The organism is Streptomyces sp. NPDC087901 (assembly GCF_044742205.1).
Classification (GTDB): domain Bacteria; phylum Actinomycetota; class Actinomycetes; order Streptomycetales; family Streptomycetaceae; genus Streptomyces.
In genome coordinates this window covers 225809-282077 of record NZ_JBIUUC010000009.1, presented here as the reverse complement: position 1 = coordinate 282077, position 56269 = coordinate 225809, and the positions used below count along the sequence as shown (strand labels likewise).

General features: G+C 70.6%; 51 protein-coding genes (1 of these 51 only partly in view). 31 read left to right on the top strand and 20 right to left on the bottom strand.

The features are described 5' to 3' along the window. The 4 genes in view from ACIOEW_RS26875 to ACIOEW_RS26860 are tightly spaced (at most 34 nt apart) and all read left to right on the top strand, a layout consistent with a single transcriptional unit that may run on beyond the window. Positions 1–191 carry the 3' portion of an aldo/keto reductase gene (locus ACIOEW_RS26875; protein WP_362552485.1) on the top strand. The gene continues 793 nt to the left of window position 1, outside the view, so 191 of the gene's 984 nt are visible here — the last part of the coding sequence; its start codon lies beyond the left edge, outside the window; it ends in the stop codon at positions 189–191. Position 192: 1 nt separating this feature from the next. Beyond that, on the top strand, positions 193–504 hold the full coding sequence (locus ACIOEW_RS26870; RefSeq protein WP_362552393.1) for an L-rhamnose mutarotase: 312 nt from the start codon (positions 193–195) through the stop codon (positions 502–504). Between the two features lies 1 nt (position 505). Continuing rightward, positions 506–1363: an amidohydrolase family protein gene (locus ACIOEW_RS26865; protein ID WP_362552390.1), complete on the top strand. Its 858-nt coding sequence runs from the start codon at positions 506–508 to the stop codon at positions 1361–1363. Positions 1364–1397: 34 nt separating this feature from the next. Further along, positions 1398–2258: a DNA-formamidopyrimidine glycosylase family protein gene (locus ACIOEW_RS26860; RefSeq protein WP_362552387.1), complete on the top strand. Its 861-nt coding sequence runs from the start codon at positions 1398–1400 to the stop codon at positions 2256–2258. Positions 2259–2343: 85 nt separating this feature from the next. Here ACIOEW_RS26860 and ACIOEW_RS26855 read toward each other — a convergent pair whose 3' ends face one another. Continuing rightward, positions 2344–2991 (bottom strand): zf-HC2 domain-containing protein, encoded by a 648-nt coding sequence (locus ACIOEW_RS26855; RefSeq protein ID WP_401966524.1) that lies wholly within the window; start codon positions 2989–2991, stop codon positions 2344–2346. An 80-nt stretch (positions 2992–3071) separates the two neighbouring features. Between ACIOEW_RS26855 and ACIOEW_RS26850 the strand changes: the two genes are divergently transcribed. The 4 genes from ACIOEW_RS26850 to ACIOEW_RS26835 all read left to right on the top strand — a co-directional run bounded on the left by ACIOEW_RS26850 (position 3072) and on the right by ACIOEW_RS26835 (position 6916). Further along, entirely contained in the window at positions 3072–3824 is a 753-nt protein-coding gene (locus ACIOEW_RS26850) for a LytR/AlgR family response regulator transcription factor (RefSeq protein WP_401966522.1), read from the top strand. Positions 3825–3888: 64 nt separating this feature from the next. Then, positions 3889–4251, top strand: coding sequence for a hypothetical protein (locus ACIOEW_RS26845; RefSeq protein ID WP_350993119.1), 363 nt, complete (start codon positions 3889–3891; stop codon positions 4249–4251). Beyond that, the gene (locus ACIOEW_RS26840) at positions 4248–5729 is read left to right on the top strand and encodes a cation acetate symporter (RefSeq protein WP_350993114.1); all 1482 of its coding nucleotides are present in this window, start codon (positions 4248–4250) and stop codon (positions 5727–5729) included. The genes ACIOEW_RS26845 and ACIOEW_RS26840 overlap by 4 nt, the downstream gene beginning before the upstream one ends. After that, positions 5726–6916: a histidine kinase gene (locus ACIOEW_RS26835; RefSeq protein ID WP_362552377.1), complete on the top strand. Its 1191-nt coding sequence runs from the start codon at positions 5726–5728 to the stop codon at positions 6914–6916. Before ACIOEW_RS26840 ends, ACIOEW_RS26835 begins: the two co-directional genes overlap by 4 nt. A 49-nt stretch (positions 6917–6965) precedes the next feature. Here the strand turns inward: ACIOEW_RS26835 and ACIOEW_RS26830 are convergent, their stop codons facing one another. Next, positions 6966–7478: a hypothetical protein gene (locus ACIOEW_RS26830; protein ID WP_401966519.1), complete on the bottom strand. Its 513-nt coding sequence runs from the start codon at positions 7476–7478 to the stop codon at positions 6966–6968. A gap of 160 nt (positions 7479–7638) precedes the next feature. Between ACIOEW_RS26830 and ACIOEW_RS26825 the strand changes: the two genes are divergently transcribed. Further along, entirely contained in the window at positions 7639–7836 is a 198-nt protein-coding gene (locus ACIOEW_RS26825; protein WP_362552371.1) for a zf-HC2 domain-containing protein, read from the top strand. Here ACIOEW_RS26825 and ACIOEW_RS26820 read toward each other — a convergent pair. Continuing rightward, complete coding sequence (locus ACIOEW_RS26820; RefSeq protein WP_401966518.1) at positions 7770–8339, bottom strand: sigma-70 family RNA polymerase sigma factor; 570 nt, start codon at positions 8337–8339, stop codon at positions 7770–7772. The two genes, ACIOEW_RS26825 and ACIOEW_RS26820, sit on opposite strands and share 67 nt — an antisense overlap. Before the next feature lie 219 nt (positions 8340–8558). Then, positions 8559–9020 (bottom strand): universal stress protein, encoded by a 462-nt coding sequence (locus tag ACIOEW_RS26815; protein ID WP_362552365.1) that lies wholly within the window; start codon positions 9018–9020, stop codon positions 8559–8561. A gap of 164 nt (positions 9021–9184) precedes the next feature. Between ACIOEW_RS26815 and ACIOEW_RS26810 the strand changes: the two genes are divergently transcribed. After that, positions 9185–10027: a polysaccharide deacetylase family protein gene (locus tag ACIOEW_RS26810; RefSeq protein ID WP_401966516.1), complete on the top strand. Its 843-nt coding sequence runs from the start codon at positions 9185–9187 to the stop codon at positions 10025–10027. Positions 10028–10079: 52 nt separating this feature from the next. Here ACIOEW_RS26810 and ACIOEW_RS26805 read toward each other — a convergent pair whose 3' ends face one another. Continuing rightward, complete coding sequence (locus ACIOEW_RS26805; RefSeq protein WP_362552359.1) at positions 10080–10739, bottom strand: class F sortase; 660 nt, start codon at positions 10737–10739, stop codon at positions 10080–10082. A 312-nt stretch (positions 10740–11051) separates the two neighbouring features. On the opposite strand from ACIOEW_RS26805, the gene ACIOEW_RS26800 reads away from it, so the two are divergent. After that, positions 11052–11774: a hypothetical protein gene (locus ACIOEW_RS26800; protein ID WP_401966515.1), complete on the top strand. Its 723-nt coding sequence runs from the start codon at positions 11052–11054 to the stop codon at positions 11772–11774. A 91-nt stretch (positions 11775–11865) separates the two neighbouring features. Here the strand turns inward: ACIOEW_RS26800 and ACIOEW_RS26795 are convergent, their stop codons facing one another. Then, positions 11866–12420: a hypothetical protein gene (locus ACIOEW_RS26795; protein ID WP_401966513.1), complete on the bottom strand. Its 555-nt coding sequence runs from the start codon at positions 12418–12420 to the stop codon at positions 11866–11868. A 171-nt stretch (positions 12421–12591) separates the two neighbouring features. Continuing rightward, the gene (locus ACIOEW_RS26790) at positions 12592–13359 is read right to left on the bottom strand and encodes a hypothetical protein (protein ID WP_362552351.1); all 768 of its coding nucleotides are present in this window, start codon (positions 13357–13359) and stop codon (positions 12592–12594) included. A 759-nt stretch (positions 13360–14118) separates the two neighbouring features. Here ACIOEW_RS26790 and ACIOEW_RS26785 point away from each other — a divergent pair. The 3 genes from ACIOEW_RS26785 (at position 14119) to ACIOEW_RS26775 (ending at position 18270) form a co-directional block, all read left to right on the top strand. After that, entirely contained in the window at positions 14119–15078 is a 960-nt protein-coding gene (locus tag ACIOEW_RS26785) for an SCO0930 family lipoprotein (protein WP_362552348.1), read from the top strand. A gap of 202 nt (positions 15079–15280) precedes the next feature. Further along, on the top strand, positions 15281–16099 hold the full coding sequence (locus ACIOEW_RS26780; protein ID WP_362552345.1) for an SAM-dependent methyltransferase: 819 nt from the start codon (positions 15281–15283) through the stop codon (positions 16097–16099). Continuing rightward, positions 16096–18270 carry a putative bifunctional diguanylate cyclase/phosphodiesterase gene (locus tag ACIOEW_RS26775; protein WP_401966510.1) on the top strand — a complete coding sequence of 725 codons (2175 nt, stop codon included), beginning with the start codon at positions 16096–16098 and terminating at the stop codon, positions 18268–18270. Before ACIOEW_RS26780 ends, ACIOEW_RS26775 begins: the two co-directional genes overlap by 4 nt. A 34-nt stretch (positions 18271–18304) precedes the next feature. On the opposite strand, the gene ACIOEW_RS26770 is transcribed toward ACIOEW_RS26775, so the two are convergent. Next, on the bottom strand, positions 18305–19222 hold the full coding sequence (locus tag ACIOEW_RS26770; RefSeq protein ID WP_362552339.1) for a LysR substrate-binding domain-containing protein: 918 nt from the start codon (positions 19220–19222) through the stop codon (positions 18305–18307). A 95-nt stretch (positions 19223–19317) separates the two neighbouring features. On the opposite strand from ACIOEW_RS26770, the gene ACIOEW_RS26765 reads away from it, so the two are divergent. From ACIOEW_RS26765 to ACIOEW_RS26755, 3 genes are read left to right on the top strand one after another with little or no spacing between them, the layout of a single operon-like run. Further along, positions 19318–20025, top strand: coding sequence for a succinate dehydrogenase (locus ACIOEW_RS26765; protein ID WP_401966508.1), 708 nt, complete (start codon positions 19318–19320; stop codon positions 20023–20025). Between the two features lies 1 nt (position 20026). After that, entirely contained in the window at positions 20027–21976 is a 1950-nt protein-coding gene (locus ACIOEW_RS26760) for a fumarate reductase/succinate dehydrogenase flavoprotein subunit (protein ID WP_401966506.1), read from the top strand. Continuing rightward, entirely contained in the window at positions 21973–22719 is a 747-nt protein-coding gene (locus ACIOEW_RS26755; RefSeq protein WP_401966504.1) for a succinate dehydrogenase/fumarate reductase iron-sulfur subunit, read from the top strand. Before ACIOEW_RS26760 ends, ACIOEW_RS26755 begins: the two co-directional genes overlap by 4 nt. Positions 22720–22791: 72 nt before the next feature. Here ACIOEW_RS26755 and ACIOEW_RS26750 read toward each other — a convergent pair whose 3' ends face one another. Both ACIOEW_RS26750 and ACIOEW_RS26745 read right to left on the bottom strand, forming a co-directional pair. Continuing rightward, positions 22792–24558, bottom strand: coding sequence for a glycosyl hydrolase family 18 protein (locus tag ACIOEW_RS26750; protein ID WP_401966502.1), 1767 nt, complete (start codon positions 24556–24558; stop codon positions 22792–22794). 235 nt (positions 24559–24793) lie between these two features. Further along, positions 24794–27217: an ABC transporter gene (locus ACIOEW_RS26745; RefSeq protein WP_401966499.1), complete on the bottom strand. Its 2424-nt coding sequence runs from the start codon at positions 27215–27217 to the stop codon at positions 24794–24796. Between the two features lie 157 nt (positions 27218–27374). Between ACIOEW_RS26745 and ACIOEW_RS26740 the strand changes: the two genes are divergently transcribed. Next, positions 27375–27863 carry a hypothetical protein gene (locus tag ACIOEW_RS26740; RefSeq protein ID WP_401966498.1) on the top strand — a complete coding sequence of 163 codons (489 nt, stop codon included), beginning with the start codon at positions 27375–27377 and terminating at the stop codon, positions 27861–27863. Positions 27864–27879: 16 nt separating this feature from the next. Here the strand turns inward: ACIOEW_RS26740 and ACIOEW_RS26735 are convergent, their stop codons facing one another. Beyond that, positions 27880–28095: a dodecin gene (locus tag ACIOEW_RS26735; protein ID WP_350993072.1), complete on the bottom strand. Its 216-nt coding sequence runs from the start codon at positions 28093–28095 to the stop codon at positions 27880–27882. A gap of 202 nt (positions 28096–28297) precedes the next feature. Here ACIOEW_RS26735 and ACIOEW_RS26730 point away from each other — a divergent pair, with 202 nt between their 5' ends. From ACIOEW_RS26730 to ACIOEW_RS26720, 3 genes are all read left to right on the top strand, one after another. After that, positions 28298–29554 (top strand): extracellular solute-binding protein, encoded by a 1257-nt coding sequence (locus ACIOEW_RS26730; protein WP_362552319.1) that lies wholly within the window; start codon positions 28298–28300, stop codon positions 29552–29554. Positions 29555–29784: 230 nt separating this feature from the next. Next, positions 29785–30612: a GNAT family N-acetyltransferase gene (locus tag ACIOEW_RS26725; protein ID WP_401966496.1), complete on the top strand. Its 828-nt coding sequence runs from the start codon at positions 29785–29787 to the stop codon at positions 30610–30612. Further along, positions 30609–31454, top strand: coding sequence for a lysophospholipid acyltransferase family protein (locus ACIOEW_RS26720; RefSeq protein ID WP_401966494.1), 846 nt, complete (start codon positions 30609–30611; stop codon positions 31452–31454). The genes ACIOEW_RS26725 and ACIOEW_RS26720 overlap by 4 nt, the downstream gene beginning before the upstream one ends. On the opposite strand, the gene egtD is transcribed toward ACIOEW_RS26720, so the two are convergent. From egtD to egtA, 4 genes are read right to left on the bottom strand one after another with little or no spacing between them, the layout of a single operon-like run. Then, on the bottom strand, positions 31397–32359 hold the full coding sequence (gene egtD / locus ACIOEW_RS26715) for an L-histidine N(alpha)-methyltransferase (RefSeq protein WP_401966493.1): 963 nt from the start codon (positions 32357–32359) through the stop codon (positions 31397–31399). The two genes, ACIOEW_RS26720 and egtD, sit on opposite strands and share 58 nt — an antisense overlap. Then, positions 32356–33111 carry an ergothioneine biosynthesis protein EgtC gene (egtC, locus tag ACIOEW_RS26710; RefSeq protein ID WP_401966491.1) on the bottom strand — a complete coding sequence of 252 codons (756 nt, stop codon included), beginning with the start codon at positions 33109–33111 and terminating at the stop codon, positions 32356–32358. Before egtC ends, egtD begins: the two co-directional genes overlap by 4 nt. Next, the gene (gene egtB / locus ACIOEW_RS26705; RefSeq protein ID WP_362552304.1) at positions 33111–34460 is read right to left on the bottom strand and encodes an ergothioneine biosynthesis protein EgtB; all 1350 of its coding nucleotides are present in this window, start codon (positions 34458–34460) and stop codon (positions 33111–33113) included. The genes egtC and egtB overlap by 1 nt, the downstream gene beginning before the upstream one ends. After that, entirely contained in the window at positions 34457–35773 is a 1317-nt protein-coding gene (gene egtA / locus ACIOEW_RS26700) for an ergothioneine biosynthesis glutamate--cysteine ligase EgtA (protein ID WP_401966489.1), read from the bottom strand. The genes egtB and egtA overlap by 4 nt, the downstream gene beginning before the upstream one ends. Positions 35774–35920: 147 nt before the next feature. Here egtA and ACIOEW_RS26695 point away from each other — a divergent pair, with 147 nt between their 5' ends. Further along, complete coding sequence (locus tag ACIOEW_RS26695; protein WP_401966488.1) at positions 35921–36775, top strand: TIGR02452 family protein; 855 nt, start codon at positions 35921–35923, stop codon at positions 36773–36775. Between the two features lie 120 nt (positions 36776–36895). On the opposite strand, the gene ACIOEW_RS26690 is transcribed toward ACIOEW_RS26695, so the two are convergent. Continuing rightward, positions 36896–37363, bottom strand: coding sequence for a type II toxin-antitoxin system PemK/MazF family toxin (locus ACIOEW_RS26690; RefSeq protein ID WP_362552295.1), 468 nt, complete (start codon positions 37361–37363; stop codon positions 36896–36898). Between the two features lie 177 nt (positions 37364–37540). On the opposite strand from ACIOEW_RS26690, the gene ACIOEW_RS26685 reads away from it, so the two are divergent. Together ACIOEW_RS26685 and ACIOEW_RS26680 are read left to right on the top strand one after the other, a co-directional pair. Beyond that, entirely contained in the window at positions 37541–38563 is a 1023-nt protein-coding gene (locus ACIOEW_RS26685; RefSeq protein ID WP_401966486.1) for a LacI family DNA-binding transcriptional regulator, read from the top strand. A gap of 57 nt (positions 38564–38620) precedes the next feature. Further along, positions 38621–39058, top strand: a complete 438-nt coding sequence (locus ACIOEW_RS26680; protein ID WP_401966484.1) for a hypothetical protein — start codon at positions 38621–38623, stop codon at positions 39056–39058. Positions 39059–39140: 82 nt separating this feature from the next. Here ACIOEW_RS26680 and trxA read toward each other — a convergent pair whose 3' ends face one another. After that, positions 39141–39512 (bottom strand): thioredoxin, encoded by a 372-nt coding sequence (gene trxA / locus ACIOEW_RS26675; protein ID WP_362552286.1) that lies wholly within the window; start codon positions 39510–39512, stop codon positions 39141–39143. Between the two features lie 116 nt (positions 39513–39628). Between trxA and ACIOEW_RS26670 the strand changes: the two genes are divergently transcribed. The 7 genes from ACIOEW_RS26670 (at position 39629) to ACIOEW_RS26640 (ending at position 49459) form a co-directional block, all read left to right on the top strand. Further along, the gene (locus tag ACIOEW_RS26670) at positions 39629–41077 is read left to right on the top strand and encodes a dihydrolipoyl dehydrogenase family protein (protein ID WP_401966482.1); all 1449 of its coding nucleotides are present in this window, start codon (positions 39629–39631) and stop codon (positions 41075–41077) included. An 85-nt stretch (positions 41078–41162) separates the two neighbouring features. Then, positions 41163–42689 carry a gluconokinase, GntK/IdnK-type gene (locus ACIOEW_RS26665; RefSeq protein WP_401966481.1) on the top strand — a complete coding sequence of 509 codons (1527 nt, stop codon included), beginning with the start codon at positions 41163–41165 and terminating at the stop codon, positions 42687–42689. A 179-nt stretch (positions 42690–42868) separates the two neighbouring features. Then, positions 42869–43711, top strand: a complete 843-nt coding sequence (locus ACIOEW_RS26660; protein ID WP_401966480.1) for an SDR family oxidoreductase — start codon at positions 42869–42871, stop codon at positions 43709–43711. 31 nt (positions 43712–43742) lie between these two features. Next, on the top strand, positions 43743–45203 hold the full coding sequence (locus tag ACIOEW_RS26655) for a cytochrome ubiquinol oxidase subunit I (RefSeq protein WP_401966478.1): 1461 nt from the start codon (positions 43743–43745) through the stop codon (positions 45201–45203). Then, complete coding sequence (locus tag ACIOEW_RS26650) at positions 45200–46258, top strand: cytochrome d ubiquinol oxidase subunit II (protein WP_401966476.1); 1059 nt, start codon at positions 45200–45202, stop codon at positions 46256–46258. The genes ACIOEW_RS26655 and ACIOEW_RS26650 overlap by 4 nt, the downstream gene beginning before the upstream one ends. A gap of 54 nt (positions 46259–46312) precedes the next feature. Beyond that, the gene (locus tag ACIOEW_RS26645; protein WP_401966473.1) at positions 46313–48070 is read left to right on the top strand and encodes a cation:proton antiporter; all 1758 of its coding nucleotides are present in this window, start codon (positions 46313–46315) and stop codon (positions 48068–48070) included. A gap of 96 nt (positions 48071–48166) precedes the next feature. After that, on the top strand, positions 48167–49459 hold the full coding sequence (locus ACIOEW_RS26640) for a DUF2254 domain-containing protein (RefSeq protein ID WP_401966471.1): 1293 nt from the start codon (positions 48167–48169) through the stop codon (positions 49457–49459). A gap of 94 nt (positions 49460–49553) precedes the next feature. On the opposite strand, the gene ACIOEW_RS26635 is transcribed toward ACIOEW_RS26640, so the two are convergent. From ACIOEW_RS26635 to ACIOEW_RS26625, 3 genes are all read right to left on the bottom strand, one after another. After that, the gene (locus ACIOEW_RS26635; RefSeq protein ID WP_401966469.1) at positions 49554–50567 is read right to left on the bottom strand and encodes a helix-turn-helix domain-containing protein; all 1014 of its coding nucleotides are present in this window, start codon (positions 50565–50567) and stop codon (positions 49554–49556) included. 137 nt (positions 50568–50704) lie between these two features. Continuing rightward, entirely contained in the window at positions 50705–54439 is a 3735-nt protein-coding gene (locus ACIOEW_RS26630) for a S8 family serine peptidase (protein WP_401966467.1), read from the bottom strand. 237 nt (positions 54440–54676) lie between these two features. Next, a complete protein-coding gene (locus ACIOEW_RS26625) occupies positions 54677–56254 on the bottom strand; it encodes a long-chain fatty acid--CoA ligase (RefSeq protein WP_401966465.1) in 1578 nt (525 codons plus the stop codon). Between the last annotated feature and the right edge of the window lie 15 nt (positions 56255–56269).

Below are 56269 nucleotides of genomic sequence, written 5' to 3'. Positions count from 1 at the left end.
GCCACGGCGTGCCCCTGCGCGCAGCCGCCCTGCACTACCCGCTCGCCCACCCGGCCGTCGCCGGTGTACTCGTCGGCACGCGTTCCCCGGACGAGATGCGCGACGCCGCCGCACTGCTCCGCCGGGAGATCCCCGACGCCCTCTGGGACGACCTGCGCGCCGAGGGCCTGCTGACCGAGAACGGACACTGACATGCGTATCGCCCTGCACACCAAGGTCCGTGCGGACCGCATAGCCGAGTACGAGGCCGCGCACCGCGAGGTCCCGGCCGAACTGACCCGCGCGATCCGGGCCGCCGGAGCCACCTCCTGGACGATCTGGCGCAGCGGCACCGACCTGTTCCACGTCATCGAGTGCGACGACTACAGCCGGCTCCTCGCCGAACTTGAACAGCTCCCCGTCAACGTCTCCTGGCAGGCCAGGATGGACGAACTCCTCGACGTCGCACACGACTACTCCTCGGACGGCGCGGAAGCGGGTCTCCCCGTCGCCTGGGAGCTGTGAGATGACCGGCCGGCACCGCATCGTCGACGCCCACCACCATGTGTGGGACCTCTCGGTACGCGATCAGGACTGGATCACCGGCGAGGAACTGGCGCCTCTGCGGCGCGACTTCACCCTCTCCGACCTGGAGCCGGAGGCCCGGGCCAACGGCGTGTGCGCGACCGTGCTCGTCCAGACCGTCACCGTCCCGGAGGAGACCCCCGAGTTTCTCGCGCTCGCCGACAGCAGCGAGCTGGTCGGCGGCGTCGTGGGCTGGGCCGATCTCACCGCTCCTGACATCGCCGACACCCTGGCCGCCCTGCGCGAGCTGCCCGGCGGCGACCGGCTCGTCGGGCTGCGTCACCAGGTGCAGGGCGAACCGGACCCGCGATGGCTGCTGCGCGCGGACGTCCTGCGGGGACTGGCCGCCGTGGCCGACGCCGGACTCGTCTACGACCTGGTGGTCCAGCCCCACCAGCTGACCGCCGCCGTCCGCGCCGCCGAACTGCTGCCCGGGCTCACCTTCGTACTCGACCACGCGGGTAAACCGCCGGTCGCCACCGGAGAACTGCACCCCTGGGCCGACGACGTGCGGGCGCTCGCCGCCCTCCCCAACGCCGTGTGCAAACTCTCCGGCCTGGTCACCGAGGCGGACCCGCACAACTGGACCGTCAAAGACCTGCGCCCGTACGCCGGCACCGTCCTCGACGCCTTCGGGCCCGGCCGGCTGATGTTCGGCTCGGACTGGCCGGTGTGCCGGCTCGCGGCGTCGTACACCGAGGTCGTCGATGCCGCACTCGTGCTCCTCGACACCCTCGCCGAGGACGAGCGGGACGCCGTCCTCGCCACCACGGCCGAGCGCGTGTACGGCCTCCGGTAGGCGCCGGGGCGACGGCTGCGGCAGGCTGGGAACCATGCCCGAACTGCCGGAAGTCGAAGCCCTGCGGGTCTTCCTCGACGACCACCTGGTCGGCAGGGAGATCGACCGCGTCCTGCCGCTCGCCATCAGCGTCCTGAAGACGTACGACCCGCCGCTCACGGCCCTGTACGGCGGTACGGTCACCGGCGTCCGGCGGCACGGCAAGTTCCTCGACATCGCCGTCGGCCCGCTGCACCTGGTCACCCACCTCGCCCGGGCCGGCTGGCTCCACTGGAAGGACAGCTTTCCCGCCACCCCGCCGCGCCCCGGCAAGGGCCCCCTGGCGCTGCGTACCGTCCTCACCGGCGGCGACGGCTTCGACCTGACCGAGGCCGGGACCACCAAACGCCTCGCCGTGCACCTGGTCCACGACCCGGCCGAGATCCCCGGGGTGGCGCGCCTGGGGCCCGACCCGCTGGACCCGTCCTTCGACCGGGACATGTTCGCCGCGCTGCTCGACGGGGAACGGCGCCAGATCAAGGGCGCCCTGCGCGACCAGTCGCTCATCGCCGGCATCGGCAACGCCTACAGTGACGAGATCCTGCACGTCGCGAAGATGTCGCCGTTCAAACTCACCGCACACCTCTCCGACGACGAGATCACCCGGCTCCACACAGCCCTGCGCACCACGCTGGACGACGCCGTCGCCCGCTCCAGCGGACTGGCGGCGGGGCGGCTCAAGGCCGAGAAGAAGAGCGGCATGCGGGTCCACGGACGTACCGGCGAGGCCTGCCCGGTCTGCGGGGACACCATCCGTGAGGTGTCCTTCAGCGACTCCTCGCTCCAGTACTGCCCGACCTGCCAGACGGGCGGCAAGCCCCTGGCGGACCGCCGGCTCTCCAAGCTGCTCAAGTAGCAGGGTCCCCTCCGGCGGATCGCGGCGGGGACGCGGCGTGATTCTCGGCTCGTGAGCCGCAGCCGCCCCGTCGGCGACGTGATCCTCAGCGTGTGAGCCGCAACAGCCGCCGCCCCGCCGCCGTACGCACCTCGAACCGGGCGATGGCCCCGGGCCGCAGGGCCGCGCCGCCGCTCACCTGGAGCGGCCCCTCCCCGGCGCCGGCCGACGACCAGGTGGCGACGGTCTCCTCGTCCCCGTCCCGCCCCACGGCGACCAGGGAGCACACACCGGGATCCGGCACCCCCGCCACCTCCAGGCCGACATCGGCACCCCACTCCCGCGCCCCTGCCGTCACGACAGCCGTCATCCCGGAGCCCCCGTCCGCGCCCGTCCACCGCCCGGCTTCCGGCTCCCCGCCGGGCACCGCGAACGGCACCCCGGCAGTCAGCACCACAGCCGCCACCGTCGCCGCCACCGCCAGCCGCCGGCGCCGCGTCCTGCGCCGCCCGGCCGCCACCGCCCGGGTGGCCCGCAGCACCAGCCCGGGACCGGCCCGCACCACCGGATCGACGCCCGGCGGCGTCAGCCGGGCGTACCGCCGCAGGACGGCCGTCACCCCGCCGAACTCCACCACCCCGCCCGCGCACAGGGGACAGCCCTCCAGATGCTCCTCGAAACGGAAGGCGTCGGCGGCGCCGAGCACGCCCAGGACATAGGCGCCGACATCGCGACGGTGGGGCGGGGTGCACATGCCGTCCCGTACGGAAACAGCCCGTGAATCACTCAGCCCAGCACCCCCGTACTCCGCCGCACACCCCCTAAACTCCGGCCATGCTCCGCGTACTCGCCGTCGACGACGAAGAACCCGCCCTGGAGGAACTGCTGTACCTCCTGCGCGCCGATCCCCGGATCCGCAGCGCCGAGGGAGCCACCGGCGCCACCGAGGCGCTGCGGCGCATCGGCAGCGCCGTCGAGGCCGGTCCCGACGACCCCGCCGCCATCGACGTCGTCTTCCTCGACATCCACATGGCGGGCCTCACCGGACTCGACGTCGCCCAGTTGCTGGCTGGGTTCGCCGCGCCCCCGCTCATCGTCTTCGTCACCGCCCACGAGGGCTTCGCCGTGCACGCCTTCGACCTCAAGGCCGTCGACTACGTCCTCAAACCCGTACGCCGCGAACGCCTCGCCGAAGCGGTGCGCCGTGTCGCCGAACAGGTCGGCGAGCGCTCCGCACCCGCCCACGACACGGCACACGACCAGATCCCCGTCGAACTGGGCGGTGTCATCCGCTTCATCCCGATCGACGACATCGCGTACGCCGAGGCCCAGGGCGACTACGCCCGGCTGCACACCGCCACCGGCAGCCACCTCGTCCGCGTCCCCCTGACCACCCTGGAGGAGCGCTGGCGTACCCGCGGATTCGTCCGTATCCACCGCCGCCACCTCGTGGCGCTCGGCCGGATCGACGAACTGCGCCTGGACGCGGGCAGCATGAGCGTGCGCATCGGCACCGCTTCGCTCGCCGTCAGCCGCCGGCACACCCGCGCGCTGCGCGATCTGCTGATGCGGCAGACCGGCCGCTGACCAGCGTCTACCCGCGCCCGGACCCCTTCCCAGCGGGGTCGGGTGCTGCGTACACTCCGGCCCCATGTCCGCAGAGCCAACGCCCCGGCGTGAAGTGGTGACGGGGGAGCCCCGCCGGGTGCGTCCGCTGCCGCGCTACCGCACCCAGTCGGAGATCGACGAGCAGACCGCACTGGGCGGCGCATACGTACGCTCGCTGATGCGCAGCCAGCTGCGCGCCGGACTCACCGCCTTCACCGCCCTCGCCGTCGTCGTCGGCACCCTGCCCCTGGTCTTCGAGGCCCTGCACAGCTCCGCCGTCGTCTGGGCCGTCCTCGGCTTCGCCGCCTACCCGCCGCTGACGCTGCTCGCCTGGTGGTACGTGCGCCGGGCCGAGCGCAACGAACGCGACTTCGCCCGGCTCGTGGAAGGCCGCCCCGCACAGTGAGCCGCACGTACGCGGTGGCGGCCGTCGCCGCCGTCGTTCTCGCCACCGTCCTCGTCGGCGGGTTCGGGCTGCGCATCTCCCGCACCACCTCCGACTTCTACGTCGCCTCACGCACGGTACGGCCCCGGCTCAACGCGGCCGCCATAAGCGGCGAGTACCTCTCCGCCGCCTCCTTCCTCGGCATCGCCGGTCTGGTGCTGGTCCACGGACCCGACATGCTCTGGTACCCGGTCGGCTACACCGCCGGCTACCTGGTGCTGCTCGTCTTCGTCGCCGCGCCGCTGCGCCGCTCGGGGGCGTACACCCTGCCCGACTTCGCCGAGGGCCGACTCGAATCCCGGCAGGTGCGCAGACTCGTCAGCGTGCTCGTCGTCGGCGCCGGCTGGCTCTACCTGGTCCCGCAACTCCAGGGCGCCGGACTCACCCTCAAGATCCTTACCGGGGCGCCCGGCTGGCTGGGCGACGTCCTCGTCGCCTCCGTGGTCGTCCTCGCCGTCGCCGCCGGCGGGATGCGCTCGATCACCTTCGTCCAGGTCTTCCAGTACTGGCTGAAGCTGACCGCGCTCCTCGTCCCCGCCATCTTCCTGGTGCTCGCCTGGCAGGGCGACGGGCGGCCCCGCGTCACGTTCGACGAGCAGCTCTCCGTCTTCCGCGCCGACCATCCGCTGTACGCCACCTACGGGCTCATCGTCGCCACCTTCCTCGGCACCATGGGCCTGCCGCACGTCGTCGTCCGCTTCTACACCAGCCCCAACGGCCGTGACGCCCGCCGCACCACCGTCGCCGTCCTCGCCCTGATCGGCGTCTTCTACCTGCTGCCGCCCGTCTACGGAGCCCTCGGCCGGCTGTACGCACCCGAGCTCATCCAGGGAGGTGACGCGGACGCCGCCGTGCTGCTGCTCCCCGGCCGGGTCATCGGCGGCCTCGGCGGCGACCTGCTCGGTGCGCTCATCGCCGGCGGTGCCTTCGCCGCGTTCCTGTCGACCGCCTCCGGCCTGACGATGGCCGTCGCCGGTGTCATCACCCAGGACGTCCTCCCGTCGCGCGGGGTACGGCACTTCCGGCTGGCCACCGTCCTCGCCATCTCCGTCCCGCTGGCCGGTTCGCTGATCGTCAGCCGGGTACCGGTCGCCGACTCGGTGGGGATGGCGTTCGCCGTGTCGGCATCCTCCTTCTGCCCGCTCCTGGTCCTCGGGATCTGGTGGCGCCGGCTCACCCCGCCCGGTGCGGTGGCGGGACTCGTGCTGGGCGGCGGATCCGCCCTGCTCTCCGTCGCCATCACCGTCAGCGGGGCGGTGCGCCCGCCCGGCTGGCCGCACGCCCTGCTCGCCTGGCCCGCCGTCTGGTCCGTGCCCGTCGGCTTCCTCGCCATGATCCTGGTCTCGCTCGCCACCCCGGGGCGGATACCCGCCGGCACCAACGCCGCGATGAGCCGTTTCCACCTGCCCGAGGCACTGACCGCCGGGAGGCACCGGTGACCGGGGCCGGATACGCCGCCATCGTGCTCCTTGCCCTGCTGCTGTTCGGCGGCGGCCTGCTGACCGGCCGGCGCACCGCGCGTCCGGTCCGTACCAGCGACGTCGGCACACCCGTCGAACATGCCACGTTCGAGACCTTGCACACCGCCTCGCTCGCCGCGCCCCCGCTGCGCGCCGGACTGACCGAGGAGAGCGCCCGCAGGTCGGCCCGCCGGCTCCGCTCGCTGCTCGGCACCGACGCCCTGTGCCTCACCGACCGCGACCGGGTCCTGGTCTGGGACGGCGAGGGCGACCACCACGGCCGCCACGTCATGGAGGAGGTGGGGGACCTCCTCGCCAGTGGACGCGGGACCGCCTTCCGCAGCGAGTGCGAAGACCTGGACTGCCCGCTGCGCTGGGCCGTCGCCGTGCCGCTCACCGTCGACCACCGGGTCCTCGGCACCCTGATCGCCTACGCCCCGCGCGAGTCCGCGGTCCTGGCGAGGGCGGCGGGCGAGGTCGCCCGCTGGGTCTGCGTACAGCTGGAACTCGCCGAACTCGACCGCTCGCGCACCCAGCTCATCGAGGCGGAGATCAGGGCCCTGCGCGCGCAGATCTCCCCGCACTTCATCTTCAACTCGCTGGCAGCCATCGCCTCGTTCGTCCGCACCGACCCCGAGCAGGCCCGCGAGCTCCTCCTGGAGTTCGCCGACTTCACCCGCTACTCGTTCCGCAGTCACGGCGACTTCACCACGCTCGCCGACGAACTGCACTCCATCGACCAGTACCTGGCCCTCGTCCGGGCCCGCTTCGGCGAACGGCTCTCGGTCACCCTTCAGGTCGCCCCCGAGGTGCTGCCCGTGGCCCTGCCCTTCCTCTGCCTCCAGCCCCTGGTCGAGAACGCCGTCAAACACGGACTCGAAGGGGCCGTCACCTCCAGCCGCATCACCATCAGCGCCCTGGACGCCGGCTCCGAGGCCGAGGTCGTCATCGAGGACGACGGCACGGGCATGGACCCGGAACGGCTGCGCCACATCCTGCGCGGCGAGGGCGGCAGGTCCACCGGCATCGGACTGCTCAACGTCGACGAACGGCTGCGCCAGGTGTACGGCGACGACTACGGGCTCGTCATCGAGACCGGCATCGGCGCCGGCATGCGCATCACCGTGCGGCTGCCGAAGTACCGTGCCGGGGTGCACGGTTCCTGAACGGCTCCCGTAGCGACTCCCGGGGACGCCGTGCGGGCCGGGCGCGGACTCAGTACAGGTGGATCGCCAGATGTCCCAGCGGCAGCCCCAGCTGCCAGGCCGGAGTCCACACCTGGACGGCGTCCTGACCGTCCGGTTCCTCCTGGCCGGCCGGGGCCTCCCACGGCAGCGGGCCGATCGCGTCGAGGTCGGCCGCCAGCAGCTCGGTCTCCTCCAGCCACCGCCAGGCGGCCCGCGCCAGCGTCAGATCGGGGCCCGTACCGCCGGGCGCCGCCCGCAGGGCGTCGAGCCGGTCGCACACCCAACGGCGCCAAGGCGTCCCGTACGCCGTCAGCAGCCGCAGCTCGTCCATCCGGGTGGCGGGCAGCGCCTCGGCCACCGCACCGTCGGAGAGGAACACGGTCAGGGCCAGCGCATCGCGCCCGGCGCGGTACTCCAGGCTCGCCGGCTCCATCAGATCGCCGGTCCGCAGGAGTTCGTCGGCGATGTACTCCGCGTACATCCAGGCCATCGGGACCAGCAGCCCGCTCCCGTCGGCTCCGTCATGACGTTCCGGACACATCCCGTCTCGCCTCTTTCCGTACTCGGGGCCGGGCCGGGGGCTGCCCGGCGGACCGGGGACCGACCGGCCCCACACGCAGCATTGAACCGGGAGAGCGCGCCCCGCGTGGCCAGAAGGGGAGGATCCGTCGGGCCCGATCCGTCACAGACATGAGGTTGCGATGACCGCCGACCCAGGGGAGGGACCGCATATGCGGCAGTTGCTCGGCGCCTACGTCCTGGACGCGCTTCCGGCCGCCGAGGCGCGCACCGTCGCCAGGCATCTCCAGAGCTGCGACCGCTGCGCCGCCGACTACGTGGCGGTCGTGGAGGCGGCGGCGCTGCTGCCGCTGCTCAGCGAGGAGGACCTGCTGGAGTAGCCGGGCAGGTTACGGGAGAGCAGGCGCAGCGCGTAATAGGAGCGGGACTTCACCGTGCCGGCGGGTATCCCGAGCACCGCGGCGGTCTCGCCCACGCTCAGCCCCCGGAAGTAGATCTGGACGAGCACGGCCCGGTGCTCCGGGCTGAGGGTGCGCACCGCCTTCCGCACGTCGAGCGCGGCGACCGCGGACTCCGCGGTGTCCTCCCGGCCCGGAGCGCTCTCCAGCACCGCGTCGCTGACCTCGGCCGGCCGGGCCAGTCGCGACCTGCGGGCGTCGATCGCCAGCCGCCGCCCGACCGTGAACAGCCAGGGCCGCATCGATTCGTACGGGCCGTCGAAGGCCTCCGGGTGCTGCCAGGCCCGCACCAGCGTCTCCTGGACGAGATCCTCGGCCCGCTGCCGGTCGCCGAACGTCAGGCCGAGCAGGAAGTGGAACAGGGCGGGGCCGTGCTCACGCTGCAGATCCGCGAGGGCCCGCTCATCGGTCGTCGTCGTGGCCATGGTGAACGCCCTTCCCCGCGGAGGCCCCTGCCGCCTCGCTGCTGACTGGCGTATACGAACGCATTCACGCCCCGGGGGACAGGACAAACGCGGCCCTGTGCGACGAGCGGTCGCACAGAGCGGCGAATGGTGCGTTGAACGGTCGGGCGGCGGGGGAGCGGGGCGGGGAAAGGGGAGGGCTGCGTCGGTGGAGAGGCGCGGGGGAGGGCGGTGCCGGAGCTACGGGACCACGGTGACGGGCCAGCGCCCGGCCTTCACCAGGCGTACGGCCACCGAGCCGATGAACCGGTGCCCCGCTGATTCGGACGCGCCCACCACGACGGCGTCCGCCTTGAGTTCGTCCGCCGCCGTCACCAGCCCGTTGTACGGATCACCGCGGAAGGTGTGGAACTCCCATCGCACATCCCATATGTCCTTCATCCGCTCCGTCGACTCCCGGATCTCGTTCACCAGGCCCTCCGCGACGTCTCCGGTCGCGTCGCCGACCGGCGCACCGAGTGCGGCACCCGCCGTCAGCACGGGCTGGACGTAGACGAGAGCGAGCATGGCCCGCTGTCTACGGGCGAGGCCTGCGGCATACGCCGCGGCGCGCATGGAGGACTCGGAACCGTCGAGGCCCGCGACGATCACTTTCGGGCCGTCTGTGCCACGTTCGAACTGGTGGGGCTGCTGATCTGTCACGGCAGTGAGGCTATCGGCTCCCCCGGAAGGTCCCGGTCCGGGATCCCGAGTGCCCCGGCGCGCTGCTGCCGGATGCGCGGGCGCGCTCCCTCCAACGGGTGCAAAACCTCCCGTGAGTGGTGTCGTTGAGGAAGGTGACAGAGCGGACGTGCGAGCAGTTGGTCATGAAGAATGATCAGATGCCGCCGATGCGCAGAACGCTGCTGAGGCTGGCTGCCGGGCTGGGCGCCGCCGCTGTCGTGCGCCTGGTCGCTGCGGACTCCGCCGGCACCCCGTTCCGGCGTCCCGCGCCGCCGTCGGCCGCCGCCGGTCCGCAGGCAGCGGCCCTGCGGACCCGGCCGCTCGCCTACCGGCTGAGCCCCATGACCGCGAACAACCCGCCCCACTACCGTCCGGCGGCGCCACCGGTCCGCACCCGGCCCTTCGAGGAGCTGCCCGATATCGGCCGGGCCATGGTGCTGAGCTTCGACGACGGACCGGATCCGCTCTACACCCCGCACATCCTGGACACGCTGCGGAAGCACGACGTACGGGCCATGTTCTTCCTCTGCGGGGAGATGGCCCACGACAACGAAGACCTCGTACGCAGGATTGCCGACGAGGGGCACACCGTCGGCAACCACTCGTGGACCCATCCGCTGGTCACCAAGCTCTCCAGGACCGGCATCACCGACGAGCTGGGCCGCACCAGCGACGTGATCGAGAAGATCACCGGCGCTCCGCCGCTCTGGTACCGGGCACCCTACGGGGCCTGGAACCGGAACTCGTTCGAGATCGGGGCCGCGCTGGGCATGGAGCCGATGGCCTGGACGGTGGACACCCTGGACTGGACCGTACCGGGCACGGACAGCATCGTGCGCCGGGTGAGGGACGGTGCCGCCCCCGGGGTGGTGGTGCTCTCGCACGACGCGGGCGGCAACCGTTCGCAGAGCGTCGCCGCGCTGCGCCGCTATCTGCCGGAGCTGCTGGACGACGGGTACCGGATCACGGTGCCGCAGCGCCGCTGAGGTATGCGGCGGCTGCTGCCGGGGACCGGGCGCAGGTCCCCGGCGGCAGCCGTCAGCGGGTTTCGACCAGGCGGGCGAAGGCCACCACGTTGCCGTCGTAGCCGTTGGCCTTCGTGTACCCGCCGCCGCAGGTGATGACCCGCAGCTCCGCCTGTCCCGTGTCGCCGTACACGCGGGCGCCGGGGAAGTCGTTCTTGGCGAAGACCTCGACGCCGTAGACCTCGAACACCGCGACCTTGTCGTCACTGCGGGTGACCTCGACGCGATTGCCCTTCTTCAGCGAGCCCAGCCCGTAGAAGACGGCGGGTCCCGCCTGGTTGTCGACGTGGCCGACCATGACGGAGGTTCCGAGCTGTCCCGGCGCGATGCCGTTCTGGTACCAGCCGGCGAGGTTGGGATCCTGCGGGGGCGGTGTCTCGATCCAGCCGTTCTCGTCGAGGTTCACGTCGATGACCGGTGCGTCGACCCCGATCGACGGGATGGCCACGCGTGCGACGGGCGCGTAGGCGAGTGGCTTCACTGCCGGTCCGGCGACCGGGGCCCCCGGGACGACCTTCTGTTGGCCCACCGAGGTGGCGGCGACCGGCTGCGGCGGGCCGGGTGAGAGGTCCGCGCCGTTCTGCATCAGCGCGAGACCGGTGAGCATCGCCAGCGCGAGTGCGCCCCACGGCGAGTGTCTGATCCGTTCGGGGTGCCAGTTGTCCCGGCCCATGGTTCTCCCTTCGTCGCGACGAGGGGAACGCTAGGCGGGGGGCGGCCGCGCGGCATTCAGGGAAGTGCGAACGGGTGGCGGCCGCGGGGCGGGCTTCTCATCGGAGTAGTGGCCGGATAGAAGTTCTGACGCTCTGTGACCTGCGAGTCCATCAGATTCACAGGTGTCCGCACGGTGTGTCGGATCACCGGGGTGGAGCATGCCGAAATGCGGTGGATCAAGGATTTGGTGAGGGTTCGTCATGGGAGGCGTACTCGTCGATCCATCCCGGTGCACAGGGCTCCGGGGCGCTTCCCGCTGGAGGTTCGAACGATGCGTGCTACACGCGCTCTCGTTGTCGCCGCGACCGCCGTCGCCGCTCTCGGGCTCGGTGCCCCGATGGCCGCAGCCGGTGGAGACGTCGGGAACGGACAGAACAACGGCAACAGCCAGAACGACTGGAACGACCCGGGCGACTGGGACAACGGAGACGGCAACGGCAACGGGAACGGCAACGGGAACGGGAACGGCAACGGGAACGGGAACGGCAACGGGAACGGCAACGGGAACGGGAACGGGAACGGGAACGGCAACGGGAACGGCAACGGGAACGGCAACGGGAACGGAAACGGAAACGGCAACGGGAACGGCCGCAACAACGGTCCGAACAATGTGACCGTCGACCCCGAGCGCGTGCACCAGGGTGCGGCCATGCAGGTCAGCGCCGAGGGCTGCGGCCGGGGCGGCAGCGTCTCGTCCAACGCGTTCCGGACCACGCGGCTTTCGGCGGGCCGGGTCGGCCACGCCAGGGTCCGGATCCTCAACGACGCGACGCCCGGCTCCTACAACCTGACGGTGCGCTGCGACGGCACCGACCGTACGGCAGGACACCGCTTCACCGTGCTCAACAGCCGGGGTGCCCAGGGCGGGTTCGGCGGTTCGATGGCCGCGAGCCCGACGGAGATGGGTATCGGCGCGGGCCTGGTCGCTTCGGCGGCCCTCGGCGGAGGCATGTACATCATGCGCCGCCGGAGGATGAGCCATGGGGCGATCTGATCGTAGAGACGCTCCCACCGGCCCGATAACCGAAGTCGCCCCGAGTCCTCCAAGAGGACCCGGGGCGACTTTCGTTCCGTCGGCGTTGCCGTCAGTGCGAACGGTTCTCCTTGCGCCGCCGCACCACGAAGACAGTGCCGGCGGCAGCGGCCACGGCCAGCGCGGTGCCGGCCACGATCTGGCCGGAGTTCATGCTGTCGATGCTGCCGCCGAGACCGCCCTGCACACCGGCAGGGGAGGCCGAGGACACCGCGGAGCTCGTCGAGCTCGTGGTGGGCGTGCTCGTGGCGGCGCTGATCGTGAGGTTCACCCTGGCCATGGAGCTCGGCGAGGTGTTGCAGGTGAACGTCACCTCATAGACGGCGCCTGGCTTGGCGTCCCAGTCGACCGTTGCCCTGCCGGTGCCGTCCTTGGGGATGGTGACGGTGTCGAACACCCCCGAGGACGCCGTGGCCGTGGTGGAGCACCCCTTGGCCGCCAGGGTGACCTGGCCGCCGGGTGCGATCACGGAAGGCGTGACGGTGTATCCGGTCCCGCTGTTGGACGGACCGCCCGTGGTAGCGGCATACGCGGTCACGGCCGGGGCGGTCAGGGCGAGTGCTGCGGCGCCGAGCAGAGCGACGGGTGTGACACGTATTGCGCGCATGGTGAATCCTCCGGGTCCCGAGGAGCAGCTGCGGAACGGGTTTCCACAAAGTGTCAGAAATGCACCTCGATGCGGACAACGCTAGAAGTGGTGCATTTCGCCCGCGATCGGGGTCCGGCGAATGGGGCACCGGTGTCCCCCGGGCGGCGCACCGCCGGGGGACGGGGGCTCCTATCCGTCGGCCGCGCCGGGGAACAGATCGAGGAATGGTGCGGCGGTGGCGGAGATGCCCCGGCCGAAGGGGGAATCGAAGTCCCAGATCAGAAAGAGGAGGAAGGCGATCAGCACGCTGAAGAGGCCGGCCAGCAGGAGTTCGCGGAACGTACGCCGGATCTGCAGGGTGAAGATCAGCCCCACCGTCACCAGCGCCCCCGTGATCAGCCCGAACCAGACGACGCCCGGCATCGTGGCACCGGCGCTCTGCCCCCGGGCGTTGCGGGCGTCGTCGGCTGCGGCGACCTGGTCGACGAGCGGTTGATAGGCCTGCCCCTCGTGGTCCGTCTTCGGCCGGTACTCCGTGACGTCGGCGCGCACCTGTGCGAGAAGCTCGGCGCCCCGGTCGCTGAGCGTGCCGTGCTCGCTCATGGTCCGCCACTCGTCGTGCACGACGTGGCTGACATAGGCGTCGACGTCTGCGCGGATCCGGGTGCGGACGTCGGCCGGGTAGACGGACGAGCGCACGCTGACCTCGTGCAGTGCCTGGGCCTCCTGGCGTACGTACTCCTGGGCGGCGCCGCGGCCCTCCCACACACCCGCGATGGCGAGGCCCAGCACGATCGCGTAGACCACCCCGATCATCATCGTCATGTACTCGATGACGTCAGGGGTTTCGGACGGGTCGTCGTCCTCGGGCAGCCGGCGGTTGTTGAGTACGGCGATGGTCAGTACGACGGTGCTGGCCGCGGCCATGGCGAGGGTGAGAACCAGCCATTCCGACATGAGTGCCTCCGGAGGTCATCGAGAACGGGGCCGCAGCACGGCGACGGCGAACACTGCGGGGGCTGTGATCATCAAGGTGAGCGTGACCAGGGAGGTATGGCGTTCCGGTGCCTTCCGTACAGGTCTGCGGTACGACGGGAGCGCCACGGGCGCGGGGGGCGCCGGGCGTGCGGACGGGGAAGGCGTGGGTGACGGAGACGGGGTGGGCGTTGGAGGGGGTGGGGGAGGGGGCGGCGCGGGCGCGACCACGGGTGGTGGCGGTGGTGGCGGTGGTGGCGGCGGGGGCGGGGGCGGTGGAGGTGGTGGAGGTGGTGGAGGGGGTGTTGGCGGTGGAGGTGGAGGCGGGGGCTTCGGCTTCGGAGTCGGCGGGGGAGCGGGCTCGGGTTCCGGACCTGCGTGGCAGGTGCCGTCGCCGCTGTCCGCCACCGCCGAACTGCCGTCCCCGTCACCGATCGAGGCATACGCGCAGCTGTCGGCCACCGCCGGCGCCGGGGCGGTCAACAGCCAGGTGAGGGTGAGGGCTGCGGTGAGCCGCCCGATGAGTGATCCGTACACGACGGGGAGCATGTTCCGGGCCGTGGCCGGGCACGCCGGAGATCCGCCGGATTCCCCTGATGGAGGGGACCTGGGGCACTCGGGGTTTGCGGCTCCGGAAGAATCTGCGTACGCATTGAACAAAGAACGGCCCGGCGCCCGTATCTAGGGCCATGAACGGCGCGCACCCGCGTCGCAACTGGCGCAAGTATCACGGGAGTTGACATGAACACCTGGCGAAACGCCTCGCTCGCGGTGACCGCGGTGACCCTGTTGGCGCTGACGACGGCGTGCGGTCAGGACAAAGGCGCCGAGTCGCCCAACGGGCAGAACGTGGGCAACGTGAGTCCGGCCGGTCAGGCCGCGGACAGCTACGGATCGGACGCCGGATACGGCTCCGGTGCGGCGGCGGAGCCCGCCTCGGCGAAGCAGGCCGGTCAGCTCGCCGTCCGGGACAGCAAGGAGCTGGGCAAGGTCGTGACGGACAGCGAGGGATTCACGCTCTACCGATTCGACAAGGACACCGCGAGCCCGCCCAAGTCGAATTGCGAAGGTGACTGTGCGAAAGTCTGGCCGCCGGTGCCCGCGGGCAATGTCACCGCCGCGGCCGGGACCGATGCCGCTCTGATCGGGAAGGTCACCCGGGCCGACGGTGTGCAGCAACTCACTCTGGCCGGCTGGCCGATGTACCGGTACTCCAAGGACGCCGCGCCGGGCGACGCCGAGGGGCAGGGAGTGGGGGGAACCTGGTTCGCCTCGGCGCCCGACGGCAAGAAGGCGGCGGTGAACGCCGACGGCCCTTCCGGCGCGCAGCCGGCCGGCCTCGCGGGACTCTCGGTGCGCAAGGATCCGGAACTCGGCGATATCGTCGTGGACAAGCGCGGGATGACGGTCTACCGGTTCAAGAAGGATGTCGCGTGGCCGATGAAGTCGGCCTGTACCGGAGCCTGTCTCTCGAAGTGGCCGGTTGTCGCACCTGTCGAGAAGAATGATGTGAAGGGTGTCACGACGAAGGGTTTTGTCACCTTCGACCGGCCCGACGGACTCAAGCAGCAGGCCGTCGACTGCTGGCCCATCTACACCTTCTCCGGAGACGTCAAACCCGGTGACACCAACGGCCAGGGCGTCGGGGGGACATGGTACGCGGTTTCCCCGCAGGCCAAGTTGGTTGGGGCGGCGAAGTAGTTCGGAAATAAACTTCTTACATGGTCCCGTCGCTGAATGTCACGGGCAGCGACGGGACGGTTGCACATGCCACGCGTGTGTGACCAATAACGGACCGCTAATTTCCGTTTCCGCTCGCTCTCCTGGCGGTGGGTCAGTAGCCTCTGGTCAATACTGACCATGAACATGGCCGGATCACCGAGGCGACTTGTTGGAGACATCGATGGAGCGTCCCGCCTGGGCACCGCACGGCATTGACATTTCAGTGCCGAGCGTGTCTCGAATGTACGACTTCTATCTGGGCGGCTCGCACAATTTCGAGGTGGACCGGGAAGCGGCCCGCAAGGCCATGAAGTTCATGCCGGGACTTCCCAAGATCATGCAGGCGAACCGCGCCTTTATGCGCCGCGCCGTGCGGTTCGCGCTGGACGAGGGCGTCACACAGTTCCTGGACATCGGTTCCGGGATACCGACCTTCGGAAACGTTCACGAGGTCGCCCAGACGATCGATCCGCAGGCCAGGGTGGCTTACGTCGATCACGATCCGGTGGCCGTCGCCCACAGCCAGGCCGTGCTCGCAGGCAATGACCGCGCGGTCATCGCCACCGCCGACCTGCGCAGGCCCGAGGAGATCCGCGACCACCCTGAGGTCTCCAAACTCCTCGACCTGGACCGTCCGGTGGCGCTGCTGCTCGTCGCCGTACTCCACTTCGTCGAGGACGCCGACGACCCGCACGCGGCCGTCGCCGCCCTGCGCGACATCCTGGCCCCCGGAAGCCTGCTCGTCGTCACCCACGCCTCGTTCGAGGGGATCCCGTTGACGAGGGAGGAGGCCGGCGGCACGGTGGGGGTGTACAAGAAGATCCGCAGCCCGCTGGTCATGCGCTCCCGTGACGAGGTCGGCCGGTTCTTCGACGGCTACGAGATGGTCGAGCCCGGACTGGTGTCGATGCCGAGCTGGCGCCCGGAGAACCCCGCAGCGCAGGAGAACGAGGACCCATACGCCTTCTCGGGCTTCGCTGGAGTGGGACGCAAGGCGTGAGTATTCCCGCCCAGGCGTCCGGAGTTCCGGACGCGGAGCCGGACGGTCCCGAGGACCGGCTCCGGAGATTCGCCACGATCTGGAGCCGGGCGATCTTTCCGTCGACGGCCACCTCCATGACCCGGCCGGAGTTCGAGCAGCATCTGCTCCCACTGGCCCGCGCGCTCAGCGACACACTGCACGCCCGCCCGTTCGACCCGGCGGCCGCAGGCGCGGTGGGCGCGGCCCTCGTCGCTGCGCACTGCACGGACCCGGACGCGCTCAGTTCCACGCTCGGCGTCGTCGACTCGTATCTGGTGCTCTACTGCGGCAGCAACGGACCGGTCGCGCTCTCGACCGAGGACAGTCGGTCCCGCAGCGCGCGGATCCAGCACGCGGTCGCCGGCGGCTTCTCCCAGGCACTGCGCGAGCGGACCCTCGCCGAGCAGGAGGCCATCGCCCGCTCGGCGCTCTCCGCACGCTCCCATGCCGAACAGGCGCTGCACGCGACGGAGGCGCGCTTCAGGGCCGTCTTCAAGGACGCGGCCATCGGCATCGGTATCGCCGACCTGGACGGTAATCTGCTGGAGATCAACGACACCCTCACCCGGATGTTCGGCGGTCTCGAGAACCACGTCCTGAGCCACCGCCTCAACGAGTGGGTCCATCCGGAGGACACCCCGCAGGTCTGGAAGTACTACAACGAGCTGGTCCGCGGCGAACGCGAGCACTACCGGGTCGAGAAGCCGTACTACCGCAACGACGGCACCGTCCTGTGGACCAATCTGACGGTGTCGCTGCTCCGTGACTCCGAGGGCCGGCCCGAGTACCAGCTGGCCCTGATGGAGGACACCACCGAGCGCCGGCTCCTCAACCTGCGGCTGCGGTACGAGGCCACGCACGACGCGCTCACCGGCCTGCCGAACCGGACGCTCTTCCTGGAGCGACTGGAGAAGGCGCTCTCGGCGGGTGGCGGAAGCCGTTTCGGCCTCTGCTATCTGGACCTGGACGGTTTCAAGGCGATCAACGACAGCCTGGGCCACGCATCGGGCGACCGGCTGCTGGTCGAGGTCGCGGACCGGCTGCAGAGCTGCGCGACCGCACCCGGCGAGATGGTGGCGCGCCTGGGCGGCGACGAGTTCGTCGCGCTCACCACGGGCACCGACACCGAAGAGGAGGTCGACGAGCTGGCGTGCCGGATCCTCGGTGTGCTCGCCACGCCGATCCGGCTCGAAGGGCGCGAGTTGACCGTTCGGGGGTCCATCGGAGTCGTCGAGGGGCCGGCCGGCGAACGCAGCGCCGCGGAGGTGCTGCGCAGTGCCGACATCACGATGTACCGGGCCAAGTCCGCGGGAGGCAACCGCTTCGAGCTCGCCGACGCGGAGGCGGACGCCCGCGCGATCACCCGGCACGGTCTGACCACGGCGCTGCCGGCCGCGCTGGAGCGCGGCGAGTTCTTCATCGAGTACCAGCCGCTCGTGCACCTCGACGACGGTTCGGTGCACGGTGCGGAGGCGCTGGTGCGCTGGTGCCACCCGCAGCACGGGGTGCTGGGGCCCGACCGGTTCATCGCGCTCGCCGAACACACCGGGCTGATCGTGCCGTTGGGCCGCTGGGTGCTGGAGGAGTCGGTACGGCAGGCCAACTTCTGGCAGGAGCGGCACACCGACGGCGGTCCGCTGCGGATCAACGTCAACCTCTCGCCGGCCCAGCTGCACCACCCACGGCTGGTCGCGGAGACCGTCAACATCCTGGAGCGCTCGGGTCTCGAAGCGGGGGCACTGTGCCTGGAGGTCACCGAGTCGGCGCTCATCGGTGCGGACGAGGACCTGCTGAAGCCGCTGCGGCAACTGGCCGAGATGGGCGTCGACATAGCGCTCGACGACTTCGGTACGGGGTACTCCAACCTGGCGAACCTGCGGCGGCTGCCGGTGAGCGTGCTGAAGCTGGACCGTTCCTTCACCCAGGGGATGCAGCACCATCCGGCCGACCCGGTGGACCTGAAGATCGTCGAGGGGATCGTCTCGCTCGCCCACAGCCTGGATCTGGCTGTGACGGTGGAGGGCGTGGAGACGAGGGCTCAGGCGGATCAGCTGCGGCAACTGGGCTGCGACACCGCGCAGGGCTGGTACTACGCGCGCCCCGGCGCACCGGACCGGATCCACTCCCTGCTGCTGGCCGACGCGGTGTGAGGCGCCCGGTCCACACGCACGCCCGGCCGCGGGATCAAGCCCGTCCGGCGGCCGGGGGCGGAGTCTGTGCCCGGCTGGCCAGGAGTACCCGCTGCAGCTCCCGCGCCGCCCGTGGCGGAGCCACGTCGCTGCGGTGCGCCAGTGCGATGGTGCGGCGCAGCCCCGGCCGCGCCAGCGGTGTCGTCCGCAGATCGTGGCCGGCCCGGTCGGCGACCATGCTCGGGACGACCGCGACACCCAGGCCGGCGCGGACGAAGCCGAGCACGGCGTCCATCTCGCCGCCCTCCACCGTGAACGACGGTTCGAAGCCCTCGGCGCGGCAGGCGGCGACCGTGAGCTCCCTCAGGTCGTAGCCGTGCCGGAACATCACCAGGGGCTCGCCCTGAAGATCCGCGATCCGGACACTGCCGCCCCGGCCGGGGCGCGGGCCGTCCGTCGAGGAGACCACCACCAGATCCTCCTGGAGCAGCTCGACCGTGGTCAGCGCCGGTGAGGCCGCGGGCAGCGGCAGTACCACCAGGGCCAGATCGAGCGAGCCGCGCGCCAGCTCCCGTACCAGATCGTGCGAACCGCCCTCCTCCAGCAGCAGCTGGATCCCGGGGTGCAGATCATGGAAGGCGCGCAGTACGTCGGGCAGCAGCCCCGTGCAGACGCTGGGCGTCGCGCCCAGCCTGACCCGGCCCCGCCGCAGCTGGGCCAGCTCCTGGACCTCGTGCCGTGCCGTGTCGGCGTCGGCCAGGATGCGCCGGGCGAGCGGCAGCAGGGCCTCGCCCGCGTCCGTCAGTGCGATGTTCCCCCGGGCCCGGCTGAACAGCTCGGCACCCAGCTCGTTCTCCAGGGCCCTGATCTGCTGGGAGAGCGAGGGCTGCGAGACGTGCACCTCCTCCGCGGCGCGGGTGAAGTGCCGGGCTTCGGCGACCGCCACGAAATACATGAGCTGCTGGAACTGCATACACGCACCCTACCGCCGTTGATAGTCGACGCCTATGGAGATGAGCCATTCCATGTCTTGGACTGATCGGGTCCTTCGGCCCTAGCGTCGTGTCCATGGCATTGGCAACACGGACGGACCGACGGCCGTCCATGACGCGCACGCTCTGGGACTCGTCCGTCGGCAAGAAGACGATCATGGCCGTGAGCGGTCTGATCATGCTCCTCTACTTGGTCGTCCACATGGTCGGCAACCTGAAGATCTTCTTCGGGGCCGACGAGTTCAACGGTTACGCGCACTGGCTGCGCGTGATGGGCGAGCCGTTCCTGCACCACGAGTGGGCGCTGTGGATCGTCCGCGTCGTCCTCGTCGCCGCCGTGGTCCTGCACGCCGTCTCCGCGTACCAGCTCAGCCGGCGCGACCTCAGGGCGCGCCCCGAAAAGTACGTACACAGGAAGCCGCGCGCGAGCTATGCCACCAACACCATGCGCTACGGCGGCATCATCATGGCGCTGTTCATCGTCTGGCACATCCTCGACCTGACGACCGGCACCGTGCACTCCGGTGGCTTCCAGTCCGGGCACCCGTACCAGAACGTCGTCGACACCTTCTCCACCTGGTACGGCAACGTCATCTACATCGTCGCCATGCTCGCCATGGGGCTGCACGTCCAGCACGGGTTCTGGAGCGCGGCGCAGACCCTCGGTGCCGGCCGTGCAACCCGCGACCGCGTCCTGAAGGCCCTCGCCAACGTCCTCGCACTGGTGCTGACAGTGGGCTTCATCTCCGTACCCGTCGCCGTCATGACCGGAGTGGTGAGCTGACATGAACGACTACACCGAATACGCGACCGGCGCACCGGTCATCGACACCAAGGCCCCCGACGGCCCCGTCGCCGAGCGCTGGGACACGCGCCGCTTCGAGGCCAAGCTGGTCAACCCGGCCAACCGCCGCAAGCACACCGTCATCGTCGTCGGCACCGGCCTGGCCGGAGGTTCGGCCGGGGCGACGCTGGCCGAACAGGGCTACCACGTCGTCCAGTTCTGCTTCCAGGACTCGCCCCGCCGGGCCCACTCGGTCGCCGCCCAGGGCGGCATCAACGCGGCGAAGAACTACCGCAACGACGGCGACTCCGTCCACCGGCTCTTCTACGACACCGTCAAGGGCGGTGACTTCCGGGCCCGCGAGTCCAACGTCCACCGGCTCGCCCAGATCTCCGTCGAGATCATCGACCAGTGCGTGGCGCAGGGCGTCCCCTTCGCCCGCGAGTACGGCGGCCTCCTCGACAACCGCTCCTTCGGCGGCGTCCAGGTCTCCCGTACCTTCTACGCCCGCGGCCAGACCGGGCAGCAGCTGCTCCTCGGCGCCTACCAGGCACTTTCCCGGCAGATCGCCGCCGGCAACGTCGAACTGCACCCCCGCACCGAAATGCTCGACCTGGTCGTCGTCGACGGCAAGGCCCGCGGCATCGTCGCCCGCGACCTGGTCACCGGAAAGATCGAGACGTACTTCGCCGACGCCGTCGTGCTGGCGAGCGGCGGCTACGGAAACGTCTTCTATCTCTCGACCAACGCCATGAACTCCAACGCCACCGCCATCTGGCGCGCGCACCGGCGGGGCGCGTACTTCGCCAACCCCTGCTTCACCCAGATCCACCCCACGTGCATCCCGCGCACCGGCGACCACCAGTCCAAGCTGACTCTGATGAGTGAATCGCTCCGCAACGACGGCCGCATCTGGGTGCCGAAGGCCAAGGGCGACGACCGTCCCGCCAACGAGATCCCCGAAGAGGAGCGCGACTACTACCTGGAGCGCATCTACCCCGCCTTCGGTAACCTCGTGCCCCGTGACATCGCCTCCCGCGCCGCCAAGAACGTCTGCGACGAGGGCCGGGGCGTCGGACCGGGCGGCCAGGGCGTCTACCTGGACTTCGCCGAGGCCATCGCCCGGATGGGCCGCGCCGAGGTCGAGGAGAAGTACGGCAACCTCTTCGACATGTACGCGCAGATCACCGCGGAGAACCCGTACGAGACCCCGATGCGGATCTACCCCGCCGTGCACTACACGATGGGCGGACTCTGGGTCGACTACGACCTCCAGACCACGGTCCCGGGGCTGTTCGCGATCGGCGAGGCCAACTTCTCCGACCACGGGGCCAACCGGCTCGGCGCCTCGGCGCTGATGCAGGGCCTCGCCGACGGCTACTTCGTCCTGCCGTCGACCATCAACGACTACCTGGCCCGCAACCCCCACCACGACGTGGTCGACGCCTCCCACCCGGCCGTGGAGGATGCCGTCGCCGAGACCGAGGACCGGCTCAACCTGCTGCTGGCCGTCGACGGCGACCGTACCCCCGACTCCTTCCACCGGGAGATCGGCGAACTCATGTGGGAGTACTGCGGAATGGCCCGCACCGAGGAGGGGCTGCGCAAGGCCCTCGACCGGATCCCGCAGATCCGCGAGGAGTTCTGGCGCCGCATCAAGGTGCCGGGCACGGGGGAGGAGTTCAACCAGTCGCTGGAGAAGGCCAACCGCATCGTCGACTACCTGGAGCTCGCCGAGCTCATGTGTCTCGACGCGCTGCACCGGGCGGAGTCCTGCGGAGGCCACTTCCGTGAGGAGTCGCAGACCCCGGACGGCGAAGCCGCCCGGCGCGACGAGGAGTTCTCCTACGGAGCGGCCTGGGAGTTCACGGCCACCGGTGACGCCCCCGTGCTGCACAAGGAAGACCTGGTCTTCGAGTACGTCCACCCCACTCAGCGGAGCTACGCATGAAGCTCAACCTGCGCGTCTGGCGCCAGAAGAACGCCGACGCCCCCGGCGCCATGTCCACCTACCAGGTGGACGGCATCTCGCAGGACATGTCGTTCCTGGAGATGCTCGACACCCTCAACGAGGAGCTCATCCTCGCCGGCGACGACCCCGTCGCCTTCGACCACGACTGCCGTGAAGGCATCTGCGGCGCGTGCAGCCTCGTCATCAACGGCGACGCCCACGGCCCGGAGCGCACCACCACCTGCCAGCTCCACATGCGGTCCTTCGAGGACGGCGACACGATCGACATCGAGCCGTGGCGGGCCTCGGCCTTCCCGGTCGTCAAGGACCTGGTCGTGGACCGTTCGGCGTTCGACCGGATCATCCAGGCCGGCGGCTACATCTCCGCTCCCACCGGCACGGCACCCGACGCGCACGCCGTGCCCGTGCCCAAGCCGGACGCCGACTACGCCTTCGAGCACGCCGAGTGCATCGGCTGCGGAGCCTGCGTCGCCGCCTGCCCCAACGGTTCGGCGATGCTGTTCACCTCGGCGAAGGTCAACCACCTGAACGTCCTGCCGCAGGGTGCCCCGGAGCGTGAGACCCGGGTCCTGGACATGGTGGGGCAGATGGACAGTGAGGGCTTCGGCGGCTGCACGCTCACCGGGGAGTGCGCCACGGCGTGCCCGAAGGGCATCCCGCTGCCGTCCATCTCCGCGATGAACAAGGAGTGGCTGCGGGCCACCCGCAAGGTCCACCGCTGAGCGCAGGTACCGGTTCCCGGTCCCGGAGGCCGCCCGCCTCCGGGACCGGGAGGTCCTGTGTGTGCCGCAGGGTCAGGAGGTCACGGAGAGATCGTCCCCGTAGACCGTGCCCTGCCCGTACCAGCCGTGCAGATAGACGGTCACGGTGCCGCTCGACCCGGTGGTGAAGGCCACCGACTGCTTGGCGTAACCGCTCGACGAGCCCCAGGTGCTCGCCGACGCGCCGCCCCGGACACCGAGGTAGCCGTAGTTCCCCTGCACCCATCCTTGAAGCGTGTACTTCGTGTTGGGGGACAGGGTGAGCGTCTGGGTGCACTCGCCGGTCTGCGTGGAGGTGGCCGCCGCGGCGAGCGCGTGCGTACCGCCGTGCACCGGGGTGGAGACGACGGCGCCGCCGGACTCACAGGTCCAAGGGCCGAGCGAGCCGGTCTCGAAGCCGCCGTTCACCAGCGAACCCGTGCCGCCGCCCGGACCGGACACCGTCAGGGTGAGGCTCGCCGCGTGGCTGAGCGTGCCCGACGCACCGGTGACGGAGATCGTGTACGTGCCGGGCGTGGCCGACGCCGACGCGTTCACCGTGAGGGTCGACGTGCCCCCGGCCGTGACCGACGTCGGGCTGAGCGTCGCCGTCACACCGGTCGGCGCCCCGCTCGTCGTCAGCGCGACGGTCCTGGCGCTCCCCGAGGTGATCGCGGTCTTCACGGTGGCCGTGGTCGAGCCGCCCGGTGCGACCGTCGCCGAGGCGGGGGTGACGGCCACCGAGTAGTCGTCCGTCACCGGACCGGTGCCACCGCTCGTGAACGGGGCGAAGGTGTGGCTGAAGTACCAGGTGTCCTGCGCGATCCCGGAGCAGGTGTCGCTCCCGCCGGTGCCGGGGCAGCCGCCGTTGTCGCGCTGGAGTGCCCAGAACGACAGGGTGCTGACGCCCTTGGAGACGGCCCAGTTGTAGACCGAGGTGGCGTCGGCCGTGGTGAACGTCTCGGCCGGGCCGTAGTCGTCGATGCCCGGCATCTCGATGATGCCGGTCATGCCCCACAGCTGGGCTTCGGTCTTCGACGGGTACAGATCGGCGAGTTGGCCCTTGAGGCCGGTGATCGATGTCTGGGTGTCCTGCGCCATGTTGTGCGCGGCGCCGTCGTAGTAGTCGAACGTCATGAGGTTCACGACATCGACCTTGGCGCCGTTGGACACCGCGTTCTCCAGCACCGCGAGACCGCTCTCGGCGAGACCGCTCGTGGTGGTGGGCAGGGTGTACGAGATCTGCACCGAGCGCCCGTTGGCGGCCGCCCAGTCCTGGACCTTCTTGATCGCCTTGTTGCGGCGGTCGATCCCGGCGCTGTTCTCCAGGGAGTTGTCCTCGATGTCCATGTCGAGGCGGGACACGTCGTAGGTCGTGATGACCTTCTCGTACGCCGCCGCGATGGAGTCGACGCTCGTACAGCTGTCCGCGATCTCGGTGCCGCCGTTGTCGGCCGAGTAGCCGCCGAACGACGGGATCACATCGCCGCCGCGCGAGCGGATGGTGGTGAAGTCGGCGCCGAACTCGGACTGGGCGATGGGGGTGCCCGAGTCGCCGTTCCAGTAGGGGGTGCAGGAACCGCGGGCCTCCGTCTGGATGAAGGCCATGGTCAGGTACTTGGCGCCGGACGCCTGCGAGAGCGCGGCCGGGCTGTCGCCGTTCCACGCCTCGAAGTACGGGGCGAAGACGTGCGCTGGCAGGGGAGTGGCGGCGGTTGCGGCGGCCTGTGCGCCGGCGCCTGATCCGAGGACCAGGCCTGCGGTCGCGACGACGGTGGCCAAGGCGCTCAGGACGGCGCCGGCTGTTCTTGGACGTCTCATGGGGCAGCTCCCAGCGGGGTGGGACAACGGGGTGTCGCACGGGTCTGCCGCGCCCGGTTAGGGGCGCGGCCCGTTCCTGTGATTCCCGGCCGGGGTCACGTGCCGCACGGCGAGGAACGACCGTGAGGCATGCCCATGATTGGTCTGGACCAGCTAACTGTCAACGTTCTTTACTGTTTCATTCCCCTTTGCTTGCCGGGGCGCACAACTCATGGGACTTACTGAGGAGTTGTGGCTATTCGAGGTGGAGTGCCGCCCGAAGGTACGCGGCCGTCCGGCTCTCCCGCGCGCGGGCCACGTCCACCGGCGGCCCGGAGGCCACGATCCGGCCGCCGCGGTCGCCGCCGCCGGGCCCGAGGTCGATCACCCAGTCGGCGCCCGCCACCACGGCCATGTCGTGCTCCACGACCACCACGGTGCTTCCCGCGTCGACCAGCCCGTGCAACTGCCGCATCAGCACCTCGACATCGGCCGGATGCAGCCCCGTCGTCGGCTCGTCGAGCAGATACAGGGTGTGGCCCCGGCGGGCGCGCTGCAGCTCTGCCGCCAGCTTGATCCGCTGTGCCTCGCCGCCGGACAGTTCCGTCGCCGGTTGCCCCAGCCGCAGATAGCCCAGCCCCACGTCGAGCAGCGTGCGCAGACTGCGCCCGGCGGCTGGCGCGTCCGCGAAGAAGCCGGCCGCCGACTCCACCGTCAGATCCAGCACCTGAGCGATGTTCAGCCCCCGCAGGGTGACGTCGAGCGTCTCCGGGTTGTACCGCGCGCCGTGGCAGTCCGGGCAGGGCGCGTACGTGCTGGGCAGAAAGAGCAGCTCCACCGAGACGAACCCCTCGCCCTGGCAGGTCTCGCACCGCCCGCCCGTCACGTTGAAGGAGAACCGGCCGGCCCGGTAGCCCCGCTCGCGCGCCACGTCGGTGGCGGCGAACAGCTTGCGCACGACGTCGAAGAGCCCGGTGTAAGTGGCCAGGTTGGAACGCGGGGTACGGCCGATCGGCCGCTGGTCGACCTGGACCAGGCGGTCCACCGCATCCAGCCCCTCGGCCGAGGCGCAGCCGGGCGCCACCAGCTCAGCCCGCGGCTCGGAGGCATCCGCGGTCCGCCGGTCGGCCAGCACGCCCGCCAGCACCTGCCCCACCAGCGTCGACTTGCCGGAGCCGGAGACACCCGTCACGGCCGTGAACACACCGAGCGGGAAGGAGGCGTCCACACCGCGCACGTTGTGCCGGTCCACCCCGTGCAGCCGCAGCCACCCCGAGGGCGTGCGCACCTCGCGTACGGGGGCGGGTGCGTCGTCGAAGAGGAAGCGCCGCGTCGCCGACTCCGCGACATCGGCCAGCCCGGCCGGGGGCCCGCTGTGCAGCACCCGGCCGCCGTGCTCACCGGCCAGCGGCCCCACATCGACGAGCCAGTCCGCCTGCCGCACGACATCCATCTGGTGCTCCACGACGAAGACCGTGTTCCCGGCCTCCTTGAGCCGGCCGAGCACCGCGAGCAGCGACTCCGTGTCCGCCGGGTGCAGTCCGGCCGACGGCTCGTCCAGGACATAGACGACGCCGAAGAGCCCCGACCGCAACTGGGTCGCCAGCCGCAGTCGTTGGAGCTCCCCCGAGGAGAGCGTCGGAGCCGTACGGTCCAGACTGAGATAGCCGAGCCCCAGCTCGGTGACCGTTCCGATCCGGGCCAGCAGATCCCCCGTCAGAACCCGGGCGGTGTCGCCCCCGCCCGCCGCCGACAGCACCTCCGCGAGCCCCGTGAGCGGAAGGCCCGCCAGCTCCGCGATCGTACGGCCCGCGAAGGTCACCGCGAGGGCCTCCGGCCGCAGCCGGCTGCCGCCGCAGACCGGGCAGGGCGCACTCGTGAGGAAGCGCTCGGCCTTCGCCCGCAGTGTGCGGCTCCGGGAGTCGGCGAAGGTGTGCATCACATAGCGCCGCGCACTCATGTACGTACCCTGGTACGGGCGTTGGATCCGCCCCGCGTCGCGCACCGGATGGACCGTCACCACCGGCTGCTCGTCGGTGAACAGGATCCATTCGCGGTCGGCCGGGTCGAGCTCGCGCCACGGCCGGTCGACGTCGTAACCGAGGGCGTCCAGCACATCGCGCAGGTTCTTGCCCTGCCATGCCCCCGGCCAGGCGGCGATGGCCCCGGCCCTGATCGACAGCCCCGGGTCGGGGACCAGGAGCTCCTCGGTGGTGCGGTGGATCCGGCCGAGACCGTGGCACTGGGGGCAGGCCCCGGCGGCGGTGTTCGGCGAGAACGCGTCCGAGTCCAGCCGCTCGGCCCCCTGCGGATACTCCCCGGCCCGCGAGAACAGCATCCGCAGGGAGTTGGACAGGGTGGTCACCGTGCCGACGGACGACCGGGCGCCCGGCGCGGAGCGGCGCTGCTCCAGCGAGACGGCGGGCGGCAGTCCGGTGATTTCGCCGACCTTCGGTGCGCCCACTTGGTGGATGAGCCGCCTGGCGTAGGGCGCGACGGACTCGAAGTAGCGGCGCTGGGCCTCCGCGTAGATCGTCCCGAAGGCCAGGGAGGACTTGCCGGACCCGGAGACGCCGGTGAAGACGGTGAGGGTGTCGCGCGGGATGTCGACCCTGACGTCCTGCAGATTGTGCTCGCGTGCGCCGCGGACCCGGACGTACGGATCGTGGGGGGTGGCCATGGGGGTGGGGCTCCGTACGGTTCGGGGCGGGCTGACCGGGACAAACGGTTTGATTCTAGGCTTCGGCGCGCGGCCGGGGAGCGTGGAGGGCGACCGGTGCCGCGGCTTGCGCCGTGCCGGGTCGTCGAACGCTGTCGCACCTTGGTTTGCTGGGCGCATGAGAGACGACGCCCGGCCGTTGGCCGTATTCGATCTGGACGGCACGCTCGCGGACACCGCCCACCGTCAGCACTTCCTGGAAGGGTCCCGGCGCGACTGGGCCGGCTTCTTCTACGCCGCGCCCGACGATCCGCCTCTGCCCGAAGGCGTACGGCTCGCTCTGAGCAGCTCCGAGGAGTGCGAGGTCGTCTACCTCACCGGACGCCCGGAACGCTGCCGCAAGGACACCGTGGCCTGGCTGGCCCGGCAGGGGCTGCCCGATGGGCGGCTCCATATGCGGCGCAACGACGACCGGCGGCCGGCCCGCAGCACCAAGCTGGAGATCCTGAAGCGGATGGGGCGGGAACGCGAGGTGCGGATGCTGGTGGACGACGACGAGCTGGTCTGCGACGCCGCCGAACTGGCGGGATTCACGGTGGTGCGGGCCCGCTGGGCGCAGACCTCGCCCGCGTTGAAGGACGCTCAGGAACGCGAGGGGCGCACCTGAGTCGCGGAGGGAGCCGTCACTCCTTGTCGTCGAGCCTGAAGCCCACTTTCAGGCCGACCTGGTAGTGCTCGATTTGGCCATCTTTGATCTGTCCGCGGACCTGGGTGATCTCGAACCAGTCGAGATTGTGCAACGTTTCAGAAGCTCTTGCGACGCCGTTGCGGATTGCCGCATCGACGCCTTCATGGGAGGTTCCTACGATCTCGGTGACGCGATACGTGTGATTCGACATGATGTGTCCCCTCTCGTCCCTACCAAGGTGCCCCACCTTGGCGCGGTTCGCGAGAGGTCGCGGAGTGGCGGTCCGTCCGGAACGGCCCTTGACCAAAGTATTGGTCCATACCAAAATCCAGCCACGCCCGTGCGAGCGCAGCCCGCAGTCCCCCACACCGGGTCCGCAATTTTGTCCTGCCGTTTCGCAGAAGGTGACCCTCTTGAAGAACCGCATGCTTGTCGGAGCCATTGCCCTGATTTCCACCGTTGCGCTGGGCGGGTGCGGAATGATCCCCGGGTCGGACGGTTCGGGCAGCAAGAAGGTCACGATCTGGCTGATGAAGGACAGTGTCACCGCCGACTTCCTGGACCGCTTCAAGAAGTCGTACGAGGACGAGCACTCCTCGGTCGAACTGGAGTTCAAGATTCAGAGCTGGAGCGGAATCGGACCGAAGGTTCTCGAAGCCCTCAACGGCAAGGACACCCCGGACGTCATCGAGGTCGGAAACACTCAGGTCGCCCAGTACGCCGAGAGCGGCAATCTGCGGGATCTCACCCTGGAGTCGATGCGTGACCTGGGCAGCGAGGACTGGCTGCCCGGCCTCGCCGAGCCGGGAAGCATCGGTGGTGTCCAGTACGGAATCCCGTGGTACGCGGCCAACCGGGTGGTGATCTACAACAAGGACCTGTTCGAGCAGGCGGGAATCAAGAGCCCGCCGAAGACGCGCGCACAGTGGATCGAGGACAGCGACAAACTGAACCGCGATGGCAACCAGGGCATGTATCTGCCGGGCCAGAACTGGTACGTCCTTGCCGGATTCATCTGGGACGAAGGCGGTGAACTCGCCAGCGACAAGGGCGGCGACTGGATGGGCGCTCTGGGCACCTCCGCCGCGCTCAAGGGCATGGACTTCTACTCCGAACTCCAGGCGCTGGGCGACGGGCCCAAGGATGCGGACGAGGAAAAGCCCCCGCAGAGCGATGTGTTCGCCAAGGGGAATGTCGCGCAGATCATCTCCACTCCCAGCAGCGCGACACTGATCGAGAAGGCGAACCCCGAACTCAAGGGAAAGCTCGGCTACTTCCCGATACCGGGCAAGACCGCGAAGGCGCCCGGTTCCGTATTCACCGGCGGCTCCGACCTGATCGTCCCGCAGAAGGCGGACCAGCGCAGCGCGGGGTTCGAGGTCATCAAGGCGCTGGCCGGGGCGAAGTGGCAGGAGGAACTCGCCAAGACCATGAGCTACGTGCCCAACAAGCCCTCCCTGGCTCATGTCATCGAGGGTGAGGAGAGCACCGCCGCGATGGCCGAAGGTGCCGCACGGGGCCACGCGACCCCGAACTCGCCGCAGTGGGCGGCCGTCGAGGCCGCCAACCCGATCAAGCCCTTCATGACGGCGGTCCTCCAGGGCGGGGATCCGGCGACCGAGGCGAAGACCGCATCCGAGAAGATCACCGCGCTGCTCGCGGGCAGCTGACCCGGCAGCCGTCGCACGGCACCGCGTGCGGGGTGCGGTGGGACCGTCGCACGGCTCCGCGGGGTGGGGCGGTGACCGCAGCGCACCGCGGGATTCAGCCGTCGCACATCCCGGCTCTCCATGGTGGTCACGTCGAATCCAGCCGGTCACGGAAGAAGTAGGAGGGGCCGGGCCCCGCAACTGCGCGGGACCCGGCAGCCGCCCTTGCCGACCCGTCCCCGGAGTCCGTCATGCATGTGCTGCCCACCGCTTCCCCTGCCACCCCCGCCGCCTCCCCGTCCGTACCGGTGCAGCAGTCCGGCCGGACCGTACCCAACGGGCCGTCGCGCTACCGGGTCTCCCTCGCCGTGGACCAGGCGGAGATACGCGCCGCCCAGCGGCTGCGCCACCAGGTCTTCGCGGCCGAGTTCGGCGCCCGGCTGGACGGCCCCGAACCCGGCCTGGACAGTGACGCCTTCGACACGTACTGCGACCACCTCCTGGTCCGGGAGACGGCCACCGGCGAGATCGTCGCCACCTACCGGCTGCTGCCGCCCGAGCGCGCACGGATCGCCGGACGCCTCTACGCCGAGAGCGAGTTCGACCTCACCCGGCTCGCGTCCGTCCGGGACGACCTGGTCGAGGTCGGCCGCTCCTGCGTCCACCCGGCCCACCGCGACGGCGCCGTCATCGCACTCATCTGGGCCGGTCTGGCCCGCTACATGGAGCGCAGCGGACACAACTGGCTGGCCGGCTGCTGCTCGATCTCCTTGTCCGACGGCGGGGCGGCGGCCGGCCGGGCCTGGGAGACCGTACGGACGAAGCACCTGGCGCCAGAGGAGTACTGGGTCTCGCCGCACCGCCTCTGGCAGCCCCCGGCCGCGCTCCCGGACGGCCCCGGAGGGCTGTCCTCGCTCCCGCCCCTGCTGCGCGGCTATCTGCGGCTCGGCGCGCGGGTATGCGGCGCACCCGCCCACGACCCCGAGTTCAACGTCGCCGATCTGTACGTCCTGCTCTCGCTGCGCGCCACCGATCCCCGCTACCTGCGCCACTTCCTCTCGCTCGCCCCGCAGCAATGAGCACCTGGCTGCCCGTCTCGCCCTGCACCCCGCCCGGCTGCGCCACTCACGACGGCCCCGCCCGGCACCCGGTCCCGGCAGCGGCCCTGCTCCTCGCCGGCTGCGCGCTCGCCCTCACCGGCGCCCTGTGCGCCCCGCCGGCCCTGCTCCTGGGCCGGGCTCACCGGGAGCGGCTGACCCGGGCGTGGGCGCACGGGGTGCTTCGCGCGTTCGGGGTACGGATGCGCGTCGTCGGCCGGCCGGAGGGGCACCGGGACGGGCCGGGGGTCCTCGTCGTCGCCAACCACGTCTCCTGGCTGGACATCCCCCTGGTCGCGGCCGTGTGCCCCGGCCGGATGCTGGCCAAGAGCGACATCAGGAACTGGCCGCTGGTCGGACCGCTGGCCGCGCTCGGCGGCACCCTCTTCGTCGAGCGCGAACGGCTGCGCGCGCTGCCCTCGACCGTGCACGCGCTGGCCTCGGCGCTGCGGGGCGGGGCCAGGGTCGTGGTCTTCCCGGAAGGCAGCACATGGTGCGGCCGCGGGCCCGGCGGCCGGTTCCGGCCCGCCGCCTTCCAGGCCGCGATCGACGCCGAAGCCGCGGTCCAGCCCGTCCGCATCCGCTACCTCGACGCTGCCGCGGGGCGCCGGGCCCCCGCGGGAGCCGCCGCGTTCGTCGGCGACGATCCGCTGACCGCCTCCCTGTGGCGGGTGGTGCGGGCGGCCGAACTGACCGCCGAGATCCACGTCATGCCGCCGATCCCGGCGGGCAGTGTCCACGGCCGCCGCGCACTGGCCGGACTGGCTCAGTCCACTGTGGCCAGCGACAGTGCGAACCTGCCTGCCGAGTCGGTCCACCACTGACTCAACCGAAGCCCAGCTGTGGCGAGTTCATCCCGTACACCGTCCTGACGGAACTTCGCCGACACCTCCGTCCGCACCTCCTCGCCGGCCTCGAACGACACCAGCAGATCCAGTTCCGGAATCTTCACCGTGAGCGCCCGGCGGGCCCGCAGCCGCATTTCGATCCATTCCTGCTGCGGGTTCCACCGGGCCACATGCTCGAAGTCGTCCGGATCGAAGTCCGCGCCCAGCTCCCGGTCGACGACCGAGAGGACGTTCCGGTTGAACGCGGCCGTCACCCCGGCCGAGTCGTCGTACGCCGCGACCAGTACTGCCTCGTCCTTCACCAGGTCCGTACCGAGCAGCAGCGTGTCACCGGGGGAGAGCAGCGACCGTACCGAGGAGAGGAACGCGGCTCGCTCGCTCGGCAGCAGATTGCCGATGGTGCCGCCGAGGAACGCCACCAGCCGGGGGCCCGGAGTGGCGGGCAATGACATCTCCGCGGTGAAGTCGGCGATCAGCGCGTGCACGGACAGCTCCGGCCGCTCCTCCAGCAGCGCCTTCGCCGCGCCGCGCAGCGCGCTCTCGCTCACGTCGACCGGCACGTAACTGTGCAGCTCCGGCAGCGCGTCCAGCAGGTGCCGGGTCTTCTCCGAGGAACCCGATCCCAGCTCCACGAGCGTCCGGGCACCGGAGGCGGCGGCGATCTCGGCCGCCCGGTCGATCAGGATCTCCCGCTCCGCTCGCGTCGGGTAGTACTCGGGCAGCCGGGTGATCTCCTCGAACAGCTCACTGCCGCGGGCGTCGTAGAACCACTTGGGCGGCAGCGTCTTGGGGTGCCGGGTCAGACCGTGCAGCACATCGGCGCGCAGCGCCGCGTCCGTCGCGTCCACCGGCAGGGTACGGGTCAGCAGAAAGGGACTCACTCGGTGGGCTCCTTGAGCGGGGTCAGCAGAACATCGGCACGGGTCGCGGTCAGCAGCGTGCGGTCGGGGACCTCTCGCCAGCGCGGATCGTCGTCGTACGGCTCCGAGGCGACGACCGTGTGCCGGCCGGGCTCGGCCAGATACCACAAGGTGTCTCCCCAGGCCGTCGCCACGATGGTGCGGCCGTCGGTCAGCAGCAGGTTGAGCCGGGAGTCGGGCGCAGCCTCGGCAACCTCGCACACCGTGTCGGCGACGGCCTGCGGGAGCGCGTCGCCCGCGGCCAGCCGGTGCTGCACGAGTGCCCACACCAGCGCGGAGTCGCAGCGGGCGGTGAGCCGGAGCAGCTCGGCCGGGGGAAGCGTCGCCGCCAGCGGTGCCACCGATCCCGGCCAGCCCTTCACCGCGCCGTTGTGGCTGAACAGCACACCACCGCCGCTGAAGGGTGCCGCCGCCGCCTCGCCGTCCGGGTCCGCCTCGGTGGCGTCCCGGACCGCGGCGAGCAGTGCCTGGCTGCGCACCACTCTGGCCAGATCGGCGAAGGTCTGGTCGCCCCAGATCGGGCCCTGCCGGCGGTACCGACCCGGCACCGGGTCCCCGTCCGCGTACCAGCCGACACCGAAACCGTCCGCGTTGACGGTCCCGTGCCGCTGCCGGCGCGGCTCCCAGGACTGCCGGACCAGCGAGTGCACCGGCTGCGTCAGCACCATGCCCAGGGGCACCGGCGGGCCCACATAAGCGATATGACGGCACATCAGAGGTCCCTGGCCGTGCGGAATCCGGAGAAGATCTGGCGCCGCACCGGCAGGTCCCAGTTGCGGAACGTCCCCCGGCAGGCCACCGCGTCCACCGCGAACGATCCGCCGCGCAGCACCTTGTGGTCCGGGCCGAAGAACACCTCCGAGTACTCGCGGTACGGGAACGGCGCGAAGCCCGGATAGGGCAGGAAGTCACTCGACGTCCACTCCCACACGTCGCCGATCAGCTGCCCGGCACCGGACGGCGAGCGCCCGGCGGCGTACGCTCCCGCAGGGGCGGGCCGCAGATGGCGCTGTCCGAGGTTGGCGCGCTCCGGAGTCGGGTCCGCGTCGCCCCACGGATAGCGCCGGGAGCGCCCGGAGGCGGGGTCGTGGCGAGCCGCCTTCTCCCACTCCGCCTCGGTGGGCAGCCTGCGACCGGCCCAGCGGGCGTACGCGTCCGCCTCGTACCAGCTCACGTGCAGCACCGGCTCGTCCGCCGGGACGGGCTCGGTCACCCCGAAGCGGCGGCGCAACCACTGCCCGGCGTCCCGGTGCCAGAAGAGAGGCGCCGTCAGCTCGTGCTCACGCACCATCGCCCATCCCTCGGACGCCCACCAGCGCTGCTCCGTGTAGCCGCCGTCCTCGATGAACGCCCGGTAGGCGCCGCAGGTCACCGGCGCGGTGTCGATGAAGAAGCCGGGGACCTCGCGCCGGTGCGCGGGGCGCTCGTTGTCGAGCGCCCACGGCTCGGTCGACGTGCCCATGGTGAACGGGCCGCCCGGGACCAGGACTTCCGCCGGAAGGGAGGTCGCGTCGGTGGCCCGGGGCGGCTCGGGCGCGCTCAGTGCGGCGGGGCCCGAACGCAGTTGATGGGTGATCAGCATGGTCTCGTCGTGCTGCTGTTCGTGCTGCGCGATCATTCCGAAGGCGAACCCGGACCGCAGCAGCGGACGGCCGCCCAGCGGCGTGGACTCCAGTACGTCCAGGGCCCGGCCGCGTACCTCCGAGGCGTAGGAACGGGCCTCGGCGGGCGCCAGCAACGGAAGGGAGGGGCGGGACGCCCGGGGATGCTCGAAGGCGTCGTAGAGGCCGTCGATCTCCGGGCGCATGGCCTCCCGGCCGGCGACGCCGCGCAGCAGCCACAGTTCTTCCTGGTTGCCGATGTGCGCGAGGTCCCAGACCAGGGGCGACATCAACGGCGAGTGCTGGGCCGTGAGTTCGTGATCGTCCACACTGTCGGTGAGGAGTGCGGTGCGCTCACGGGCGGTGAGCAGCGCGGCGAGCGCGCGCTCCCTGAGCACCTCGGGATCCTGGGTGTCCGGGCTCTGCGGCCCGTACGGCGAAGGTGCGGGGGAGTCGGTCATGAGAGGGTCCCCTTCGGGTGGGCCGAACCGTGGCGCCGGTCCGTTGTGAGCAGTTCCCGCAGGTCGTCGGCCGGACAGCGGCCCCGCGCGACATAGCGGTCGCGGAAGCCGGCCACCGCGTCCCGCACGGCCTCCGTGGCGCCCATCCGCGGGAGTGCCTCCAGGGCCAGCTCGAAGCAGGTGACCGCCGCCGCCCGCAGCTCCGGATCGGTCAGCCCGTCGCGGGCGGCCGCGGCCCAGAGCGGATTGCGCGGCGCGGCCAGTGGGCCCGCCGTCTCGGCCAGAGGTTTGACGGTGCGGTACACGGTCTCGGCTGCCTCCGGGTCGTCGAACAGGGCAGTGGTGACGGCCAGCGGCACGAGCCAGCCGTCGTCACCCGGCTGCGCGTCGATCATGCGCAGCTCCAGATGCCCGCGCGGGCGCACCGGCGGGAAGAGCGTGGTGATGTGGAATTCGAGATCGTCCCGGACCGGGCGCCGCGGTTCACCGCGGCGGATCCAGTCGCGGAAGGTGAGCCCCTCGGGCACGGCCCAGGGCTCCTCGTCGCCCCGGATACACATGACGGGCGTGTCGAGGACGTAGGCGGCCCAGGCGTCCCGGGGCGGCAGCTGCGCGGGCGGGGCCAGCGTGCGCAGCGGATCGAGGTCGGCCCACAGCGACTGACGCGTCGAGCGCCACTCCGTCGGCCTCCCCAGCCGGAACGGCGAGTTGGCGAACGCCGCCACCAGCACCGCACCCAGCAGGTGGGCCAGCTGCCAGCGCCGCCCGTATCCGAGCGGGCCCGGCTCCTCCTCTCCGGCGTCCAGGCAGACCTGGACGGACGCGGTCGTGCACATCATGGCCCGGCCCGCCGGGCCCGACCGGTCGAGTACGAGCTCCATGGCGTCGTAGCGGGGCCGGCGCAGCAGCCGGCGCGGCGGATTCCAGGGATCGACGCCGAACCCGGCCGGAGCCAGGTCCAGCCGGCCGAGGGTGTCACGTACGGCGACGAGATCGGCGGCCGTGTCGTTGATGCACGCCATGAGCGATTCGGCAGGGCGCGAGCTGAGTTCCAGCTGGCCGCCGGGTTCGAAGGTGAGCGCCGCGTTCAGCGGCAGCGCCCGGACGGCCGTCGCGGCCGCTTCGAGACGGTGGTGCGGGACAGGAAGGTGGGGCTGTTCGCGATCGTGCAGGAGCCATTCGAGCTCGACCCCCACGATGCGAGGCGGTCCTGTCTTGAAGCAGATACATCGCAGTAAATCCTCCGCCTCGCCTTCGCCGATGGGCGTGGCCTGTTCGGGCGGACGGTGATTGCCGGGTGTGTCGGATGACATGGCCGGGCCTCCTGTTCCGGTGCGTCCGTCCTACCCAAACCCCTGTCGGGAGATCGCACAAGAGTGCCCTGTGCGTCGGAAATTCACTTGCGTCCCTGCCGTGGAGGCGTTCACGATGCCCCGTATGCACCATAAGGGGGAGGGCCGGTGAGCGCCCGGCTGCGCGGCATCGCGCGAGAGACCGAGGCCATCGTCGAGGCGGGTCGCTACCGCACACCGCAGGGCCGGGAGGTCGGCATCGAGCGTGCGCTGGCCGCCGCCCTTTCGGGCACCAGGCTGTACGGCCCCGAGCCGGTGCATGTCGCAGCGCTTGACGGGAACCGCACACCGCGTATCGAGGTCACCGGCGAGAGCAGCCTCCGGGCGGCCGCCCGGATGACCGGCGAGGGACCCGGCAAGGTCGCCGTCCTGAGCTACGCCTCCGCCCGCAACCCCGGCGGAGGGTATCTCAACGGGGCGCAGGCGCAGGAGGAGGCCCTGTGCCGCGGGTCGGCCCTGTACGCGACGCTGTTGCGGGCCCCCGACTACTACGCCCACCACCGGGCCGAACGCAGCGCCTTCTACACCGACCGGGTCATCCACTCACCGGGCGTTCCCGTCTTCCGCGACGACCGCGGCCGGCTTCTCGACACTCCGTACGAGGCGGGATTCCTCACCTCGCCCGCACCCAACGCCGGGGTGATCCGCAGCCGGACCCCGGAGCTGGCGCACCACATCCCCGCCGCCCTTGCTGCGCGCGCCGAACGGGTGCTGGAGGTCGCGGCGGTGCGCGGCTACCGCAGGCTGGTGCTGGGAGCGTGGGGATGCGGCGTGTTCCGCAACGACCCGGCCGAGGTGGCGGGTGCCTTCCGAGCCCTGCTCACCGACGGCGGCCGTTTCGCGGGCCACTTCGAGCAGATCGTCTTCGGGATTCTCGACCGGAACGAAGATTCACCCACCCGAGCTGCATTCGATCGTGTGTTTGACCGTGGAGCTGAGTCTCAGGCTGACGTTGAGCCATAGGGTTCGCCGTCGGTCGGAGCGCCGGCCCTGGACCGTTCGGGTGCGGCGGACCCGCCACGGCGTGCGGGCCGGCGGCGTCCGTGACCGGGCGAGGTTTCGGTCACGGGCCGCCGACTGCTGTCACCGCCAGTCGTAGAGCTCCCGCAGCCGCCCGACGACCAGGTCGAACCTGTCCCGGTCCAGCGCGCACGCCTCACGCCGCATGCCGTCCTCGTGCACCCGCAGCACCCGGTCCAGATCGACCCAGGACGGACGGCCCGAACTGTCCCAGGGCCCCGCTCCCAGCGCCACCCATTCCCGGTCCTGGTCATGCTGCTTGCTGGACAGCTGCACGGCGAGCAGGGTGCCCGCCGCTTCGCGGGCGACCACGAGAACCGGACGGTCCTTGCCGCGTCCGTCGTTCTCCTCGAACGGCACAAAGGTCCAGACGATCTCGCCCGGATCGGGGTCGCCGTCCCGGTCGGGGGCGTAGGAGGTACGGACGGGGCCCACGTCGCGCGGGTCGGCCTGGGAGGTGGCGGCGGGACCGGCCTGGCCGGGGAAGGCGACCGTGCCGTCATTGCTGTCGCTGCGGTGCTGGATGGTCATCGGAACACCGTAGAACCTGCACGGCCCCTCGTGGGGAGCGGGTCCGCCGTAAGGCCCGCGGACCGCGACCGTGACACCCCGGCATCCGGCGGGTCCGGACCTCGGCCTGAGGTTCACACCCGGTCCGGGCCCCGGCGCGTCCCCGTGCCGAACGGGTCTGGAAGACTGCCCGACGCCATGAGTCAGTTACCCAAGCAGCCCACCGAAGGCCCCGTTCCGACCAGCGCCGACGTGGCGCGGCTCGCCGGCGTCTCCCGGGCCACCGTGTCGTACGTACTCAACAACAACTCGGCCGTGCGGATCAGCGATCCGACCCGCCGCCGGGTGCGGGAGGCCGCCAACGAACTCGGCTACGTCCCGCATGCGGCAGCCCGTAGCCTGCGCGCCGGACACTCACGCATGGTGCTCCTGCCGACCGCGAACCTCCCCACCGCGCCGCTGCACCACCGCTTCCTGCACGGGCTGGAATCCGGCCTGCGGCGCCTCGACTACACCGTCGTCCAGTACGGCTCGATCGGCCTGGACCCGGGAGACGCCGCCCGTGCCTGGGCCGAACTGCGGCCGGTCGCCGTCATTGCGCCGGCGTCGGTCCCCCTTGCCCCGCAGAGCATCGCCGTGCTCCGGCGCTCCGGCGCGAAGGCGGTCATCACCCTCGGGCCGCAGCCGGTGCCCGGTGCCCACGCGCTGATCACCGATCAGCGGGAGGTGGGCGGCAGCGCCGTCCGGCACCTGCTGGAGCGCGGCCGGCGCCGGATCGGCGTGGTGATGCCCGCGGAACCAGGTCTCGACCTGTTCGCCGGCCCCCGACTGGCCGGTGCCCGGCAGGCCGCCGCGGCCGGCGGGGCCCGGATCGAGGAGCTCCCGCTGCGGTACACGGAGGAATCGGCTGCCGGTCTGGCCGCCCGCTGGCGCACGCTCGGTCTGGACGCCGTCTTCGCGTACGACGACAGCTACGCGATGCTGCTGATGCGGGCCCTCCAGGACGCCGGCGTCGAGATGCCCGCGGAGACCGCTGTGGTCGGCGCGGACGATTCCATGCTGGGAAGGCTGTTGCGGCCCAGGCTCAGCAGCGTACGGATGGAACTGGCCACGTTGCAGCCGCTGGCCGACCTCGTCGACCGGCTGGTTCAGCACCCCGGGACGGAACCGGAACGGCATCACCTGCTGAGGGCGCGGACGGTCCACCGCGAGTCCAGCTGAGGCAGCCGCCAGCGCGGCAACATGCGGGGCGGACGCCCCTTGCTTAGCGTCATGACCATGAGCCATCCGCAGAGTTACGAGATCCTGCTGGTCCCCGCGTTCACCGACAGCAAGGGCACGGCGGACAAGGGAGCAGGCACGAAGGATTCCGGTGCCGGGGAATCCGGGTCCAGTGATGCCGCTTCCGGTTCCGGTGATGCCGGTGATGCCGGTGTAGAGGAAGCCGGGGCCGAGGAACCGGCCACGCAGGACTCGGACGCCGAGGACTCCGGCAGCCGGGCTGTCGGGACCGTCCGTCCCGGCGCGGCCATCCGCTCGGCGGTCGTGGCCGCCACCGGTGAGACGGGCGAGTCCGGGTACCCCCGCTACGCCGGCGACGGCATGGTGGCGGACATCGACCCCGAGACGCACACCGTCGAGGCACTGCTGATCGACGGATCGGAGCTCGACTACGGACTCTCGGTCCGCGTCTCGGAGCGGAAGGCGGACGGCTGAAGCCGCCCTGCTCCCGGCACCGCAACAGTCAGGGCCCGGCCGTCATGGCCGGGCCCTGCTGCGAGTGCGGCGTCGGTCCCGCCTACTTCTGTTCCTTCTGCTGGTCCTCGATGGACTTGCGGACCTCGTCCATGTCCAGCTTCCTGGCCTGGCCGATCACGTCTTCCAGGGCCGCCTCGGGCAGCGCGCCCGGCTGCGAGAAGACAGCCACGTTGTCCCGGACGATCATCAGCGTCGGGATGGACCGGATCTCGAAGGCCGCCGCCAGCTCCTGCTGGGCCTCCGTGTCGACCTTGGCGAAGACCAGGTCCTCGTGACGGTCGGACGCCGAGTCGTAGACCGGCGCGAACTGCCGACACGGGCCGCACCAGGAAGCCCAGAAGTCGATCAGGACGAACTCGTTCTCACTGACGACCTGATCGAAGTTTTCTTTGGTGAGCTCTACGGTGCTCATGCTCTGCTACCTCTTCCTGTGACCGTATCGACGTGTCCCGGGACAACGGTGACCGTGCTTGCGCTATTCCGCCTGCCCATGTGGCCGCCGCGCACACCCATGACAAGAATGGCCCCATGACACATGCTGTGGAGCCTGTCGCGTACGACGTCGTGGTCATCGGTGCTGGTCCGGTGGGTGAGAACGTGGCCGACCGTGCCCGGGCCGCCGGGCTGAGCACCGTGATCGTCGAGTCCGAGCTCATCGGCGGCGAGTGCTCGTACTGGGCCTGCATGCCGAGCAAGGCCCTTCTGCGCCCCGTCGTCGCCCGTGCCGACGCCCGCCGCGTCCCTGGCCTCGCAGGCGCTGTCCAGGGACCGCTCGACACCGCCGCCGTGCTCGCGCACCGCGACACGTACGCCTCGCACTGGAAGGACGACGGCCAGGCCGCCTGGCTGGAGGGGATCGGAGTCGACATCTGCCGGGGCCACGGCCGGCTGACGGGCCCGAAGGCGGTCACCGTCACGGCGCCCGACGGTACGGAGCGCCGGCTCACGGCCCGGCACGCGGTGGCCGTGTGCACGGGCAGCCGGGCCGTGGTCCCCGACCTGCCGGGCATCGACGGGGCCCGCCCCTGGACCAGCCGGGAGGCGACGAGCGCCAAGGAGGTACCCCGTCGTCTCGTCGTCGTGGGCGGGGGAGTGGTCGGCGTGGAGATGGCCACCGTCTGGGGCGCCCTGGGAGCCGACATCACCATGCTGGTCCGCGGCAAGGGGCTGCTGCCCCGCATGGAGCCGTTCGCCGGTGAGCTCGTCGCCGAAGCGCTGACCGACGCGGAAGCCGACATCCGCACGGGCGTCTCGGTCACCTCCGTGCAGCGCTCCGCACCGGACGGGCCGGTCACCGTCGTACTCGACAGCGGCGAAGAGATCGAGGCCGACGAGATCCTCTTCGCGACCGGCCGCGCTCCGCGCACCGACGACCTGGGCCTGGAGACGGTCGACCTGAAGCCGGGGGACTGGCTCACCGTCGACGACAGCTGCCGGGTCGAGGGCATCCCCTGGCTCTACGCCGTCGGCGACGTGAACCACCGGGCGCTCCTCACCCACCAGGGCAAGTACCAGGCCCGCATCGCGGGCGCGGCGATCGCCGCCCGTGCCCAGGGCGACCCGCTCCTGGAGACGGACCGCTGGGGTGCGCACGCGGCCACCGCCGATCACGCGGCCGTCCCGCAGGTCGTCTTCACCGACCCGGAGGCCGCCTCGGTCGGCCTCACCCTCGCCGAGGCGGAGCAGGCCGGCCACCGTGTCCGCGCCGTCGACCACGACCTCGCCGCGGTGGCCGGCTCCGGCCTGTACGCGGACGGCTACCGGGGCCGCGCCCGCATGATCGTCGACCTGGACCGGGAGATCCTGCTGGGCGTCACCTTCGTGGGTCCGGGCATTGGCGAGCTGCTGCACTCGGCGACGATCGCGGTCGCGGGAGAGGTCCCCGTCGCCCGCCTCTGGCACGCGGTCCCCGCGTATCCGACGATCAGCGAGATCTGGCTCCGGCTGTTGGAGACGTACCGGGAGAGCGGATCGTGAACCGCGTGCGGCCGCCGCGGACGCCGGTCCGCGACCAGGTGCCCGTCGAGATTGACGCACCCGTCCACCGGTCCGCGAGGCTCTGATGTCCGGCGCGCCGACGGACGCCGCCCCCACCGAGGTCCTCGGACCGCCGGTGAACCTGGTGCTGGTCGTCGGCGTGTCGGGCTCCGGCAAGACGACGGTGGGCCGGCTGCTCGCCCAGCGGCTCGGCTGGTCCTACCGGGATGCGGACGAATTCCACTCCGCGACCGCCCGCGCCGGGATGGCGGCCGGCCAGGCACTCACCGACACCGACCGCGAGCCCTGGCTGGACGCCATCGCCGCCTGGCTCGACCACGCGACCGCCGCGGGCCAACAGGCGGTCGTGACCTGTTCCGCTCTCAAGCGTGCCTATCGCGACCGGCTGCTGCGCGGAAGACCGGAGATGCGGCTGGTGTATTTGCACGGCACCCCCGAGCTGATCGCCTCGCGACTGTCCGGCAGACGGGATCACTTCTTCCCGGCCGGCCTGCTGGAAAGCCAGGTCGCCGACCTCGAGGAGCCGGAGCCGGACGAGCATCCGCTGGTGGCCGAGATCGACCAGCCGCCCGAGGCGATCGTCGCCGCGCTCGCCTCGCTGCTGCGCCCGTCCACCGTCCGTGACCGGCCGACAGGTGTGCGTTCCGAGGAACTCACGCCCTCCGAGGTGGTTCCCGCGAGCCCGACAGGTGAACAGTGGACCCTGACGTGGCAGGGGCAGCAGGCCGTCGTGGTGCAACTGGGCGCCGCCCTGCGCCACTACGAGGTGGACGGCCGGCCGGTGCTGGACGGATTCGCCTCCGACGCGCCCATCACCGGAGGACGGGGCCAGATTCTCGTCCCCTGGCCCAACCGCATCGGCGACGGCCGCTACACGTTCGACGGGACCGGCCTGCAACTCCCGCTCACCGAACCGGAGAAGGGCAACGCGATCCACGGGCTGCTCCGGTGGGTTCCGTGGCGCCTGCAGGCACGGAGCGAGGAATCGCTGCGGCTGGCCGGTGCCATCCGCCCGCAGCCGGGCTATCCCTTCCTGCTGGACGTGACCGCCGAGTACCGGCTGGGGCCCGAAGGTCTGGATGTCACGGTCTGCGCGACCAACGTGGGGGACGGACCCGCTCCCTACGGCGTCGGGCAGCACCCGTATCTCACGCTCGGTGCCGGTCCGGTCGACACGGCCTTGCTGACCGTGCCCGCGCGGGAGCGCTTCCTCACCGACGAACGGGGTCTGCCGGCCGGTCAGGACCCTGTCGGGGGAACGGACTTCGACTTCCGTACGGCCCGCCCCATCGGCTCCCGGCGACTGGACACCGCCTTCGCTCTCGACCGTGGCGACGACGACGTCGCGGTCGTGCGGCTGGCGCATCCCTCGGGGACTCACGGCGTCGATGTCCGGCTGGGCGAAGGCACCCGGTACGTACAGATCTACACGGGCGACACGCTGCCGGAGACCGAACGCCGCCGGGGCGTCGCGGTGGAGCCCATGTCGTGCCCGCCGGACTCCTTTCGCAGCGGCCTCGGTGTCCACGTACTGGAGAAGGGGCACACTCATGTCCTCCGGTGGGGTCTCACGGCATGGCGGACCACGTGAACGCGTAAGCCGTTCGTGTCTCGCTGCGGTTGAGCCGACCGGGGGAGGCCGATCCGCCCGATGGCCCAACAGCGGCCCGGCGGGGCCGCCGACACGTTCATCCGGTGGTTGCCTGAGCCCCCGCCTGCCGGCCAGAGGCCGGCCGTACCGGAGCGGGCAAGCGAGGAGACAGGGACGTCATGGATTCCCACGTGGAAGCAGCGCGGGTGGGCGCTCTGCCGGCCGGCCTGCTGAAGGGCCAGACAGCACTGGTGACGGGCGCCAATTCAGGCATCGGCAAGGCCACCGCCATCGGACTCGGCCGGGCCGGCGCCGACGTGGTGGTCAACTACGTGAGCGACCGTGATGCTGCCGAGGCAGTGGTCCGGGAAATCTCCTCGTTCGGCGTGCGCGCGGTGGCCCACGAGGCCGATGTGTCGCAGGAGACTCAGGTGACCGCGATGGTGGACCGCACGGTCCAGGATTTCGGGACCCTCGACATCCTCGTCGCCAATGCCGGTATGCAGCGTGATGCCAAGGTCACCGAAATGACGTTCGCCCAGTGGCAGAAGGTGCTCGACGTCAACCTCACGGGCCAGTTCCTGTGCGCACGTGAGGCCACGAAGGAGTTCCGCCGGCGCGGCGTGGTCCCCGAGGTCTCCCGGGCGGCCGGGAAGATCATCTGCATGAGTTCGGTGCACCAGGTCATCCCCTGGGCGGGGCACGTGAACTACGCCTCTTCCAAGGGAGGCGTGCAGATGATGATGCAGACCCTGGCCCAGGAGCTCGCACCGGAGAAGATCCGGGTGAACGCGGTCGCTCCGGGGGCGATCAGGACCCCCATCAACCGCAGTGCCTGGGAGACGCCACAAGCCCGGGAGGATCTCCTGCGGCTGATCCCCTATGACCGGATCGGGGACCCCGAGGACATCGCCCACGCCGTCGTCCTGCTCGCGTCCGACCTCATGGACTACGTCGTGGGGACGACGCTCTACGTCGACGGCGGAATGACCCTCTTCCCCGGTTTCGCGACCGGCGGCTGATCTTCGCAGGTCCCGAACAGCGAAGGCGGACATGCACCCCTCGGCCCATCTCCTGGCGAGCGCACCTGATCAACTCCTGCCGGCCCGGGAACTCATGGCCTTCACCCTGGCCTCCCACATCATCCTGGTCCCACTGGGTGTGGCCCTGCCACTGATCACCTTGGTCATGCACTACCGCGGGCTTCGCCACAACGATGCGACCGCCCTGCTGCTGGCGCGCCGCTGGTCGGCGGTGATGGCGGTGCAGTTCGCCGTCGGTGTCGTGACCGGCACCGTGCTCTCGTTCGAATTCGGCCTGCTCTGGCCCGGGATGATGGGCAGGTGGGGCGATGTCTTCGGAATCGGGTTCGGGGTGGAGGCATGGGCGTTCTTCCTCGAAGCCGTCCTCATCGCGATCTACCTCTACGGATGGCGGCGGCTGAAGCCCCGGACACACTTCCTGCTCGGGCTGCCGCTCCCGGCCGCGGCGCTGCTCGGGGCGTTCGGCATCCTGGCGGCCAACTCCTGGATGAACACACCGAGGGGCTTCTCCCTCGACGCCCGGGGCAACCCCGTGGACGTGAACATCTGGAAGGCGATCTTCACGCCGATGTTCGGGCCGCAGTACTGGCACTTCGTCGTGGCGATGCTGCTGACCGCGGGCTACATGGTGGCCGGCGTCTACGCGGTCGGCCGACTGAGGGGACGCCGCGACCGGTACCACCGGCTCGGCTTCACCGTCCCCTTCACCATCGCCGCGGTGGCGACCCCGGTGCAGTTCGTCCTGGGCGACTCGATCGCCCGGTCGGTCTTCCACAAGCAGCCGGTCAAGTTCGCGGCCATGGAGGTCGTATGGAAGACCGACACCCGCGTACCGGAGTACCTCTTCGGCCGTCTGCACTCCGACGGCTCCGTCTCCGGCGGCATCAAGATCCCGCTGCTCGACTCCTTCCTCGCCGGCTTCAGCCCGGACACCGCGGTCGTCGGCCTGACCTCCGTGCCGCCGGACCAGCGGCCGACAGCCGTTCAGGCGACCATCGCGCACTGGGCCTTCGACATCATGGTTCTCATCGGTTCCGCCCTGGTACTCCTCGCGCTCTGGTACGGCCTGGTCCGGCTGCGGCACCGCAGGCTCCCCGCGTCCAAGTGGTTCTACCTCGGCGCGGCCTGCGCGGGGCCGGCCTCTGTGGTGGCTGTCGAATGCGGCTGGATCGCGACCGAGGTGGGGCGCCAGCCCTGGATCGTCTACCAGAACATGCGCGTGGCCGAGGCGGTCACCGCCACCCGCTCGTCCACCCTGTGGATCATGTTCGGCCTGGTGATCGTCGTCTATGTGTTCGTCTTCGGCTCACTCCTCGCCGTCCTGCTCAAGCTGCGTACGCGATGGAGGCTCGCCGACGCCCGGTCCGCGGGGCGTCCGGCGGACGAGCCGGAGGCAGACGGTCCTTACGGTCCCCGGGCGGCTGTTCCCTCCGGAGACGGCGTCACCCCCTCCCGGGGTGACCGGCCGTGACAGCCGATCTGATCGCCGTGGTCCTGCTGCTGGCCATCGCCGCGTACACCTGCGCGGGCGGTACCGACTACGGGGCCGGATTCTGGGACCTGGTTGCGGGAGGCGCGACACGCGGCAGGCGGCCCCGATGGCTCATCGATCACGCGATGGCGCCCGTGTGGGAGGTCAACAACGTCTGGCTGATCTTTGTCTTCGTCATCATGTGGACCGGCTTCCCGACCCTCTTCCAGACTGTGTTCTCCGCTATGTGGCTGCCTCTCGCGCTGGCTGCCGTGGGCCTGGTCCTGCGCGGCGCCGGCTTCGCCTTCCGCAAGGTCGTCCACCGGCTGGCGAACCGGCGCCTGTACGGCGCGGTGTTCGCCCTGGCCTCGCTCCTGACGCCGTTCTTCCTGGGCGCCGCCGCAGGAGGTGTTGCCTCCGGCCGTGTGAAGCCGGGTACGGAGGCGTCGGCGGACGCCTGGGCCAACCCCACCTCGATCATGTTCGGCCTGCTCGCCGTTGCCGCAGCGGCCCTCCTGGGCGCCGTGTTCCTGACAGGCGATGCCCGCCGCTTCGACGCTCCCGACCTGATCACCTACTTCCGGCGGCGCGGGCTGCTGAGCCTTGCCGTGCTCGTGGTCCTGATGGTGATCACTCTGTTCGTCACGAGCGAGGACGCACCGCACGTATGGCACGGACTCACCCACGGCGCGGGACTGGCGGTCGGTATCGCCGCCGGAGCGGCTTCCCTCCTCCTGGCGGTACTGCTCGTGCGGAAGGAGGGACGCCACGCACGTGTCCCGGCCGTCGCAGCCGTCGCCTGCGCGGTAATCGCCTGGGGACTGGCCCAGCGTCCGTACCTCCTCCCGACATCGATGACGGTCGCCGAGGGCGCCGGCGCGTCTTCCACGCTGACCTGGCTGGCATTCGTCACCCTTGTCGCGCTGGTGATCGTGGTGCCGGCTGTCGTCTTCCTGTACTGGCTCGACAGCAGGGGCGACCTCGAAGAACTCACCGAGGCCGACCTGCGGCAGGGCGGCGACCCCCGGAACGGCGACCGACCGGGAACCACCTGACGATCGGTACGGCCGGGTTCCCCCTACGCCAGCACTCCACCGAAGGGAGTTGCCGTGACGGACGAAGAGATCCTGCTCGGGCTCGCACTCACCGTCGTCCTCGCCACCGGCTCACAGATCCTGGCGAGCAGGCTGCGCGTGCCCGCCCTGATCATCCTGCTGCCGGCGGGATTCACCGCCGGTGCCCTGACGGATGTCATCCACCCCGACCGGTTGATGGGGCAGAATTTCTCCGCCCTGGTGTCGATGTCCGTCGCGGTGATCCTCTACGACGCGGGACTCGGACTCAACCTGCGGAAACTCACCGGCCGCACACGGTGGACCGTGGGGAGACTGCTCCTGTTCGGCGTGCTCATCACGTTTCTGATCACTGCCGCCGTGGCACCCGCGATGTTCGACATGCCACTCAGGGTGGCGTCCATGCTCGGGGTGATCCTCGTCGTCTCCGGGCCCACCGTGGTGGGCCCGATTCTCGACTTCGTACGCCCCACCGACAAGGTGCGCCGGATCCTCATCTGGGAAGGGACCCTCACCGACCCGGTCGGCGCCATCCTGGGAGCGCTGGTCTTCCACGCGATCGCCACCACGCACAGGGTGGACATCGGCAGGGGCTACCAGCTCGGCCAGTTCGCCCTCAGCATGGCGGTGGGGCTGATCGGCGGCGCGGTCGGCACGGCACTGCTGTGGCTGGCGCTGCGCACGCTGCGCCTCGGCGAGACGCTCGGCACCCTGGCCCAGCTGGCCACCGTGATCGCCGTGTCCGCGGTCTGCGACATCGTCCGGGAGGACACCGGCCTCATCGCCGCCATCGTCACCGGGCTCGCCGTCACCAACATCAGCACGTTCGACATGCCCGCGCGTCGCCCGTTCTTCGAGACGATGGCGCAGCTGATCATCGGGCTGTTGTTCGTCTGCATCTCCTCCACGATCACTCCAGCCTCCCTCGTGCCCGTCCTCCTTCCCTCTCTGGTCCTCCTCGCCGTCCTCGTGCTCGTGGTCCGTCCGCTCGTCGCGTACCTGTCGACGATGGGTGCCGGACTGAGCGGGGGCGAGCGGGCGTTCGTCGGATGGATGGCACCACGCGGCATCGTCGCGGCGGCCACGGCCACTGCGTTCTCGGCGAACCTCGTCGAGAGAGGAGTCGACGGGGCCGCCAGAATCCTTCCCGTCACGTTCCTCGTGATCGTCGGCACGGTCCTGCTCTACTCCCTGAGCGCGGCCCCGGTCGCCAGGATGCTGGGCATCGTCAGACCGGCCGGGACGCGGATCCTGCTGGTGGGGGGCGAGCCGTGGGTGGTGGATCTGGGAAGGAACCTGCGATCGGCCGGCCTCGACCTCCTGATGTGGGCAGGCCTCGCTCAGGAACGCCAACGGATCACGGACGCCGGCATCGCACTCGCCACGGGCGACCTGCTGGCCACGGCCACCAACCCGGGCGCCCGCCTGGAAGGGGTGACGGCGGTGTTCCTGGCCACGGACGACGACGACTTCAACGCCCTCGCCTCGGTCATGATGCAGGACAGCGTCGATGGCCCCGTCTACCGTGTCGGCCCTCCCGAGGACAGTCACGGAGTCGTGGCGCCCTACACGGGCGGGGACATTCTCTTCGGCCGGTCGCTCGTACGCCACACGCTTGCCGCGCGGTACGGGGCGGGCGCGCGGTTCCTGGTCCAGCCGGCTTCCACGCCGTTGCCGCCCGGGAGCGAGATCCTCTTCGTGGTCCATGCGGACATGCGGCTGGAACCCGTCACCGAAAGGCGCCGGGTGACGCCGGGGGAGGGCGACAGCGTGGTGCTGCTGACGACGTCCTGAGCCTGACGCGGTTCTCCGGGCCGGCTCATTCCCGGCCTCAACGGAATGTGAACTGTCGCGCCGCCGGGCGACCGGGGCACGAGAGAGGGATGCCCTGTGCGGATCAAGATGTCATGGGCCGCCGTGTTCAGGCTGCGGCAGTATGTGAAGGCAAGTCTGTGGATCATGCCGTTGGCCGGTCTCGTCCTGGGAGGCGTGCTGGCCGAATGGGCTGTCACTGCCGACAGTTCCGACTGGCCACCGAGTGGCTGGCGCTATTCGGCGACCACGGCGAGCGGAGTTCTGAGCGCCATCGTCGGGGCGATGATCGCGCTTCTGGGATTCGTCGTGACCATCGGTGTTCTCGTCATCCAGCAGGCCACGGGAACACTTTCGCCCCGCTATATGCGGCTCTGGTACCGGGACCGGCTCCAGAAGACCGTACTGGCCACTTTCACCGGCACGTTCGCGTTCGCCTTCTCCTTGCTGCGCAGCATCGAGACGAACTCGGTCCCGGACCTCGGGGTCACCCTCGCCGGTGGCGCCGTGGCCGTCAGCCTGCTGCTGTTGCTCGTCTACCTCAACCGCTTCACACACAACCTGAGGCCCGTCGCCATCGCCGACCTCGTAGGCCGCATGGGGGAGGACGTGTTCGAGCACGCGGCCGGAAAGGTCAGGTCGTTGGCGCCGCGCCCCGGCGAGCCGGCCGAGCCGCACGGAGGGACCACGCTCGTCCGGGCGACGAGGGGCGGGGCGGTCCAGGCCCTTCACACCGCCGGTCTCTCGGCCGTCGCCGCGCGCCACGACTGCGTGTTCACCGTGCCCCATGTGATCGGTGACTACGTTCCCCGAGGCGCCGTCCTTGTCGAGATCCGGGGCGGCACGTCCGTCCCCGACCACCGGCAACTGACCGGTCTGATCGCGCTCGGTCCCGAGCGGACGATCGAACAGGATCCGGCGTTCGCCCTCCGGGTGCTCGTCGACATTGCCATCCGCGCCCTCTCGCCCGCTGTCAACGACCCCACCACCGGCGTACAGATCCTCAACCACATCGACTCGTTCCTCACCGTGATCGGCCGGTCGCCGCTGCCCGGCCGGTATGTGCTGGCGGACAAGGACGGCAGGCCGAGGCTCGTGCTGAGGGGCAGGGAATGGGAGGCCTACCTCCAGCTCGCCGTCTCGGAGATCCGTGACTACGGGGCGACGTCCCTGCAGATCTGCCGGCGACTGCGCGCCTTGCTCGACGGGCTGCTCGACAGCCTTCCGCCCGACCACCATCCGGTAGTACGGGCGGAGATGGACCTCCTGGACGCGGCGGTGGAACGGGCCTTCCCTGATCCGGCCCGCCGTTCCGTCGCACGGACAGCCGACAGTCAGGGGGTGGGCGGCCGCTCCCGGACCGGCCGGTAGCGGGCGGCGCGGGGTTCGGCCACCTGGACCGGGGGCGGGCAGCCGCTCCCGGACCGGCCGGGAGCGGGTGGCGCCGGCCACCGGGAACACGGTTTCATGCCGGGCTGGGGCGCGCCGAGTGCGGCTCCACCCACCCGTGCCGGACGGCATGACCGCCGAGCTGCATCCGGGTCCGGACCCCGGCGAGGTCCATGAGGTGGCGCAGACGTCGGTGCAGCGTGCGCGGCGACAGACCGAGCTGGGCCGCGGCCGTCGGGTCGGTCAGCCCGGCCAGCAGCAGGGCCAGGATCTTGCGGTCCAGGTCGGTCGGGCCCTCGGCACCGACCGTGACCGTGGGCCCGGTGTCTTTGCCGATGCCCGCCAGTTCGAGCGGGCGGGCTGCGCGCCATACCGTCTCGAACAGTGCGTCCAGTGCGTCCAGCAGGCCGCTGCGGTGCAGCAGTACGGCGCCGGGATCGCCCGCCGGTGTGACCGCGAGTGGGACCAGGCCGAGATCGGCGTCGGCCAGCACGAGCTTCATCGGCAACTCGTCGGCGACCCTCAGCTGCACGCCGTTGCGCATCGATTCGACCGCATCGGCGACGATGCCCGGCTCGGCCAGCACGGCCCGGTCCAGTACGGCCCGGAAGTGCACGCCGCGGTTCAGGGCCATGGGCTCCGCGGAGTTCTCGCCGGGCGGCACAGCGACGAAGGGCGCCGTGATGAACGAGCGGACCTGTGTCCGGGCGGCCTGCTGCACCTGCAGGAAGCGATGGCGGATCGCGTCGACGCCCGTGACGACCTCGATCAGATCACTGATGCTGTTCCCGGTCATCGCCGCCCGGTGCTCCTCAGCGAATGTGACCAACGCCTGTTCGGCCATGCGCAGCCCGTCCCGGCGCTGGCTGATGAGAGAGCCGAGCGCCATGGCGGGTGGTGCGGCGGTGAACCGCTCGTCCGCCGACCTGATCACCAGCCCCCACTCGACGAGACGGCACAGGGCCGTGCCGATGTGGGCCCGCGGAACGCCCAGGAGATCCGACAACAGTGTCGCGGTGCAGTCCGGCCGTCCGAGCAGCGCCCGGTAGACGCGCTCGTCATCGGGCCCCAGGCCCAGGGCATCCAGCATCGGCGGCCGACTCCCTTCCGCTTGTCGCAGCGGTGAGAGTATGCGCCATGGCGGCAGACCCTGAATAGTCGCTGGTGGGAGCAGGTATGACGGGAAGGGCCCCGAGGAGTCTCCTCCCCGGGGCCCGACACTGTGGCTCATCGCAGACCGTACGCCCGGATGATCTCGTTCTTGACGCTGTAGCCGCTGTCCGTCGCGGCGCTCGCACGGACCGACACGAAGCCGCCGGGCTTCTTCGCCGTCCGGAACGACCCGGTCCAGGAACCGCCGCCACGCTTGGCCAGGGTCACCTTCTGCCAGGTGGCGCCGTCGTCGTACGAGACGTCCAGCTTCACCGTGGTGACGGTGCCCGGCACGGTGCCGGAGTCCATCGGTACCGGCTTGAGCGTGATCCGCTGGGTGGCACCGGCCCTGACGTCGCCGTGCAGGTCCGACTCCAGCGCGTAGTTCAGGTTCAGCACCGAAAACCGCTCGAAGAACTCGGACTCGACGGTGTCGGACTTGAAGGTCCACTCGGTATGGGTGCGCGTCGACAGCCGGAAGGCGTCACCGGGCCGCTCCACATCGAGGACGGTGCGGTAGGGCAGGTTGCCCGCAGGCACCTCCACCCACTGCATGTCGCCGCTGTTCGGATTGTCGTGGATCAGCTCGTCGCCCTGGAACACCTGGAGGTGGGACGGCGTCTCACCCCACGGCAGGTAGCCGCCCAGCCGCATGTTGTCGCTCGCGGATGCCCAGGCCTGCACGTTCCAGGTCATGTAGTTCTGCCAACGGGAGTTGTACACACCGAACGACTCGCTCTGGCCGGGCCGGGTCGCGGGAGCGAACCAGTCCAGCCGGCTGGTGCTGCCCTTGGCGTACGTGTTGTCGCCCGACACCATCGACCACGGCAGAGCCGTGTCGACGCCCTGCGTGTGGAACTCCCTCCAGACCTGGCCCGGCGTCACCCACTCGGTGCGCGTGCCGGGGTGCCGCTCGAGCTCGGGGAGGTTGAACGACGGGCTGAGGGTGAAGTCGGACCGGTAGCCTTCCGCCCTTTGGCCGCCCGTGGCCGAGTAGTAGCGGGCATCGATCCGGGCGAGATCCTTCTTGGCCGGCTTGTAGACCAGAGCCCGGTCCGGCACATGGCCCGGGTAGTCCCGGGTCAGGTCGTAGACGAACGGGGTGAACTCCGTCTGCTTCACGGTCAGTTTCAGGATGCCGGCCTTGGCCATCGCGACAAGGGCCTTGCCCGCGTCGCGATGCACGGTGGCGACCGGGATGGCCGACTCGCCCACGTACTCCATCAGGGCGCCGACCCTGTCGTTGACCACGATCAGCGCCTTCGCGCCGGCCGCGGCCGCGGCGTCGGCACGTTCCTGCGGCGACACCTCGTCGCTGCGCACGATGACGGCGATCCTGCCCTTGGCGCCGGCCTTCTCGTAGGCGGCGGCAGAGCCGTTGCCGGCGTAGACCGCGTCCAGTCCGTCCGTCCTGGTGCCCAGGGCGCTGCCCGCCTGCACCATCGCCTCGAAGCGGAGCCGACCGCCCGCGGTGCTCAGCCCGAGCAACGGTTCGCCCTTGCGCCAGCGGGTGATCAGCGTGAACTCGCCGTGCTTCATCGGCTCGGTCGGAGCGACGTAGACGTCGTCGTAGGACGACGGCAGCACGTACGCGCCGCGGTAGTCCGTGTACGGGTCGAGACCCGCGTAATGGACGTTGAAGTCGACCTTGCGCTGGCGGTCCTCGGTGAGCTGCGGCGCCTCGGTCCTCAGCAGACGTGCCTTGCTCGCGTCGAGCACCACGTCGGCAGCGCCGTCCTTGAGGACGGTCTCCGGGTCGACCAGCACGGCCAGACCCGAGCGGTCCGCCTTCTCGCCGGCCACGTCGACGTACGCCGCGACGGTGTACGTGCCGGGTGCCATGCGCATCGTGGTCGAGCCCTCGACGTACACGTTCCACGGCCAGGAGTCGCCGGCCAGATTGACCGTGACCCAGCCCGCGGCCGGCTTGCCGTCCCGGCCGGCCAGCCTGATGTTCAGGTCATGGCGCTCCTCCTCCTTGAGCAGCGCCACCGATGTCCGCGTCACCTGCTTGCCGGTGGCCGCGTCGGTTCCCGTGACGTAGCCGACGTGGCGGCCTGCCGAGGCGGCCTGCGGGTCACCCGTCACCGGAATTGCGGCGGTGCCGCCCGCCGGGACGGTCACCGCGGTGGCTCCCAGGGTGAACGGGCCGCCCGCGTCGGTCAGCGCCAGGTTCAGCGTGACATCGGCAGAACCGGTGTTGGTGAAGGTCAGGTCCTTCGTGACGGCGACGTCGCCCGGCTCGTGCGGCCAGGTGTAGTTGCCGAAGAACAGCGATCCGGTGCCGCGGACCGTCGTGTGCACGGCGGCGGCCACGTCGACGCGGCCGGTGCCCACCTCGTACGGCGAGTACCCGTCGTCCAGACCCTTCGCCGTGCTCATCAGATGTTCCTTGAGCTGCGTCCCGTTCCAGTCAGGGTGCTGCTGGGACAGGATCGCCGCCGCTCCGACGACGTGCGGGGTGGCCATCGACGTACCACTGAGAGTGCGGTAAAGGCCCTCGCCCCCGTCCGTCATCTCCTGTGAGCGGGGCGCGGTGATGTCCACGCCGGGCGCCGCGATGTCCGGCTTCATACCGCCGGAGTAGGCCAGTGGGCCGGTGCTGGAGAAGGACGCGAGCCGGTCCTCCTTGTCCGTGGCGGCCACTGTCAGTGCGGAGGCGGCGGCGCCGGGGGCCGAGACGGTCTCCGGGCCCGCGTTGCCTGCGGCGATGACGAACAGCGTGCCGTACTGCGCGGACAGCGCATCGACCGTCTGCGACATCGGGTCGCTGCCGTCCGTCGGGTAGGAGTCGCCGAGGCTCATGTTGACGACGTCGGCACCGGACTCGGCGGCCCACTGCATGCCCGCCATGACCCAGGAATCCTGGCCGTAGCCCTCCGGGCCGCCGAGCACCTTGCCGACGAACAGGTCGGCGCCGGGTGCCACGCCCTTGTTGGCGCCTCCGGAGGCGGCCCCCGAGCCGACGATCGTGCCCGCCACGTGGGTGCCGTGACCATTGACGTCGGTGACGGACTCACCCGGTACGAAGCTGACCGTGCCGTCTATCAGGCCGGAGAAGTCGGGATGGTTGACGTCGATGCCGGTGTCGAGGACCGCGACCTTGGCCCCCTTGCCGGTGTACCCGGCCGCCCAGGCCTCGGGCGCGCCGATCAGGGGCACGCTGTCCTTGAGGCTGGCCTTCACCCTGCCGTCGAGCCACAGCTTCTCCACGCCGGCTCCCAGCGTCGCGCCGCCCTGCGGTGCGACGGCGGTCCAGAAGGTGTGGGCCTGCTGCTTCCCGGCGCTGAGTGCGGCACCGTGGATACCGTTGAGCCTGCGGGTCAGCTTGCTGCCGCGGGGGGCTGCCGGCTCGACGGCCGAGCGGGACTTCGACCGGGCGTACGTCGCGATCAGAGGCAATGTGGCCGACTTCGCGTCGTCGTAACCCATCTCGATCAGGTCGGTCACGTTGAACAGCCGGCGGTCGAGCTTGCCGGAGCCCAGCAGCGGTGCCGCTTCGTCCGGGACGACGAACACGTCGCCCTTGACCTCCTGGATCTTCACGCCGCCGACGGCGCTGTCCGGCCGGTCGACGTCGGCGGTCTGTTTGCCGTCGGCCATCGTGGTGACGGTGACGACGTCGCCGGTGACCAGGGTGACCTTGTGGGTCGCCGAGGGCTTGGCGGGAGCGGTGGGCCTGCTCGGAGCGGCCTGGGCGGGTGCTTGCAGAACTGCGAGACCCGACACCAGAAGCGGGACCGCGGTGGCGGTCGAGATGAGCTGCCGGCGTCTGCGCCGGAAGGCGGAAGACTGGAATGGGAAGAACATGGCATCGGTCTATCTGTGAGGAATGCGCGACGTGAAGGGCTGATGGCGGCAAGTCCTCGCCATGGCAGTGACTTGTCAGCGGCACTCGGACGGAATGCGGGCAACTCGCCCGTCACGGTGACGTGAGGACGTCACCTGCGGCGAAGCGGGCGGGCGTCACCTACGGCGACGGGAGGACGCGTCAGAGACGGAGGCGGGATGTCGCTGCCATGGTTCGACGCCGCCCGGCCGGCGCTCTCACCGAGGAGTCTCGGTCCTGGCACCGTCCGCGTCCCTCAGTTCGCGCTTGAGGATCTTTCCCGTGGCATTGGTCGGCAGCGCATCGAGAAACTCCACGATGCGGGGGTACTTGTAGCCGGCCATCTCCTCCCTGCACCAGGCGATCAGCTCCTCCTCGGTGAGGATCGCGCCCGGGGTTCGGACCACGCAGGCCTTGACCTCCTCGCCATGGCGGTCGTGCGGCACGCCGATGACGGCGGCCGTGCTCACGGACGGGTGGGTGAGCAGCACTTCCTCGATCTCCCGCGGATACACGTTGAAGCCGCCTCGAAGGATCATGTCCTTGGCGCGGTCCACGATGTAGAACCATCCGTCGGAGTCGCGGCGGGCGAGGTCACCGGTGCGGAACCAGCCGTTGCGCATCACCTCGGCCGTCGCCTCGGGCCGGTTGTAGTACCCCTTCATGACGTTGTGGCCGCGGACGGCGATCTCGCCGATCGCGGAGGCGTCCCGGACCGGTGCCCAGTCCTTGTCCACCAGGTCCACCTCCACACCCCAGACGGGGCGCCCGATGGAGCCGGGGCGCACCTGTTCACCGCGTGGGGCGAAAGTGGCCACCGGGCTGGTCTCCGAGAGGCCGTACCCCTCCATGACGGTGACGCCGAAGCGCTCGCCGAACCGGCGGTGGATCTCGACCGGCAGTGCGGAGCCTCCTGACCCGGCCATCCGCAGTGTTCGGGCGATCCGTGACAGGTCCACCTCGGGCCGCTCCGCTTCCAGGAGACTCCAGTACATGGTGGGCACGCCCGCGAAGAAGGTCACCGCATGACGAACCATCAGGGCCAAGGCTGAGGAGGCATCAAAGCGTGGCAGCAGGACGAGCGTCGCCTGCGAGGCGAGGCCGGAGTTCATCTGCACGACCTGGCCGAAGGAGTGGAAGAGCGGCAGAGCGACCAGGTGCACGTCGTGCTCGATCTCGCCGAACAGCTTGTGGCAGGTCGTGACGTTGAGCATCAGGTTGGAGTGGCTGAGCTCAGCGCCCTTGGGCCGTCCGGTGGTGCCGGAGGTGTACAGGATGACCGCCGTGTCACTGGGCTCCGTGGCCACCGTCTCGAAATCCGAGCTCCTGCCTGCGAGCGCCGAGGTCAGGGTTTCGGCGCCCGCGATCGGGGAGTGCCCGGTGGGGGAGGCGGTCATCAGGAAGAAGTCTTCGCAGCCGGGAGCCTCACCGAAGCCGGACCAGCCCTCCTGGCCCATCGGGAGATCCGCACCGCCCTCGAAGCAGAAGAACGCCCTGGCCTCGGAGTCGGCGAGGTGGTAGGCGATCTCGCGGCTCTTGAGCAGCACGTTGAGCGGGACGACCGCCGCACCGGCCTTGAGGATTCCGTAGTAGACGATCGGGAACCACGGCACGTTCGGGCAGGACAGGGCGACCTTGTCGCCCGGGCCGATACCGCGCGAGCGCAGCAGGCCGGCCACGCGGCGGGCAGCCGCGTCCAGCTCCGCGTAAGTCGTTCGTTGGACGCCCAGCACGACCGCCGTGCGGTCCGGTACGGAACGGGCGCTGTTCTCCAGCAGGGTGGCGAGATTGAGCATGGAGTCTCCGTGAGG

Excerpts from the sequence above, each read along its gene's own strand:
- ACIOEW_RS26870 (WP_362552393.1), top strand. The coding sequence starts at position 193 with ATGCGTATCGCCCTGCACACCAAGGTCCGTGCGGACCGCATAGCCGAG.
- ACIOEW_RS26865 (WP_362552390.1), top strand. The coding sequence starts at position 506 with ATGACCGGCCGGCACCGCATCGTCGACGCCCACCACCATGTGTGGGAC.
- ACIOEW_RS26860 (WP_362552387.1), top strand. The coding sequence starts at position 1,398 with ATGCCCGAACTGCCGGAAGTCGAAGCCCTGCGGGTCTTCCTCGACGAC.
- ACIOEW_RS26855 (WP_401966524.1), bottom strand. The coding sequence starts at position 2,991 with ATGTGCACCCCGCCCCACCGTCGCGATGTCGGCGCCTATGTCCTGGGC.
- ACIOEW_RS26850 (WP_401966522.1), top strand. The coding sequence starts at position 3,072 with ATGCTCCGCGTACTCGCCGTCGACGACGAAGAACCCGCCCTGGAGGAA.
- ACIOEW_RS26845 (WP_350993119.1), top strand. The coding sequence starts at position 3,889 with ATGTCCGCAGAGCCAACGCCCCGGCGTGAAGTGGTGACGGGGGAGCCC.
- ACIOEW_RS26830 (WP_401966519.1), bottom strand. The coding sequence starts at position 7,478 with ATGTGTCCGGAACGTCATGACGGAGCCGACGGGAGCGGGCTGCTGGTC.
- ACIOEW_RS26825 (WP_362552371.1), top strand. The coding sequence starts at position 7,639 with ATGACCGCCGACCCAGGGGAGGGACCGCATATGCGGCAGTTGCTCGGC.
- ACIOEW_RS26820 (WP_401966518.1), bottom strand. The coding sequence starts at position 8,339 with ATGGCCACGACGACGACCGATGAGCGGGCCCTCGCGGATCTGCAGCGT.
- ACIOEW_RS26810 (WP_401966516.1), top strand. The coding sequence starts at position 9,185 with ATGAAGAATGATCAGATGCCGCCGATGCGCAGAACGCTGCTGAGGCTG.
- ACIOEW_RS26805 (WP_362552359.1), bottom strand. The coding sequence starts at position 10,739 with ATGGGCCGGGACAACTGGCACCCCGAACGGATCAGACACTCGCCGTGG.
- ACIOEW_RS26800 (WP_401966515.1), top strand. The coding sequence starts at position 11,052 with ATGCGTGCTACACGCGCTCTCGTTGTCGCCGCGACCGCCGTCGCCGCT.
- ACIOEW_RS26795 (WP_401966513.1), bottom strand. The coding sequence starts at position 12,420 with ATGCGCGCAATACGTGTCACACCCGTCGCTCTGCTCGGCGCCGCAGCA.
- ACIOEW_RS26790 (WP_362552351.1), bottom strand. The coding sequence starts at position 13,359 with ATGTCGGAATGGCTGGTTCTCACCCTCGCCATGGCCGCGGCCAGCACC.
- ACIOEW_RS26785 (WP_362552348.1), top strand. The coding sequence starts at position 14,119 with ATGAACACCTGGCGAAACGCCTCGCTCGCGGTGACCGCGGTGACCCTG.
- ACIOEW_RS26780 (WP_362552345.1), top strand. The coding sequence starts at position 15,281 with ATGGAGCGTCCCGCCTGGGCACCGCACGGCATTGACATTTCAGTGCCG.
- ACIOEW_RS26770 (WP_362552339.1), bottom strand. The coding sequence starts at position 19,222 with ATGCAGTTCCAGCAGCTCATGTATTTCGTGGCGGTCGCCGAAGCCCGG.
- ACIOEW_RS26765 (WP_401966508.1), top strand. The coding sequence starts at position 19,318 with ATGGCATTGGCAACACGGACGGACCGACGGCCGTCCATGACGCGCACG.
- ACIOEW_RS26760 (WP_401966506.1), top strand. The coding sequence starts at position 20,027 with ATGAACGACTACACCGAATACGCGACCGGCGCACCGGTCATCGACACC.
- ACIOEW_RS26755 (WP_401966504.1), top strand. The coding sequence starts at position 21,973 with ATGAAGCTCAACCTGCGCGTCTGGCGCCAGAAGAACGCCGACGCCCCC.
- ACIOEW_RS26750 (WP_401966502.1), bottom strand. The coding sequence starts at position 24,558 with ATGAGACGTCCAAGAACAGCCGGCGCCGTCCTGAGCGCCTTGGCCACC.
- ACIOEW_RS26745 (WP_401966499.1), bottom strand. The coding sequence starts at position 27,217 with ATGGCCACCCCCCACGATCCGTACGTCCGGGTCCGCGGCGCACGCGAG.
- ACIOEW_RS26740 (WP_401966498.1), top strand. The coding sequence starts at position 27,375 with ATGAGAGACGACGCCCGGCCGTTGGCCGTATTCGATCTGGACGGCACG.
- ACIOEW_RS26735 (WP_350993072.1), bottom strand. The coding sequence starts at position 28,095 with ATGTCGAATCACACGTATCGCGTCACCGAGATCGTAGGAACCTCCCAT.
- ACIOEW_RS26725 (WP_401966496.1), top strand. The coding sequence starts at position 29,785 with ATGCATGTGCTGCCCACCGCTTCCCCTGCCACCCCCGCCGCCTCCCCG.
- ACIOEW_RS26720 (WP_401966494.1), top strand. The coding sequence starts at position 30,609 with ATGAGCACCTGGCTGCCCGTCTCGCCCTGCACCCCGCCCGGCTGCGCC.
- egtC (WP_401966491.1), bottom strand. The coding sequence starts at position 33,111 with ATGTGCCGTCATATCGCTTATGTGGGCCCGCCGGTGCCCCTGGGCATG.
- egtB (WP_362552304.1), bottom strand. The coding sequence starts at position 34,460 with ATGACCGACTCCCCCGCACCTTCGCCGTACGGGCCGCAGAGCCCGGAC.
- egtA (WP_401966489.1), bottom strand. The coding sequence starts at position 35,773 with ATGTCATCCGACACACCCGGCAATCACCGTCCGCCCGAACAGGCCACG.
- ACIOEW_RS26690 (WP_362552295.1), bottom strand. The coding sequence starts at position 37,363 with ATGACCATCCAGCACCGCAGCGACAGCAATGACGGCACGGTCGCCTTC.
- ACIOEW_RS26685 (WP_401966486.1), top strand. The coding sequence starts at position 37,541 with ATGAGTCAGTTACCCAAGCAGCCCACCGAAGGCCCCGTTCCGACCAGC.
- ACIOEW_RS26680 (WP_401966484.1), top strand. The coding sequence starts at position 38,621 with ATGAGCCATCCGCAGAGTTACGAGATCCTGCTGGTCCCCGCGTTCACC.
- trxA (WP_362552286.1), bottom strand. The coding sequence starts at position 39,512 with ATGAGCACCGTAGAGCTCACCAAAGAAAACTTCGATCAGGTCGTCAGT.
- ACIOEW_RS26670 (WP_401966482.1), top strand. The coding sequence starts at position 39,629 with ATGACACATGCTGTGGAGCCTGTCGCGTACGACGTCGTGGTCATCGGT.
- ACIOEW_RS26665 (WP_401966481.1), top strand. The coding sequence starts at position 41,163 with ATGTCCGGCGCGCCGACGGACGCCGCCCCCACCGAGGTCCTCGGACCG.
- ACIOEW_RS26660 (WP_401966480.1), top strand. The coding sequence starts at position 42,869 with ATGGATTCCCACGTGGAAGCAGCGCGGGTGGGCGCTCTGCCGGCCGGC.
- ACIOEW_RS26655 (WP_401966478.1), top strand. The coding sequence starts at position 43,743 with ATGCACCCCTCGGCCCATCTCCTGGCGAGCGCACCTGATCAACTCCTG.
- ACIOEW_RS26635 (WP_401966469.1), bottom strand. The coding sequence starts at position 50,567 with ATGCTGGATGCCCTGGGCCTGGGGCCCGATGACGAGCGCGTCTACCGG.
- ACIOEW_RS26630 (WP_401966467.1), bottom strand. The coding sequence starts at position 54,439 with ATGTTCTTCCCATTCCAGTCTTCCGCCTTCCGGCGCAGACGCCGGCAG.
- ACIOEW_RS26625 (WP_401966465.1), bottom strand. The coding sequence starts at position 56,254 with ATGCTCAATCTCGCCACCCTGCTGGAGAACAGCGCCCGTTCCGTACCG.